Source organism: Bacillus sp. DX4.1, assembly GCF_030348195.1.
Classification (GTDB): Bacteria; Bacillota; Bacilli; order Bacillales; family Bacillaceae_G; genus Bacillus_A.
In genome coordinates, this window is sequence record NZ_JAUCFT010000008.1 from 92,501 (window position 1) to 148,663 (window position 56,163).

Consider the following 56,163-nt stretch of genomic DNA (forward strand, 5'->3'; position numbering starts at 1 on the left):
TGTTTAGCAAAAACACAGGTCTCTGCGAAGCCGTAAGGCGAAGTATAGGGGCTGACACCTGCCCGGTGCTGGAAGGTTAAGGAGAGGGGTTAGCGCAAGCGAAGCTCTGAACTGAAGCCCCAGTAAACGGCGGCCGTAACTATAACGGTCCTAAGGTAGCGAAATTCCTTGTCGGGTAAGTTCCGACCCGCACGAAAGGTGTAACGATTTGGGCACTGTCTCAACCAGAGACTCGGTGAAATTATAGTACCTGTGAAGATGCAGGTTACCCGCGACAGGACGGAAAGACCCCGTGGAGCTTTACTGTAGCCTGATATTGAATTTTGGTACAGTTTGTACAGGATAGGCGGGAGCCATTGAAACCGGAGCGCTAGCTTCGGTGGAGGCGCTGGTGGGATACCGCCCTGACTGTATTGAAATTCTAACCTACGGGTCTCATCGACCCGGGAGACAGTGTCAGGTGGGCAGTTTGACTGGGGCGGTCGCCTCCTAAAGTGTAACGGAGGCGCCCAAAGGTTCCCTCAGAATGGTTGGAAATCATTCGTAGAGTGCAAAGGCATAAGGGAGCTTGACTGCGAGACCTACAAGTCGAGCAGGGACGAAAGTCGGGCTTAGTGATCCGGTGGTTCCGCATGGAAGGGCCATCGCTCAACGGATAAAAGCTACCCCGGGGATAACAGGCTTATCTCCCCCAAGAGTCCACATCGACGGGGAGGTTTGGCACCTCGATGTCGGCTCATCGCATCCTGGGGCTGTAGTCGGTCCCAAGGGTTGGGCTGTTCGCCCATTAAAGCGGTACGCGAGCTGGGTTCAGAACGTCGTGAGACAGTTCGGTCCCTATCCGTCGTGGGCGCAGGAAATTTGAGAGGAGCTGTCCTTAGTACGAGAGGACCGGGATGGACGCACCGCTGGTGTACCAGTTGTTCTGCCAAGGGCATAGCTGGGTAGCTATGTGCGGAAGGGATAAGTGCTGAAAGCATCTAAGCATGAAGCCCCCCTCAAGATGAGATTTCCCATAGCGTAAGCTAGTAAGATCCCTGAAAGATGATCAGGTTGATAGGTTCGAGGTGGAAGCATGGTGACATGTGGAGCTGACGAATACTAATAGATCGAGGACTTAACCATATAAATATGAAGCAATGTTATCTAGTTTTGAAGGAATATACCTTCATCAGTTTGGTGATGATGGCAGAGAGGTCACACCCGTTCCCATACCGAACACGGAAGTTAAGCTCTCTAGCGCCGATGGTAGTTGGGACCTTGTCCCTGTGAGAGTAGGACGTCGCCAAGCAATCTTTAGACGAGTCATAATGACTCGTCTTTTTTATATATAAAAAATTTTGTAGTCTGTTGATCACGCACGAACGGTAATTGCATCATCTCAAGGTTCGGCAGGAAGCAAAGAAATTTCTCGGCCGGGATGAGGAAACTTTCATTGAATAAAATATGAATTTGGTGATTAAGGAACAAAAACTTTGGCTACTATAGTGAAGAGGCAAAAGAGTTGCAAATTTCTTTAATACGTATATAATTAAAGTCAAAGATAGTCAAAGTCAATAAAGGTGGCGGATAAATGAGAAATATATCTGATATCATTGAGCAATATCTAAAGCAAGTTATTGACTTAAGCAATAATAATGTGATTGAAATTAAGAGAAATGAGATTGCCGATAGGTTTGATTGTGTGCCGTCTCAAATTAATTATGTAATCAATACCCGCTTTACGCTAGAAAGAGGATTTTTAGTTGAAAGTAAACGAGGTGGAGGAGGTTACATTCGCATTATCAAAGTCAAATTGCATGACGATATAGACATTATTGATCAAATGCTTCATATGATTGAGCGTAGTATTGCGCAAGGAAATGCAGAAAGTATTGTCATACGTTTAGTTGAAGAGGATATTGTGACAAAAAGCGAAGCAAAGCTTATGCTAAGCGTGTTAGATCGATCGGTATTATTAATGGATTTACCCTTTCGAGATGAACTTAGGGCTCGGATATTATGCGCAATGTTAAGAACGTTGAAATATAAATAAATACAGCTTTTGTTAAGAAGTGTTTTCACTGGTTATTCATTTCATAATGAGACTTTTTCACAGGCAATGTGTATTTTTCTCATAAAATAATTTGAGTGGAGAAAATAAAATCTAGTAATGTATGAAAAGTCTCATGGAATAACTTGTTCCTATTGTAAAGGTGGGGAGATTCGATGACTTGTCAAAATTGTAATACAAGACCAGCAGCTTTACATGTTACAAAAGTAATAAATGGACAAAAGACGGAAGTTCATCTTTGTGAGCAATGTGCTGAACAAAATGGCTATACGTCTTTCTTTCAATCACCACAATCTAGTTATTCTTTTCATGACTTATTAGCTGGATTGCTACACGGGGAACAATCGATGTTTGAAAAACAGGAAGATAATTTTTCGGATATAAAGGTATTACGATGTCCAACGTGTAATATGACATATCAACAATTTGCTAAAATGGGTCGCTTTGGTTGTTCTTCCTGTTATGAAACATTTAAGGATCAACTACAGCCTATGTTAAAACGTCTTCAGGGTGGTTATACACATCATTGTGGAAAAATCCCACAGCGTACAGGAGGAAATGTCCATCTAAAGAAAGAATTAGATGAACTAAAACTAAAATTAAAGCGGTGTGTACAACAAGAGGAATTTGAAGAAGCGGCTCAGGTCCGTGATCAAATTCGAGGCATTGAAAATCAGCTTAGTGAGCATAGAGAGGGGGAATAATTCTATGTCACTGGATCGAATTATGAATAAAGCAATTAGCCCATGGATGAGGGGAGATGGTCCTGATTCCGATATTGTTTTAAGTAGTCGTGTTCGTTTGGCTCGTAATTTAAAAGATTATCATTTCCCTACTATGCAAACTGATGAAGAAGCAAAGAAGATCATCAAGATATTTCAATCGAAGTTTGCTAATGAAACATCGAAATCCTTCGGGACGTTCGAACTATTAAAAATGAATGAACTTCAGCCGCTTCAAAGAAGAGTTTTAGTAGAAAAACATTTAATTAGTCCCAATCTTGCTGAAACAGAATTTAGTGCTTGTCTATTATCAGAAAGTGAACAGATAAGTGTGATGCTTAATGAAGAAGATCATGTGCGAATTCAGTGTTTGTTCCCGGGGCTACAATTATCAGAAGCACTCCAAAGTGCGAATCAAATGGATGATTGGATTGAAGAGGCGGTTGAATATGCTTTTGATGAATCAATTGGTTACATTACAAGTTGTCCTACAAATGTTGGTACGGGATTACGAGCTTCTGTAATGATCCATTTACCAGCGCTTGTTTTGACGAAACGAATAAACCGTATCATACAAGCAATTCAACAATTAGGTTTAGTTGTAAGAGGAATTTATGGTGAAGGTAGCGAAGCCTTAGGTAATATATTTCAAGTTTCCAATCAAATGACATTAGGAAAGTCAGAAGAAGATATTATAGAAGACTTAAAGAGTGTCGTTTACCAGCTTATACAGCAAGAAAGAGCGGCACGAGACATGGTTACGAAAAATTCAAGTATTGAACTTGAAGATCGAGTATATCGTTCTTATGGTATATTAGCCAATAGTCGTTTAATTCAATCTGCTGAGGCAGCTACTTGTCTATCGGATATACGACTTGGCATTGATCTTGGTTATATAAAAAATATATCAAGGCATATTTTAACGGAGCTAATGGTACTTACTCAGCCAGGAATCTTGCAGCAATATGCCGGTGGTCCCCTACAGCCTGGGGAAAGAGATTATCGTAGAGCGACTTTAATCCGTGAAAGATTAAGAATTGAACAAAATTGAGCGCAAGTAGGAGGCGATTTCTATGATGTTTGGAAGATTTACAGAACGAGCACAGAAGGTATTAGCTTTATCTCAAGAAGAGGCAATTCGCATTGGTCATAATAATATTGGAACAGAACATATTTTACTTGGGCTTGTACGTGAAGGTGAAGGAATTGCGGCTAAAGCATTAATTGCTCTTGGATTAAGCCCAGAAAAGGTGCAAAAAGAGGTAGAAGCATTAATTGGTCGTGGAACAGAAATGTCTCAAACCGTACATTACACACCTCGTGCAAAAAAAGTGATTGAGTTATCAATGGATGAGGCACGTAAGCTTGGTCATTCTTACGTCGGAACGGAGCATATTCTACTTGGATTGATTCGTGAAGGTGAAGGAGTAGCGGCACGTGTTTTAAATAACTTAGGTGTAAGTTTAAATAAGGCAAGACAACAAGTACTGCAGCTTCTTGGAAGCAATGAGGCAACATCGGGTCATCAAGGCGGTGCTTCAGCAAGTGCGAATACACCAACACTTGATAGTTTAGCACGTGATTTAACAGTTGTTGCACGTGAAGGACGGTTAGATCCTGTTATTGGCCGTGGTAAAGAAATTCAACGTGTAATTGAAGTGCTAAGCCGTAGAACGAAAAATAACCCAGTGTTAATCGGGGAACCAGGCGTAGGTAAAACAGCAATTGCAGAAGGATTAGCACAACAAATTGTAAACAATGAAATTCCTGAAACTTTACGTGACAAGCGTGTTATGACATTAGATATGGGAACTGTTGTTGCTGGTACGAAATATCGTGGTGAATTTGAAGATCGCTTAAAGAAAGTAATGGATGAAATTCGCCAAGCGGGTAATATTATCTTATTTATCGATGAACTTCATACATTAATCGGTGCGGGTGGTGCAGAGGGTGCGATTGATGCATCTAATATTTTAAAACCATCTTTAGCACGCGGGGAACTGCAATGTATTGGGGCGACAACGCTAGATGAATACCGTAAATATATTGAAAAAGATGCAGCATTAGAGCGACGGTTCCAACCGATTCATGTTGATGAACCAAGCTTAGAAGAATCTGTTCAAATTTTAAGAGGATTACGTGATCGTTACGAAGCACATCACCGTGTTTCTATTACAGATGATGCAATTGAAGCGTCTGTAAAACTTTCTGACCGTTATATTACAGATCGTTTCTTACCAGATAAGGCAATTGATTTAATCGATGAAGCTGCTTCCAAAGTACGCTTACGTTCTTATACAACACCACCAAATTTAAAAGAACTTGAAGTCAAACTTGAAGAAATTCGCAAAGAAAAGGATGCAGCTGTACAAAGCCAAGAATTTGAGAAGGCAGCTTCCTTGCGCGATATGGAACAACGTTTACGTGAAAAATTAGAAGAAACAAAACGCCAATGGAAAGAGCAGCAAGGAAAGGAAAACTCAGAAGTGACAGTAGAAGATATTGCAAATGTCGTTTCTACATGGACGCGTATCCCTGTTTCTAAACTTGCACAAACAGAAACAAATAAATTGTTGAATCTAGAATCTATTTTACATGACCGTGTAATTGGTCAAGATGAAGCGGTTGTTGCGGTAGCAAAAGCAGTGCGCCGTGCGCGAGCTGGTTTGAAGGATCCAAAACGTCCGATTGGCTCATTTATTTTCTTAGGACCGACTGGTGTAGGTAAAACTGAGCTTGCACGTGCGTTAGCAGAATCTATGTTTGGTGATGAAGATGCAATGATCCGTATTGATATGTCTGAGTACATGGAGAAACATTCTACTTCTCGTTTAGTGGGATCTCCTCCAGGATATGTTGGATACGAAGAAGGTGGTCAGCTGACAGAAAAAGTTCGTCGTAAACCATATTCTGTTGTTCTATTAGATGAAGTAGAGAAGGCACATCCAGATGTATTTAACATTTTACTGCAAGTGTTAGAGGATGGTCGTTTAACAGATTCTAAAGGACGTACAGTTGATTTCCGTAATACGATTGTAATTATGACATCTAACGTTGGCGCTGAGGCGTTAAAACGTAATAAACATCTTGGTTTTAACGTACAAGATGAGAGCCGTGATTACACAGATATGAAAAGCAAAGTAATGGATGAACTGAAAAAGGCATTTCGTCCAGAGTTCTTAAACCGTATCGATGAAATTATTGTCTTCCATATGCTTGAGAAAAAACATATTCAAGAAATTGTAATCCTTCTGGTTAATCAATTAGTGAAACGCTTAAAAGAACAAGAAATTGATTTAGAGTTAACAAGCGCGGCAATTGAAGCCATTGCTGATAAAGGATTTGACCGAGAGTACGGCGCTCGCCCACTTCGCCGAGCAATTCAAAAATATGTGGAGGATCGATTATCAGAAGAGCTTCTAAAAGGAGCAATTGAGAAAGGTCAAAAAGTTGTTTTTGATACTGAAGGAGAATCATTTGTCATTCGCAGTGCAGAAAAGGTAAAATAAGTATAGACAAACGAAGAGGGCTAAGTAATAGCCCTCTTTCTTGTACGAGAAAAATATATGTGTATATACATATGAAAGTGAAGTGAAGTGTAAAACACAATGGCTAAAAAGAAAACGAAATTTATATGTCAAGAATGTGGTTATCAATCGGCGAAATATATGGGAAAATGTCCCGGATGCGGGCAATGGAATACGCTTGTTGAGGAGATGGAACCAGTTGTATCATCACGTCGTATTAACTATGCAAATGCGATTCAATCAGAAGTAACGAGGCCACGTCGTCTTACAGAAGTAGAAACGAAATCAGAAGCGCGTATTGAAACGAAATTTCAAGAGTTTAATCGTGTACTTGGTGGAGGAATTGTAGATGGTTCCCTTGTACTTATTGGAGGAGACCCTGGGATTGGAAAATCAACATTATTACTACAAATATCATCGCAACTAGCAGACTCTTCCTATGATGTGTTGTATATATCTGGTGAGGAATCAGCAAAGCAAATTAAACTACGCGCAGATCGTCTGCACGTAAATGGCAGTAATTTATTTGTTGTTTCGGAAACAGATTTACAGCGAATTGCAACATATATAGATGAAATGAACCCTTCATTTGTTGTCATTGATTCCATTCAAACGATTCATTTACCGGAAGTGACTTCGGCGCCAGGAAGCGTCGCGCAAGTACGTGAATGTACAGCAGAGTTGATGAAACTTGCAAAAACGAAGGGGATTCCTATTTTTATCGTGGGACATGTAACGAAAGAAGGAGCGATTGCTGGACCTCGTATGTTAGAGCATATGGTGGATGCGGTTCTTTATTTTGAAGGAGATCGTCATCATACATATCGTATTTTACGAGCAGTAAAAAATCGTTTTGGTTCCACAAATGAAATGGGAATTTTTGAAATGAAGGAATTGGGTCTTTCGGAAGTGTTAAATCCTTCTGAAATATTTCTAGAGGAAAGGCCTGTCGGGGTCGCCGGCTCTACAGTTGTTGCTTCTATGGAAGGAACAAGACCTGTGTTAGTAGAAATACAAGCATTAATCTCTCCTACTAGTTTTGGAAATCCGCGAAGAATGGCTACAGGAATCGATCATAATCGTGTATCACTTATTATGGCGGTATTAGAAAAAAGAGCGGGACTATTATTGCAAAATCAAGATGCCTATCTAAAGGTTGCTGGTGGAATAAAGTTAGATGAACCAGCCGTTGACTTAGCGGTTGCCTTAAGTATTGCATCTAGCTTTCGAGATAAACCAACTGCGCCGGGAGATGCTGTGATAGGGGAAGTTGGTTTAACAGGTGAAGTACGGAGGGTATCGCGAATTGAACAACGGGTACAAGAAGCGGCTAAATTAGGATTTCAACGAGTTATTATCCCGCGCAAGAATTTGGGGGGCTGGACAATTCCAGAGGGGATTGAAGTGGTTGGTGTGTCCAATATAGGAGAGGCGCTTCGTTTGATATTAGGAGGCTAGGCTATGGAAGAAAACAAGCAACGAGTCAAAAGTATGATTAATATTTTACAGCTTGTTGCACCAGGGACACCGTTACGAGAAGGAATAGATAATGTACTTCGTGCGCAAACAGGTGGTTTAATTGTCCTTGGGTACAACGAGCAAATTAAAAGTATTGTTGATGGAGGATTTCACATTAATTGTGCGTTCTCCCCTGCGAGCTTATATGAACTAGCAAAAATGGATGGAGCTCTTATTTTAAATGAGACGGGAAGTAAAATTTTAATCGCAAATGCACAGTTGGTTCCTGATGCATCTATTGATTCTATTGAAACAGGGATGCGTCATCGTACTGCAGAGCGAGTGGCAAAGCAAACGGCCAGTCTTGTTGTCGCTATTTCACAAAGGCGTAATGTCATTACGTTATATCAAGGAAGCTTACGTTATACATTAAAAGACATAGGTGTTATTTTGACAAAAGCAAATCAGGCGATTCAAACGTTAGAAAAATATAAAGCAGTATGGAATGATGGCATCACAAATTTGGGTATTCTAGAATTTGAGGAAGTCGTTACACTGTCTGAAGTTGTCCATGTTTTACACAGTGTTGAGATGGTGCTTCGTATTAAGAATGAAATCCTTAGCTATATTCATGAACTGGGGACAGAAGGTAGACTCATTCGGTTACAGCTTACCGAGCTCTTAGCAGATTTGGAAGCAGAGGCAGCGTTATTAATTAAAGATTATTACCAAGAAAAAACGCAAGACCACTATCAAATCCTAAAAAAATTACAAGAACTTGCGAATGCACAGCTATTAGAAGATAGTGATTTAGTCAAACTGCTTGGCTATTCTGGACAAACGAGTTTAGAGGAAAGTGTTACGCCAAGAGGGTACCGGATTGCGAGTAAAATTTCTAGAGTTCCACCTCTGATTATTGAAAATTTAATTAATCGATTTAAAAATCTGCAAGGGATTTGCCGTGCGACCATCAGTGATTTAGATGATGTAGAAGGAATTGGAGAAGTTCGAGCGAAAAAAATACGGGAAGGCTTAAAACGAATCCAAGAGCACCTATATATGAGTAGACACAATTAAGAATATTACATTGATTCCACAATATAACGACACTCAAACATTTTTGGTATATGATATGGTATATTGGTAAATAAAGCAATTTATAAAAAGACACGTCCGCTTTTGCATTCGGCGTTTTGAGTAGCAAAACAATGGTTAATAATGAGTAGGAGGTGGTTGGATGTTAAAACGGATCGTACAGCTCTTCTTTTTAGTAATTGGTGGAGCGTTAGGGATTTTTCTGATCCCAAAAGTTATTAATGTATTGGACATTGGTGCAATCCCTTTACTTGAAGGTTCTTATGTCCGTGCAATTATTGGTGCAATTATTTTATTTTTAACAACATTTTGGCTTGTAGATTATATCGTTCAACTTATTAAACATATTGAGGAAGCCCTTGTAAAGGCTCCTGTAACAGATGTTTTATTTGGTACGCTAGGATTAATTTCAGGTCTGATTGTTGCATATTTAATTTTGATACCAATTCGTGAATTTACAATTCCAGTCATTAGCACCGTATTGCAAATCTTCTTTACACTTTTACTTGGCTATTTAGGATTCCAAGTAGGATTTAAAAAGAGAAATGAATTGCTAGGGTTATTTACATTACCACAGCGCGGAAGTAAAAAGAAGAATAATAATAACGAAAATGAAGATACAGAAGCAGAAAAGTCTTCTTCACATTGGAAAATACTTGATACAAGTGTAATTATTGACGGACGTATTGCTGATATTTGCCAAACAAAGTTTTTAGAAGGAACAATTGTGATTCCTCAGTTTGTGTTAGAGGAGTTGCAGCATATTGCTGATTCTTCCGATGCGTTAAAACGTAATCGTGGCCGAAGAGGATTAGATATACTAAATCGCATTCAAAAGGAAATGCCGATTCCAGTAGAGATTTATGAAGGCGATTTTGAAGACATTCAAGAAGTAGATAGTAAGCTTGTAAAATTAGCGAAAATAACGGGCGGTACTGTTGTAACGAATGATTTTAATTTAAATAAAGTTTCTGAACTACAAGGAGTAACTGTTTTAAATATCAATGATCTAGCCAATGCAATTAAGCCGGTTGTTCTTCCTGGTGAGGAATTAAGTGTGTATGTCGTAAAAGACGGAAAAGAGCAAAATCAAGGTGTTGCCTATTTAGATGACGGCACAATGATTGTCGTAGAAGATGGTAGAGAGTACGTTGGTTCACAACTTGATGTCCTTGTTACGAGTGTGCTGCAAACATCGGCTGGTCGCATGATTTTTGCAAAACGTAAATTATTAGAAAAAGCATTGTAAGTAGAGGGTTATTAGCATGTATACATTAATTATTCCGGCAGCAGGCCAAGGGAAACGAATGGGTGCTGGTAAAAATAAATTGTTTTTACTTATTAATGAAGTACCTATTATTGTGCATACATTACGTGCTTTTGAGAAAGATGAAGCATGTAAAAATATTATTATGGCGATTAATGAAGAAGAACGTTCTTATTTTTCCGAATTAATTCAGACATATCGTATTCAAAAGAGTGTTCAGTTTATTCAAGGTGGAGCTGAAAGACAAGATAGCGTGTATAATGCGCTTCAACACGTAGAACATGTCGATTATGTCCTAGTACATGATGGCGCACGTCCATTTGTGACGAGCAAAATGATTCATCATGTATTGGAAACAGCGAAGCAAAAGGGCGCCTCGATTTGTGCGGTACCTGTTAAAGATACGGTGAAAAAAGTAGAACAGAATACGGTGGTTGAAACAGTTGAACGTTCTCAGTTAAGAGCAGTACAAACACCCCAAGGATTTTATGTTCCGCTTTTATTGGAAGCGCATGAGAGTGCAAAACAAGGATGCTTCTTTGGTACGGATGACGCGAGTCTAATAGAGCGGTTAGGTGAAAAAGTAGGTGTAGTAGAGGGGAGTTACTACAATATTAAGGTAACAACTCCTGAAGATTTATTGATTGCCGAAAGTTTTCTACGTGTTCAGTAGAAATGGTTGCGGTGGTATAATATGCTAAGAAAAGCTCGGTAGTTGCCGGGCTTTTCTTAATAGAGTCATCGATATAATATAAGTTCATAAAGTTCAGTAGTTTAGCTCAAGGAGGATGTAAAGATGTTTCGAATCGGACAAGGTTTTGATGTACACGAATTTGCAGAAGAACGACCATTAATTCTAGGTGGAATTACAATTCCATATGAAAAAGGATTGTTAGGTCACTCTGATGCGGATGTACTTTTACATACAATTGCTGATGCATGTTTAGGAGCAATTGCTGCAGGTGACATCGGAAAGCATTTTCCAGATACAGATCCTGCCTTTAAGGATGCAGACTCGGCTGTGTTACTACAAAAAGTTTGGGAGTTTGTACGTGAGCAAGGATATGAATTAGGAAATTTAGATTGTACAATTATTGCACAGAAACCCAAAATGGCACCATATATTGAAAGTATGCGTAAACGTATTAGTGAATTGCTAGAAACATCTATAGATAATATTAATGTGAAAGCAACAACAACTGAAAAATTAGGATTTACGGGAAGAGAAGAAGGAATTGCTTCTCAAGCAGTTGTATTATTACAGAAAAAATAGTTGTTTTTAATTTGTAAGATGGATAATCGTATTTTTTTGGTGTACAATTATAGAATGTGTTGACATTAAGATTGGAAGGTGTACCAACTATGGAAAAGCAAGTGAGAGTGCGCTATGCGCCAAGTCCAACAGGACACTTACATATCGGAAATGCGCGTACGGCATTATTTAATTATTTATTTGCTCGTCATCAAAATGGCAAGTTTATTATTCGTATTGAAGATACTGATGTAAAACGTAACGTTGCTGGCGGTGAGGAAAGTCAATTAAAATACTTGAAATGGCTCGGTATGGACTGGGATGAAGGTGTTGATGTTGGCGGTGAATATGGGCCGTATCGTCAAATGGAACGTTTAGATATCTATAAAAAGTTGTATGAAGATTTATTAGAGCGTGGTTTAGCTTATAAATGTTATATGACAGAAGAAGAGTTAGAAGCAGAGCGTGAAGGACAAATCGCTCGCGGTGAAACACCTCGTTATGCAGGAAATCACCGTGATTTAACAGAAGAACAAGAGAAACAATTTGAAGCGGAAGGTCGTATTCCAAGCATTCGTTTCCGCGTGCCAGCAGACCGCGACTATACATTCAAAGATATCGTAAAAGATGAAGTGGCTTTCCACTCAAATGATTTTGGTGACTTCGTTATTGTGAAAAAAGATGGTATTCCAACTTACAACTTTGCAGTAGCAGTAGACGATCATTTAATGGAAATTACGCATGTTCTTCGTGGTGATGATCATATCTCTAATACACCGAAACAAATGATGATTTATGAAGCATTTGGATGGGATATCCCGCAATTCGGACATATGACATTAATCGTAAACGAAAGTCGCAAAAAATTAAGTAAACGCGATGAATCTATTATTCAATTCATTGAACAATATGAAGCGCTTGGATATCTTCCAGAAGCAATCTTTAACTTTATCGCATTACTAGGTTGGTCACCAGTAGGAGAAGAAGAAATCTTCTCTAAAGATGAGTTTATCGAAATGTTTGATGCAGCTCGTTTATCAAAATCACCTGCATTATTCGATTCTCAAAAATTAAAATGGATGAACAACCAATATATGAAAAAGCAAGATCTAGATGGTGTTGTGGAGCTAAGCTTGCCACATTTAGTGAAAGCTGGTCGCGTAAGTGAAGACCTAAGTGAACAAGAAATGAATTGGGTTCGCGATGTAATAGCTTTATACCATGACCAAATGAGTTTTGGTGCTGAAATTGTAGAGCTTTCTGACATGTTCTTCAAAGACCATGTGGACTATGAAGAAGAAGGACAAGAAGTATTAAAAGGTGAGCAAGTACCAGAAGTACTTCGCGCATTTGCAGCAGGACTAGAAGCATTAGAAGAAGTAGAGCCTGCAGCAATTAAAGCTACAATTAAAGCTGTTCAAAAAGAGACTGGTCATAAAGGTAAAGGTTTATTTATGCCAATTCGTGTTGCGACTACTGGCCAAACACATGGCCCAGAACTTCCGAATGCAATTGCATTGCTTGGAAAAGAAAAAGTTTTAAATCGTATTCGTAAAGTAATTAGTTAACATTTTACGAATTTAGAAATATAATAAAAATACTTAAAACCTAATAAGGAAAAGCGACGAGAAGGAGAAGTAGAAAATCAGGCTTTTTACAGAGAGAACCACCATTTGGCTGGAAGTGGTTTATAAGCGGATTTTTGAAATGCCCCTTCGAGTCTTCTGCCCAACAACGAAGAGTTTCGGGAAACGTCATCAGGACGTAAAGTAAGCAGAAGCGGTATAAACCGTTATCATGGATGAGTTTGAGGTTTTTTTAAACCTAAACAGAGTGGAACCGCGCTTGAAAAGCGTCTCTGTCTATTGACAGAGGCGCTTTTTTGTATACCATGTAATTGGGTATGAGTATAAGTCTTTACACAGTTGGATAAAGAATAGGTAACAAGTGAGGGACAATTGTTAGCGATAGATCGGTTCACTCGGAAAAGCAGCCCATAAAGTGAAACTTCCATCAGTGGGAGTTTTTGATTTCCTACTAATGAAAAGCTATCACCAATCGGGCTCTTACGGATAGTTATTCTCCACCTAACTTCATTGTTTCTTTCGGATTTTGAGGTGAAGGCTTTACTATCCGTTAGAGCGGGATAAAAGGGGAGGGGACATCGATGTTTAAGAGACTTCGAGAAGATATTGAAGTCATTTTTGAACAAGATCCAGCGGCGCGGAGTTATTTTGAAGTTATTTTAACTTACTCTGGATTACATGCAATTTGGGCACATCGAATTGCGCATGCCTTTTATAAACGGAATTTTTTCTTTATTGCACGTTCTGTTTCACAGGTTAGTCGTTTTTTTACTGGCATTGAGATACATCCAGGGGCCACAATTGGTCGTCGCTTTTTTATTGATCATGGCATGGGAGTTGTAATTGGGGAAACGTGCGAAATTGGAGATAATGTAACCATCTATCAAGGGGTTACGTTAGGCGGTACAGGGAAAGAAAAAGGAAAGCGTCATCCGACGATTCGAGATAATGTATTAATTGCAACAGGTGCGAAAGTACTCGGATCAATTACGGTTGGGGAAAATGCCAAAATTGGTGCCGGGTCTGTCGTATTGAAAGAAGTTCCAGCTCATTCTACGGTTGTAGGTATTCCTGGGCGCGTCAAGGTTCAAAATGGAGTGAAAGTAGGTCAAGAGTTAAATCATGCTGACCTACCAGATCCAATCTTTGATAAATTGAAAGTGATGGAAGAAGAGCTTGAGCAATTAAAAAAGCAACTTGCAGTGAAAGTGGAAAGGAAGGACGAAAATGACTATTCACATTTATAATACGTTAACGCGTCAAAAAGAAGAGTTTGTTCCATTAGAAGAAAATAAAGTGAAGATGTATGTATGCGGACCGACAGTATACAATTACATTCACATTGGAAATGCAAGGCCACCTATGGTATTCGATACAGTACGTCGCTACCTAGAACATAAAGGCTATGAGGTGCAATACGTTTCCAACTTTACAGATGTGGATGATAAGTTGATTAAAGTAGCAAATGAACTAGGAGAAGACGTTCCAACAATTGCAGATCGTTTTGTTGAAGCGTACTTTGAAGATGTAACTGCACTAGGTTGCAAGCATGCAACTGTTCATCCTCGTGTAACAGAAAATATGGATATTATTATCGAGTTTATTCAAGAGCTTGTGAATAAAGGATATGCATATGAATCTGAAGGCGATGTGTATTACAAAACAAAGGAATTTGAAGGTTACGGTAAACTGTCACATCAACCAATTGCAGACTTACGTCATGGTGCACGTATTGAAATTGGTGAGAAGAAACAAGATCCATTGGACTTTGTTTTATGGAAAGCTGCGAAAGAAGGCGAAATCTTCTGGGAGAGTCCGTGGGGTAAAGGTCGTCCTGGCTGGCATATTGAATGCTCTGCGATGGCGCGTAAATATTTAGGTGATACAATTGACATTCATGCTGGTGGGCAGGATTTAGCGTTCCCACACCACGAGAATGAAATTGCACAATCAGAAGCGTTGACGGGGAAAACATTTGCACGCTACTGGATGCATAATGGATATATTAATATTAACAATGAAAAAATGTCTAAATCGCTAGGGAACTTCATTTTAGTTCACGATATTATTAAGCAATATAATCCGCAATTAATTCGCTTCTTTATGCTATCCGTTCACTATCGTCATCCAATTAACTTTAGTGAAGAATTATTACAGAATACGAATAATGGGTTAGAGCGTATTAAAACGGCATACGGTAATTTAAAACATCGTATGGAAAGCAGTACGGATTTAACGGATCATAACGAGAAATGGTTAGCTGAAATGGAGAAATTCCAAGTTGCATTTGAAGTAGCGATGGATGATGATTTTAATACAGCAAACGCAGTAACAGAATTATATAATTTAGCAAACCATGCAAATCAATATTTACTAGAAGAGCATACATCAAAAGCAGTACTTGAGGCGTATGTAAAACAGTTTGAAACATTATTTGGCATCTTAGGATTAGAATTAACAAAAGAAGAATTACTTGATGAAGAGATTGAAGTGTTAATTCAAAAACGTATTGAAGCTCGTAAAAATCGTGATTTCGCATTATCAGATCAAATTCGCGATGATTTAAAAGAGCGCAATATTATTTTAGAAGATACAGCACAAGGTACAAGATGGAAAAGAGGATAAACATGATTGATGCAAAGCAATTGAACAGCTTAGCGTTAGCATATATGGGTGATGCAGTATATGAACAATATATCCGCCATCACCTCCTTCAAAAAGGAACAGTTCGTCCTAATCAACTACATCGTTTAGGGACAAGCTTTGTTTCAGCAAAGGCGCAGGCGAAAGTTGTTTATTATTTTTTAGAGACGGCATTTCTAACAGAGGAAGAAGATGCCGTACTACGAAGAGGACGTAATGCAAATTCTGGTACTGTTCCAAAAAATACGGATGTACAAACGTATCGCTATAGTACTGCCTTTGAGGCATTGCTCGGCTATCATTATTTATTGAACAATCGTGAACGATTAGAAGAACTTGTATATAAAGCAATTGATGTATTAGAAGTAAAGGAAGGAGGCGCATCAACATGAGTAGTGAATACATTATCGGCCGTAACCCTGTAATTGAGGCGTTACGATCAGGACGGGATATTAATAAGATTTGGATTGCAGAAGGTGCTGCCAAAGGACAAGTACAAATTGTATTAGCGTTAGCGAAAGAGAATAAAATTATTTTGCAGCATGCACCAAAGAAAAAATTAGATCAGCTTGTTGAAGGGAATCATCAAGGGGTGGTTGCGCAAGTTGCGGCATATCAGTATGCGGAATTAGAAGATTTATTTGAGGTAGCTGCTAAGCGTAACGAAGATCCGTTCTTTTTAATTCTTGATGAAATTGAAGATCCACATAATCTAGGATCTATTATGCGTACAGCAGATGCAACCGGAGCGCATGGAATTATTATTCCAAAGCGCCGAGCAGTTGGGCTAACGGCATCGGTTGCAAAAGCTTCAACGGGAGCAATTGAATACATTCCAGTTGCTCGTGTGACAAATCTATCACGAACAATTGATGAGTTAAAGGAACGTGGTCTTTGGATTGCGGGCACAGATGCAAAAGGGAAAACAGATTATCGCAACTTAGATGGCAATATGCCGATTGGATTAGTAATTGGTAGTGAAGGGAAAGGTATGAGCCGTATTATTGGTGAAAAGTGTGATTTCCTTATTCATTTACCGATGGTTGGTAAAGTTACATCCTTAAATGCTTCAGTAGCTGCTAGTCTGCTAATGTACGAGGTATATCGCAAACGTCACCAGATTGGTGAGTAAAAATGGACGATATTTTAATCGTTGACGGTTATAACATTATTGGGGCTTGGAGCGATTTGAAACAACTTAGGGATGTGGATTTACAAGCATCAAGGGATGCGCTGATTGATAAAATGGCTGATTATCAAGGATACACAGGAACGAAAGTGATGATTGTATTTGATGCCTACACTGTTCAGGGTATTGAGAAGAAGATGAAGCAAGCGCGTGTTGATGTTATATTTACAAGAAAAAATCAAACGGCCGATGAAAAAATTGAGCAGCTTGCAATTGAACTCCGCAACATAAATACACAAATTTATGTTGCAACTTCAGATTACACAGAGCAGTGGGTTATTTTTGGTCAAGGTGCACTGCGAAAATCAGCCCGTGAGTTAGAGCTGGAGGTTAAGACGATGGAGCAGCAAGTACGTCGTCAGACGCAAGAAGTGAGAGAAAAACAGCCAGCTATGCGAACGATATTTAGTAAAGATATTACAGAAAAGTTAGAAAAATTAAGGCGGGGAGAGCGTTGAAGCATTGACGCTCTTCAAGTATTTACTGTATAATATTTCTAAATAAATAGCGGTCGGAGGGATCAGGGTGGAAGCAAGCTTCGTGAGTACCAACAACGTTACGTTTCGCGATTTAGAGGATGAGGCAGTAGTTGAGTTAGTTCGACAAGGTAATATCGATGCCCTTGAATATTTGATTCATAAGTACAAAAACTTTGTTCGTGCAAAATCAAGATCGTATTTTTTAGTGGGTGCCGATCGGGAAGATATTGTTCAAGAGGGTATGATTGGATTGTTTAAAGCGATTCGTGATTATAAAGAGGACAAGCTATCTTCTTTTAAAGCATTTGCCGAACTGTGCATTACCCGTCAAATTATCACCGCTATTAAGACGGCAACAAGACAAAAACATATTCCTTTAAATTCCTATGTTTCTTTGGACAAACCGATTTATGATGAGGAATCTGATCGTACGCTATTAGATGTTATCTCAGAGTCGAAAGTGACCGACCCTGAAGAAATGATTATTAGTCAGGAAGAGTATAGTGATATAGAACTAAAAATATCTGAATTATTAAGCGATTTAGAAAGGAAAGTCCTTTCTTTATATTTAGATGGTCGCTCTTATCAAGAGATTTCAGAGCAGCTCAATCGTCATGTGAAATCAATTGATAATGCGCTGCAACGTGTAAAAAGAAAATTAGAACGTTATATGGAAATGAGAGAAAATACAACTTTAAATTCATAGTGTATGTTGCAGGGGAGAGGGTTCTCCTGCATTCTTTTTTTACGAGAGACTAAGCGGCATGTCATTGACATTATCTTTTATTGTATGATACATTTTTAACAGAACTCCCCTTCCGCAAGCATGTCTAGGGCATATCCTAGGTGCTAGGGAGGAGATGAATGGTAATCACGTGTAGTGCGAAGTTTCTACTTCTTTTTTGTTTTTGCGACAAGGATTAGAATAATTACCTGGAGAATGAAACTGTAGGGCAAGCTTGTGTCCAAGCAGTATAAATGACGCCTGTGGAGAGTATGTAAGGCTACTTGGATATCTCAATCAGCAATGCTCTATGAAACAGGAAGCTCCTTCTTCAAACAACTTGTTAGCGTGTTAAGACGGGGTCATTCACAGACATAATGTTACAAGGTTGGTGTAACAAATGAGAAAAAAAGTTGTGCTCTCATGTGAAGAGTGTAAGAATCGAAACTACTCCACAATGAAAGATACGAGCTCGACAGAGCGACTTGAGATAAAGAAATTTTGTAAAACATGCAATATGCATACAGTTCACAAGGAAACAAAATAAATAATTGAAACAATACACTGGAGGTCCAGCAAATGCGTTTAACGAACTTTTTCGGCGATGTAAGTCGCGAAATGAAAAAAGTAAGTTGGCCCAAAAAAGATGAATTACTTCGTTCGACAGTTACTGTTATTGCGACAGTTGTATTTTTTGCGCTTTTCTTTGCAGTAGTTGATATGGGGATTTCTTCTTTAATTCGGTTAATTCTTGAATAAGAAGCACTTATCCATGATATAATGTTATTTATACGAACTGTGTAAAAGCCCGGTGAACGGGTTTTTTCATTTGCACAAAAAAATGTACGTCAGGGAGGGAAGGACGCTCGTCCTAAATGAATGGAAAAAAGTTGGTATGTTGTCCATACTTATTCTGGATATGAAAATAAAGTAAAAGCAAACCTGGAGAAACGTGTAGAATCAATGGGGATGCAAGATAAAATTTTCCGTGTTGTTGTTCCGGAAGAAGTAGAAGTAGAAATGAAAAACGGGAAAGAAAAATTAACAAAACGAAAAGTATTCCCGGGTTATGTATTAGTTGAACTAATTATGACGGATGATTCTTGGTACGTTGTTCGTAATACGCCAGGTGTAACAGGTTTTGTTGGATCTTCTGGATCAGGCTCAAAACCATCTCCTCTATTAGAAGAGGAAGTTGTTACCATCATGAAGCATATGGGAATGGACAATGAAGTGGTTGATTTCGACTTTGAACTTCACGAAACGGTGCGTGTAAATGAAGGACCATTCGCGAACTATACAGGCGCGATTGAAGAAATCGATATGGAAAAACAAAAAATAAAAGTGCTTGTAGATATGTTTGGTCGTGAAACACCAGTTGAGCTCGATTTCCACCAAATAGAAAAATTATAAAATGAAACTTGAAATGAATTGTAAAAAGTGATAATATCTTTTAAGTCAGTACGTCTTCGGTAACGGAGACGTTTTTTGAAAAGATTTTATCGCTACAGATAAAATATGAAGTGGGAGGGCAAAAATTAATTGCCCAATTGACCACATCACGGACTTAAGGAGGTGTGTCTCGTGGCTAAAAAGGTAATTAAAATGGTAAAACTTCAAATTCCTGCAGGTAAAGCTAACCCAGCGCCACCAGTTGGTCCAGCATTAGGACAAGCGGGTGTTAACATCATGGGCTTCTGTAAAGAGTTCAACGCTCGTACAGCAGATCAAGCTGGTCTAATCATTCCTGTTGAAATTACGGTATTCGAAGACCGTTCATTCACTTTCATTACTAAAACTCCTCCTGCTGCTGTTCTTCTTAAGAAAGTAGCTGGTATTGAGTCTGGTTCTGGTGAACCAAACCGTAATAAAGTGGCAACTGTTAAGCGTGATAAAGTACGCGAAATCGCTGAAACTAAAATGCCTGACCTAAACGCTGCTAGCGTAGAAGCTGCAATGCGTATGGTTGAAGGTACTGCACGCAGTATGGGCATCATTATCGAAGACTAATTCGATTTGTCTTTTTGTAAAAAAGGTTGCGGGTCTGGAATTCCAATTCGCAACCTTTATTATCGTAAATGAATAGCGTTTTTAAATAAAAGGGTGGGCGCACATCCTCGATTGTATCGGAAAGAAGGCGTAAACGTGGGAGGTTATTCCGCTAAAACCACATTCAAGGAGGAAATAAACATGGCTAAAAGAGGTAAAAAGTACGTAGAAGCTGCGAAGCTTGTTGATCGTGCAGCTGCTTATTCTGCAACAGAAGCAGTAGAATTAGTAAAGAAAACAAATACAGCTAAATTTGATGCAACTGTAGAAGCTGCATTCCGTTTAGGTGTTGACCCTAAGAAAGCTGACCAACAAATTCGTGGTGCAGTTGTTCTTCCACACGGTACTGGTAAAGTACAACGTGTATTAGTATTTGCTAAAGGCGAAAAAGCGAAAGAAGCAGAAGCTGCTGGCGCTGAATTCGTAGGCGATACTGACTACATCGGTAAAATCCAACAAGGTTGGTTCGACTTCGACGTAGTAGTAGCAACTCCTGACATGATGGGTGAAGTTGGTAAACTTGGTCGCGTATTAGGACCTAAAGGTTTAATGCCAAACCCTAAAACTGGAACAGTTACTTTCGACGTAACAAAAGCAGTTAACGAAATCAAAGCTGGTAAAGTTGAATACCGCGTTGATAAAGCTGGTAATATCCACGTGCCAATCGGTAAAGTATCTTTCGAAGATGCTAAATTAGTAGAAAACTTCAAAACAATCGCTGATACGCTATTAAAAGCGAAACCAGCTGCTGCAAAAGGTACTTACATGAAGAATGCAACTGTTGCTTCTACAATGGGACCTGGCGTACGTGTAGACGTTTCTACTATCGCGTAAAATTTGGAAGTTGACTTCGTGAAGAAGTTTTAATATAATCATTTATGTTGTGAATTTAAATAGTGTACCGTAGACAGTAGGCGCCAATGCGGCTTAATTTCCTACCTAGGTGTGAATATACGAAACGGAATTTTTTTCTGTGACTATATGCCTCCATGTCTACAATTGGGCATGGAGGTTTTTTAGTGCACTTTCGGTACATCTTCTATATAATCTACAGGAGGTGTAATAACATGAGCAAAGCAATCGAATCAAAACAACAAGTTGTAACTGAAATCGCTGAAAAACTTCGCGATAGTAAATCTACAATCGTTGTTGACTACCGTGGTTTAACAGTATCTGAAGCAACTGAATTACGTAAAAACTTACGTGAAGCTGGCGTTGAGTTCAAAGTTTACAAAAACTCTTTAACTCGTCGTGCTGCAGAATCTGTTGAAATGGCTGAGTTAAATGAATTCTTAACAGGACCAAACGCAATCGCGTTCAGTAACGAGGATGTAATTGCTCCTGCGAAAGTATTAAACGACTTCGCTAAAAATCATGAAGCTTTAGAAATTAAAGCAGGCGTAATCGAAGGTAGACTTGTATCACTTGATGAGGTTAAAGCAATCGCTACTCTTCCATCACGTGAAGGCTTACTTTCTATGCTTCTTAGCGTTCTTCAAGCTCCAATGCGTGGTCTTGCAATCGCTACTAAAGCAGTTGCAGATCAAAAAGAAGAGCAAGGCGCTTAATTTTCAAAAGATAATTACGTGTTATCGATAAAACAATAAGAACCTAATTAAGGGAGGATATTTACAATGACTAAAGAACAAATCATTGAAGCAGTTAAATCTATGACTGTATTAGAACTTAACGACTTAGTAAAAGCTATCGAGGAAGAATTCGGCGTAACTGCTGCTGCTCCTGTAGCTGTAGCTGGTGGCGCTGGTGAAGCTGCTGCTGAGCAAACTGAATTTGATGTTGTACTTGCTAGCGCAGGCGCACAAAAAATCAAAGTTATCAAAGTTGTTCGTGAAATCACTGGTCTTGGCTTGAAAGAAGCTAAAGAAGTAGTTGACAACACTCCAAAAGCAGTTAAAGAAGGCGCTTCTAAAGAAGAAGCTGAAGAAATCAAAGCTAAACTTGAAGAAGTTGGCGCTTCTGTAGAAGTTAAGTAATTAACTTTTGAAGCTATAAAAAAGCTCGCTCTCATGCGGGCTTTTTTTTTAACTGTAAAGAAAAGAGGTGGCCACGTGGCAGACCATTATTTTTCTAACGACCCTTCTAGTAAAAGTGATCGTAAACGATGGGAGTATACATTGAGAGGAAATCAATTTATTTTCTTATCTGATCATGGGGTGTTTTCGAAAAACGAGGTAGACTTTGGTTCTCGTCTTTTAATTGAAGCATTTCAAATGCCGGATGTTCGAGGTAATGTATTAGATGTTGGATGTGGGTATGGTCCGATTGGTTTGTCGTTAGCAAAAGAGTCTCAAGGGCGCGAAGTTCATATGGTGGATGTGAATGAAAGAGCACTTGAACTTGCGAAAGAAAACGCTGCTAATAATAAAATTGGGAATGTCCGCATTTATCAAAGTAGTGTCTATGAGAATGTTGATGGACAATACGCTGTGATTCTATCTAATCCGCCAATTCGTGCAGGTAAGCATGTTGTGCATGAAATTTTAGAAAAGGCTGTCGATCATCTTGTCCCTGGCGGCGAACTTTGGATTGTTATTCAAAAGAAGCAAGGGGCACCATCTGCAATGGAAAAACTAGAATCGGTGTTTTCTGAAGTGGACGTTGTAGAAAAGAAAAAAGGATATTATATCATAAAATCAAAAAAACGTTGACGGTTATTTTTGGCTATGTTAACATTATACAATGCCAATATATGATTTTCTGCGTTGAGAAAGATGTATATTTTTGTTTCTCTTGGAAAAGATAGTAAAATCAGCAGATTATGAAACAGAATGATGGTTTTCTTATAGAAGCCATTTTTCTTTTTTGAGCAGCTAGAAATACTCAACGTATCTATCTTTAAGAGGAAAAGGCTACGCTAAGTGCGTTAGCTGTATTTATTTGTGATTTTGCACATTTTTTGTGCATTTATAATACTCATGATTTGAGGGGTGAAGCAGTTGACAGGTCAACTAGTTCAATACGGACGCCACCGCCAACGAAGAAGTTATGCCCGTATTAGTGAAGTATTAGAGTTACCAAATCTTATCGAAATTCAAACCTCTTCTTATCAGTGGTTTCTTGATGAGGGTTTGCGAGAAATGTTCCAAGACATTTCTCCGATTGAAGACTTTACGGGAAATCTATCGCTTGAATTTATCGACTACAGTTTAGGTGAACCGAAATACTCTGTAGAAGAATGCAAAGAGCGTGATGTGACGTATGCAGCACCACTTCGTGTGAAAGTTCGTCTAATCAATAAGGAAACTGGTGAAGTAAAAGAACAAGATGTGTTCATGGGAGATTTCCCACTCATGACAGAGACTGGAACATTCGTAATTAACGGTGCAGAACGTGTTATCGTTTCCCAGTTAGTTCGCTCTCCAAGCGTATACTATAGTGGCAAAGTGGATAAAAACGGAAAACGTGGTTTTACTGCTACTGTAATTCCAAACCGCGGAGCTTGGTTAGAGTATGAAACAGATGCTAAGGATGTTGTATATGTGCGTATTGACCGTACGCGTAAACTTCCTGTAACTGTTTTGTTACGCGCATTAGGGTTTGGCTCTGATCAAGAAATCACCGAGCTTTTAGGTGATAACGAATACTTAAGCAATACGTTAGAAAAAGACAACACAGATAGCACAGAAAAAGCATTGCTCGAAATTTATGAGCGTCTACGTCCTGGTGAACCACCAACAGTAGAAAATGCGAAAAGCTTGCTTGTTTCTCGCTTCTTCGATCCGAAGCGTTACGATTTAGCGAATGTAGGTCGCTATAAAATCAACAAAAAACTACACATTAAAAACAGATTGTTTAACCAACGCTTAGCTGAAACATTAGTAGATCCAGAAACTGGAGAAATTTTAGCGGCAGAAGGAACAATCTTAGATCGTCGTACATTAGATCGCATTTTACCTTACTTAGAGAAAAACATTGGATTCAAAACAGCGAAACCAATGGGTGGAGTGGTAGAAGGCGATGTTGAGGTGCAATCTATTAAGATTTATGCTCCGGAGTCAGACGGTGAACGTTCTATCAATGTGATTGGGAATGCAAATATCACTCGTGATGTAAAACACATCACACCAGGCGATATCCTTGCTTCTATTAGCTACTTCTTTAACTTACTGTATAAAGTAGGGGATACAGATGATATTGACCATTTAGGTAACCGTCGTCTACGTTCTGTAGGAGAGTTATTACAAAACCAATTCCGTATCGGTCTTTCTCGTATGGAACGTGTTGTTCGTGAGAGAATGTCGATTCAAGATACAAATGCAATTACACCGCAAGCATTAATTAACATTCGCCCGGTTATTGCATCTATTAAAGAGTTCTTCGGAAGTTCTCAGTTATCTCAGTTCATGGACCAAACAAACCCATTAGCAGAGTTAACGCATAAACGAAGACTATCTGCATTAGGACCCGGTGGTTTAACGCGTGAGCGCGCAGGCTTTGAAGTACGTGACGTTCACTATTCTCACTATGGTCGTATGTGTCCGATTGAAACGCCAGAGGGACCGAACATCGGTTTGATCAACTCGTTATCTTCGTTCGCGAAAGTAAATGAGTTTGGTTTCATTGAAACGCCATACCGTCGTGTTGATCCAGAGACTGGTCGTGTAACAACACATGTAGACTATTTAACAGCAGATGAACAAGATAATTATGTTGTAGCACAGGCAAATGCCCGTTTATCTGAAGAAGGGGACTTCCTTGATGAAGATGTTGTAGCGCGTTTCCGCGATGAGAACGTTGTGGTAAAACGTGAGCGCATTGACTACATGGATATTTCTCCGAAACAGGTAGTTTCTGCAGCGACAGCTTGTATTCCGTTCTTAGAAAACGATGACTCCAACCGTGCGCTTATGGGTGCGAACATGCAACGTCAGGCGGTTCCATTAATGAATCCGGAATCTCCGATTGTAGGTACAGGTATGGAGTACGTATCAGCAAAAGATTCAGGTGCTGCAGTAATCTGTAAACATCCTGGTACTGTTGAACGCGTAGAAGCACGTGAAGTTTGGGTGCGTCGTTATATAGAAGTAGACGGTCAAACAGTAAAAGGCGATTTAGATCGCTATAAAATGCTGAAATTCATTCGTTCTAACCAAGGAACTTGCTACAATCAACGTCCAATCGTAAGTGTTGGAGATCAAGTTGTAAAAGGTGAAATCCTTGCGGATGGTCCTTCTATGGAAAAAGGTGAACTAGCACTTGGACGTAACGTGCTTGTTGGCTTTATGACATGGGACGGTTATAACTACGAGGATGCGATCATTATGAGTGAGCGCCTTGTAAAAGATGATGTGTACACTTCTATTCATATTGAAGAATATGAGTCAGAAGCTCGTGATACGAAGCTTGGACCAGAAGAAATTACACGTGACATTCCGAACGTTGGGGAAGATGCACTTCGCAACCTTGACGAACGTGGTATTATCCGCGTCGGTGCAGAAGTGAAAGACGGAGATCTACTTGTTGGTAAAGTAACGCCAAAAGGTGTAACAGAATTAACAGCAGAAGAACGTTTATTACATGCAATCTTCGGTGAAAAAGCACGTGAAGTACGTGATACATCACTACGTGTACCACATGGTGGTGGCGGTATTATCTTAGATGTAAAAGTATTCAACCGTGAAGATGGCGATGAATTGCCACCAGGTGTGAATCAACTTGTACGTGCATATATCGTTCAAAAACGTAAAATTTCTGAAGGTGACAAGATGGCTGGTCGTCATGGTAACAAAGGTGTTATCTCCCGTATTTTACCGGAAGAAGATATGCCTTACTTACCAGATGGTACACCAATCGATATCATGTTGAACCCATTAGGGGTACCATCTCGTATGAATATCGGTCAGGTGTTAGAGCTTCATCTTGGTATGGCAGCAAGATACCTTGGTATCCATGTTGCAACACCAGTATTCGATGGTGCTCGTGAGGAAGATGTATGGGGAACTATCGAAGAAGCTGGTATGGCACGTGATGCTAAGACAGTTTTATATGATGGACGTTCTGGTGAGCCGTTCGACAACCGCGTATCTGTTGGTGTCATGTATATGATCAAACTTGCGCACATGGTTGACGACAAACTTCATGCTCGTTCTACTGGACCATACTCACTTGTAACGCAGCAGCCTCTTGGAGGTAAAGCACAGTTCGGTGGACAACGTTTCGGTGAGATGGAGGTTTGGGCACTTGAAGCTTACGGTGCTGCTTATACTCTTCAAGAAATCTTAACAGTGAAGTCTGACGATGTTGTTGGCCGTGTGAAGACATACGAAGCGATTGTTAAAGGCGAAAATGTTCCAGAGCCAGGTGTTCCGGAATCATTTAAAGTGTTAATTAAAGAGCTACAAAGCTTAGGTATGGATGTTAAGATGATGTCTAGCGATGATACAGAAATTGAAATGCGTGATACTGAAGATGATGATCATCAATCCGCAGATAAATTAAATGTAGAAGTTGAGACAACGAAGGAATAATTGGGATAACCTGTAGACTAAAAGGGAGGTAGGCCCCTTGATAGATGTAAATAACTTTGAATATATGAAGATTGGACTTGCTTCACCCGACAAGATTCGCTCTTGGTCATACGGTGAAGTAAAGAAACCAGAAACAATTAACTATCGTACGTTAAAGCCTGAAAAAGATGGCTTATTCTGCGAGCGTATTTTCGGACCGCAAAAAGACTGGGAATGTCATTGCGGAAAGTATAAACGTGTACGTTATAAAGGTGTAGTTTGTGATCGATGTGGCGTTGAAGTAACGCGTGCAAAAGTTCGTCGTGAACGTATGGGTCACATTGAATTAGCTGCTCCTGTATCTCATATTTGGTATTTCAAAGGTATCCCAAGCCGCATGGGACTTGTCTTAGACATGTCCCCTCGCGCGCTTGAAGAAGTAATTTATTTCGCTTCCTATGTTGTAACAGAAAGTGGAGATACACCACTTGATAAGAAGCAATTACTTTCTGAAAAAGAATACCGTGCGTATCGTGACCGATACGGCAGCACATTCCAAGCTGCTATGGGTGCAGAAGCAATTAGAAAGTTATTACAAGATATCGATTTAGATAAAGAAGTAGACTTCTTAAAAGAAGAGTTAAAAACAGCGCAAGGACAACGTCGTACTCGTGCTATTAAACGTCTAGAAGTATTAGAAGCATTCCGTAACTCTGGAAATGCACCATCTTGGATGATCCTAGAAGTTCTTCCGGTTATCCCGCCAGAGCTTCGTCCAATGGTACAGCTAGATGGTGGACGTTTTGCAACTTCTGATTTAAATGACTTATATCGTCGTGTAATCAACCGTAACAATCGTTTAAAACGTCTATTGGACTTAGGTGCACCTAGCATCATCGTTCAAAACGAAAAACGTATGTTACAAGAAGCTGTAGATGCATTAATCGATAATGGTCGTCGTGGCCGTCCAGTTACTGGACCAGGTAACCGTCCATTAAAATCACTTTCTCACATGCTAAAAGGTAAACAAGGACGTTTCCGTCAAAACTTACTAGGTAAACGTGTTGATTACTCTGGTCGTTCCGTTATCGTTGTAGGACCGAACTTAAAGATGTATCAATGTGGTTTGCCAAAAGAAATGGCGCTTGAACTGTTCAAACCTTTCGTTATGAAAGATTTAGTGGAAAAAGGTTTAGCACACAATATCAAGAGTGCGAAACGTAAAATTGAGCGTGTACAACCTGAGGTTTGGGATGTTTTAGAATCTGTGATTAAAGAACACCCAGTACTTCTAAACCGTGCTCCAACACTTCACCGTCTTGGTATCCAAGCGTTCGAACCTACATTAGTAGAAGGACGTGCAATCCGTCTTCACCCACTTGTATGTACTGCATACAACGCGGACTTTGACGGTGACCAAATGGCGGTTCACGTTCCGTTATCATCAGAGGCACAAGCAGAAGCTCGTCTTCTTATGTTAGCGGCACAAAACATCTTGAACCCGAAAGACGGAAAACCAGTTGTTACACCATCTCAGGATATGGTATTAGGTAACTATTACTTAACACTTGAGCGTGAAGGTGCAATTGGTGAAGGTATGGTGTTCAAAGATACAAACGAAGCATTGCTTGCGTATCAAAACGGATATGCACATTTGCATACTCGTGTCGCAGTTGCTGCAAGTTCAGTAAACAACGAAACATTTACTGAAGAGCAAAAGAGCAAACTTCTATTAACAACAGTTGGTAAATTAATATTCAACGAAATCTTACCGAAGTCGTTCCCTTATATTAATGAACCAACAAATTCAAACCTTGAAAAAGAAACACCAGCGAAATATTTCGTTGAAAAAGGTGCGAACATTAAAGAGATTATTGCTAGTCGCGAAGAAGTGGCACCATTTAGCAAGAAAATTCTTGGTAATATCATTGCGGAAGTATTTAAACGTTTCAAGATTACAGAAACGTCTCGCATGCTTGACCGTATGAAAAACTTAGGATTTAAATACTCTACTAAGGCTGGTATTACAGTTGGGGTAGCAGATATTCTTGTATTAGGTGAAAAAGATGAAATTCTGCACGAAGCACAAGCAAAAGTAGATACAGTAATTAAACAATTCCGTCGCGGTTTAATCACGGAAGAAGAACGTTACGATCGCGTAATCTCTATTTGGAGTAATGCGAAAGATGTTATCCAAGGAAAACTGATGAAATCCTTGAATAAACGCAACCCGATCTTCATGATGAGTGACTCTGGTGCCCGTGGTAACGCATCGAACTTTACTCAGCTTGCTGGTATGCGTGGTCTGATGGCTAACCCATCTGGTCGTATCATCGAACTTCCGATCAAATCAAGTTTCCGTGAAGGTTTAACAGTACTCGAGTACTTCATCTCTACGCATGGTGCGCGTAAAGGTCTTGCCGATACAGCACTTAAGACTGCCGATTCTGGTTACTTAACACGTCGTCTTGTAGACGTTGCACAAGATGTTATCGTTCGTGAAGACGATTGTGGAACAGATCGTGGCTTACTAATTGGTGCGATTAAAGAGGGTAATGAAATTATCGAGTCCTTATATGATCGTCTTGTAGGACGTTTTGCACGAAAAACTGTAAAACATCCTGAAACAGGTGAAGTATTAGTTCGTGAAAATGAATTAATTACAGAAGATATTGCTCATATCGTTGAAAATTCTGGTGTTGAAACAGTAAACATCCGTTCAGCGTTTACATGTAACACTCGCCACGGCGTATGTAAGAAGTGTTACGGTCGTAACTTAGCTACTGGAACAGACGTAGAAGTAGGAGAAGCGGTAGGTATTATCGCAGCTCAATCTATCGGTGAGCCAGGTACACAGTTAACGATGCGTACGTTCCATACAGGTGGGGTTGCTGGAGACGATATCACACAAGGTTTACCTCGTATCCAAGAGATCTTCGAAGCGCGTAATCCGAAAGGTCAGGCAGTTATCAGTGAAATCGACGGTGTTATCGCAGCGATCAACGATGTTAAAGATCGTCAAGAGGTAGTTGTACAGGGCGACGTTGAAGCTCGCACATATGCAATTCCTTATGGAGCTCGTCTGAAAGTAGCACCAGGACAGCCAATTGAACACGGAAAAGAGTTAACAGAAGGTTCTATTGATCCGAAAGAATTACTAAAAGTAACAGACATTACAGCAGTTCAAGAATACTTACTACGCGAAGTACAAAAAGTATACCGTATGCAAGGGGTAGAAATTGGTGACAAACACGTAGAAGTAATGGTTCGCCAAATGCTGCGTAAAGTCCGTGTAAGTGATGCAGGTGAAACGGATGTATTACCAGGAACATTACTAGATATCCATCAGTTTACTGATGCGAATGCGAAAGTGTTGCTAAAAGGTAAACAACCAGCAACAGCAAGACCAGTTCTTCTTGGTATTACGAAAGCTTCACTTGAAACAGATTCATTCTTATCTGCAGCATCGTTCCAAGAAACAACTCGTGTCTTAACAGATGCAGCAATTAAAGGTAAGCGCGATGAACTTCTAGGATTGAAAGAAAATGTTATTATCGGTAAACTTGTTCCAGCGGGAACTGGTATGAATCGTTATCGCAGAGTGGACCTTGTCAAATCAGCACAAGACGGCATGAATGTAGAAAACGATGAGGTTTACGTAGAACAGTAAAATTTTCCGGCGTAAATTTTGTATAAAAACAAATAATCCTAGTTGACATTGTACGAGTCAAAATGTTACTATAATCAAGGTTGCTCCTAAACGATGCTTTGGAGGATATGTATATGTCTTATCAAAGAGTATCAATTGCGGAAAATGTAGTCGTTGGTCATAAACGTACATTGGAAGCAATCAAAAATGGTACAGTTAAAGAAGTTGTCATTGCAGAAGATGCTGACATGCGGTTAACCCATGTTATAACTCGAACTGCTCTGCAACATAACGTGCCCATAACCAAAGTTGAATCTATACGTGAACTTGGAAAAGTTTCGGGGATTCAAGTAGGAGCTTCAGCAATAGGAATAATAAGTTAAAACTGTTTTTGTGAGGAGAGAGCATTTGCTCTCCCTTGCAAAAACTTTGTTTTCAACTAATAATGAACCACCTGGATATGTGGTCATACAAACATGCGAAGGGAGGATAAATCAAATGCCTACTATTAACCAATTAGTGAGAAATGGTCGTACTGATAAAGTATGGAAATCTAAATCACCTGCGTTAAACAAAGGTTTCAACTCTTTAAAGAAAAAATCAACTGATATCTCTGCACCTCAAAAACGTGGTGTATGTACTCGTGTTGGTACAATGACTCCAAAGAAACCGAACTCAGCGTTACGTAAATACGCTCGTGTACGTTTAACAAACGGTATCGAGGTTACTGCTTACATCCCAGGTATCGGTCATAACCTACAAGAGCATAGCGTAGTATTAATTCGCGGTGGTCGTGTAAAGGATTTACCGGGGGTACGTTACCACATCGTTCGTGGTGCGCTTGATACAGCTGGTGTTGACAAACGTATGCAAGGACGTTCTAAATATGGTACTAAGAGACCAAAACCTGCTAAGAAATAATAAACTTGAACTGAAAGGAGGAAATCAATATGCCTCGTAAAGGACCTGTTGCGAAACGTGACGTGTTACCAGATCCAATGTACAATTCTAAACTAGTAACACGCCTAATCAACAAAATGATGGTTGACGGTAAAAAAGGTAAATCTCAAACAATTCTTTATAACGCGTTCGATATCGTTCGTGAACGTGCTGGTAAAGAACCAATGGAAGTATTCGAGCAAGCTCTTAAGAACATTATGCCTGTTCTTGAAGTACGCGCTCGTCGTGTTGGTGGTGCTAACTACCAAGTTCCAGTTGAGGTTCGTCCAGAACGCCGTACAACTTTAGGTCTTCGCTGGTTAGTAAACTATTCTCGTCTTCGTGGTGAAAAAACTATGGAAGAACGTTTAGCTTACGAAATCTTAGATGCAGCTAACAATGCTGGTGCATCTGTTAAGAAACGTGAAGACACTCATAAAATGGCAGAAGCTAACAAAGCATTTGCTCATTACCGTTGGTAGGATTCAACGCAAAATAATTGTAAGCATAAACCGCTTTATTTGTCGCTTATGAAAGTGTGGAGAGGGAGAATGCCTCTCCCTTTCAATGGGCGCTCGTTTTACATAATGAGGGTACTGGACATACTGACATGTGTAACAAAATAAAGTGGCTTTTTTGCTACTTAAAATAAACTAATCCAATCCATAACAGGAAGGAGAAAGACACCAAATGACTAGAGAGTTCTCCTTAGAAAACACTCGTAATATTGGTATCATGGCTCACATCGACGCTGGTAAAACAACAGCAACTGAGCGTATCCTGTACTATACAGGCCGCATTCACAAAATCGGTGAAACTCACGAAGGTGCATCTCAGATGGACTGGATGGAGCAAGAGCAAGAGCGTGGTATCACAATTACTTCTGCTGCAACTACAGCTCAATGGAAAGGTCACCGTGTAAACATTATTGACACTCCAGGACACGTAGACTTCACAGTAGAAGTAGAACGTTCTTTACGCGTACTTGATGGTGCGGTAGCAGTACTTGATGCACAATCTGGTGTTGAACCACAAACAGAAACTGTTTGGCGTCAGGCTACTACTTATGGCGTACCACGTATCGTATTCGTTAACAAAATGGATAAAATTGGTGCGGATTTCTTATACTCTGTAGGAACAATCCACGATCGTTTGCAAGCAAACGCACATCCAATTCAGTTACCAATTGGTGCTGAAGATCAGTTCAATGGTATCATTGATCTTGTAGAAGAGTGTGCTTACATGTACGCAAATGATTTAGGAACAGACATCGAGCGTGTTGAAATTCCTGAAGAGCATAAAGAATTAGCTGCTGAATACCGTGGAAAACTTATTGAAGCGGTAGCGGAACTTGATGAAGAACTGATGATGAAGTACCTAGAAGGCGAAGAGATCTCTATTGAAGAGCTTAAAGCTGGTATCCGTAAGGCTACAACTTCTGTTGAATTCTTCCCAGTAATCTGTGGTTCAGCATTCAAAAATAAAGGTGTTCAAATTCTGTTAGATGCAGTTATTGACTACCTACCATCTCCACTTGATGTACCTGCTATCAAAGGTATCGTTCCTGATACTGATGAAGAGTTAGTACGTCATTCTAGCGACGAAGAGCCATTCGCAGCTCTAGCGTTTAAAATTATGACTGACCCTTATGTTGGTAAGTTAACGTTCTTCCGTGTGTACTCTGGTGTGTTAAACTCTGGATCATACGTGAGAAACTCAACTAAAGGTAAGCGTGAGCGTGTAGGTCGTATCCTACAAATGCACGCAAACAGCCGTCAAGAGATTTCAACAGTTTATGCTGGTGATATCGCTGCTGCTGTCGGTTTAAAAGATACTACAACTGGTGACACTCTTTGTGATGAGAAGGGTCTTGTTATCCTTGAATCTATGGAGTTCCCTGAACCAGTTATCTCTGTAGCTATCGAACCAAAATCTAAAGCTGACCAAGATAAAATGGGTACAGCATTAGCTAAGCTTTCTGAAGAAGATCCAACTTTCCGTGCTCATACTGATCAAGAAACTGGCCAAACAATCATCGCTGGTATGGGTGAACTTCACCTTGATATCATCGTTGACCGTATGCGTCGTGAGTTCAAAGTAGAAGCAAACGTTGGTGCACCTCAGGTGGCATACCGTGAAACTTTCCGCGCTGCTGCGAAAGTTGAAGGTAAGTTTGCTCGTCAATCTGGTGGTCGTGGACAATTCGGTCACGTTTGGATTGAATTTGCACCTAACGAAGAAGGTAAAGGATTCGAATTTGAAAACAAGATTGTCGGCGGTGTAGTTCCACGTGAATATATCCCTGCTGTACAAGCTGGTCTTCAAGATTCACTTAAAAACGGTGTACTAGCTGGCTACCCACTGGTAGACGTTAAAGCTGCATTAGTTGACGGATCTTACCATGATGTTGACTCCTCTGAAATGGCGTTCAAAATCGCTGCGTCTATGGCACTTAAAGCTGCTGCTTCTAAGTGTAACCCAGCAATCCTTGAGCCAATGATGAAAGTTGAAGTAGTAATCCCTGATGAGTACCTAGGTGACATTATGGGTGACGTTACTTCTCGTCGTGGTCGTGTAGAAGGTATGGAAGCTCGTGGTAACGCGCAAGTTGTTCGTGCTATGGTTCCACTTTCTGAGATGTTCGGTTATGCAACGTCTCTACGTTCTAACACACAAGGTCGCGGAACATTCTCAATGGTATTTGACCATTATGAAGAAGTTCCACGTTCTATCGCAGAAGAAATTGTTAAAAAAAATAAAGGTGAATAATTGATTTTTATCGATTGTTCAAGTATAACTACTTATGTAAGCTTAGAAAGTTTGGGAGTTAATCCCTTACTTTCTAGTCTAAATATAAAATAACCTATATAAACTAAGGAGGAATTTAGAATGGCTAAAGCTAAATTCGAACGTTCTAAACCCCATGTTAACATCGGTACAATCGGCCACGTTGACCATGGTAAAACTACATTAACTGCTGCAATCACTACAGTTCTTGCAAAAGCTGGTGGTGCTGAAGCACGCGGATACGACCAAATCGATGCTGCTCCAGAAGAAAGAGAGCGCGGTATCACAATCTCAACTGCACACGTTGAGTACGAAACTGAAACTCGTCACTATGCACACGTTGACTGCCCAGGACATGCTGACTATGTTAAAAACATGATCACTGGTGCTGCTCAAATGGACGGCGGTATCTTAGTAGTATCTGCTGCTGATGGCCCAATGCCTCAAACACGTGAGCACATCCTTCTTTCTCGTCAAGTAGGTGTTCCTTACATCGTTGTATTCTTAAACAAATGCGACATGGTAGACGACGAAGAATTATTAGAATTAGTAGAAATGGAAGTTCGCGATCTATTATCTGAATATGGCTTCCCAGGCGATGATATCCCTGTAGTTAAAGGTTCTGCTCTTAAAGCTCTTCAAGGTGAAGCTGAGTGGGAAGAAAAAATCATCGAATTAATGGCTGAAGTTGATTCTTATATCCCAACTCCAGAACGTGAAACTGACAAACCATTCTTAATGCCTATCGAGGATGTATTCTCTATCACAGGTCGTGGTACAGTTGCAACTGGTCGTGTAGAGCGTGGAATCGTTAAAGTTGGTGACGTAGTAGAAATCATCGGTCTTGCTGAAGAGAATGCTACTACAACTGTAACTGGTGTAGAAATGTTCCGTAAGCTTCTTGACCAAGCTCAAGCTGGAGACAACATCGGTGCTTTACTTCGTGGGGTCGCTCGTGAAGATATCCAACGTGGACAAGTTCTTTCTAAAACTGGCTCTGTAAAAGCTCACGCTAAATTCAAAGCTGAAGTTTTCGTTTTAACTAAAGAAGAAGGTGGACGTCACACTCCATTCTTCGCTAACTACCGCCCACAATTCTATTTCCGTACAACTGACGTAACTGGTATCATCCAATTACCAGAAGGTACTGAAATGGTAATGCCTGGCGACAACATCGAAATGACTATTGAACTTATCGCTCCAATCGCAATTGAAGAAGGAACTAAGTTCTCTATCCGTGAAGGTGGACGTACTGTAGGTTATGGCGTAGTTGCTACAATTATCGCTGAGTAATCTTTAAATAGATTTAAAAAACTCAAGGGATCTTCCCTTGAGTTTTTTTGTTTCTATTTATTATAGAAGAAAGGGATGTTTTTTTATTTTGAACGAGTTTCTTCTATAGTATATAAACAACATAACTCAACATCCAAAAACTGTAAGCGGAATTACAGTAGAGGAAAACTTGAAATTCTTTAAAGTGCCATGTATAATAGCAAAAGTAGAAGAAAAGATGATGCAAACAAAATTAGTGTTGCATCTAGACGAATAACATTGTATAATAGACAATGTTGGTCTTTGACTGCGATGAAGTGGAAGGTTGCTGACACACCCGGCCGCTTTGCCATGGCATGGTGTGAGGAAATTTCCATGGAGAAGGTCTATTTTAGAAATAGGCGAACGAAGGAGGGAAAATAATGGCAAAAGAAAAAATTCGTATCCGTTTAAAAGCTTACGATCACCGTATTCTTGATCAGTCAGCTGAGAAAATTGTAGAAACAGCAAAACGTTCTGGAGCAACAGTTTCTGGTCCGATTCCATTACCAACGGAAAAAACTGTTTACACAATTCTTCGTGCTGTTCATAAGTACAAAGATTCTCGTGAGCAATTCGAAATGCGCACGCACAAACGTTTAATCGACATCGTGAGCCCTACTCCACAAACAGTAGACTCATTAATGCGTTTAGACTTACCATCTGGTGTAGATATCGAAATCAAACTATAATTTATATAACTTAAAAATGTAGGAGGTGTAACTCATGACCAAAGGAATCTTAGGAAGAAAGATCGGTATGACTCAAGTATTTGCTGAAAATGGTGAGCTAATCCCTGTAACAGTAATCGAATCAACTCCAAACGTTGTTCTTCAAAAGAAGACAGCTGAAACTGATGGCTACAATGCAATTCAGTTAGGATTTGACGATAAACGTGAAAAGTTAGCTAACAAACCTGAACAAGGCCATGCTGCAAAAGCAACTACTGCTCCTAAGCGCTTCATTCGCGAAATCCGCGATGCAGACGTGGACGGACTTGAGGTTGGTCAAGAGGTAAAAGTTGAAGTTTTCACTGCAGGTGAAATCGTAGACGTAACAGGAATTTCTAAAGGTAAAGGTTTCCAAGGTGCTATTAAACGCCACGGACAATCTCGCGGACCTATGTCTCATGGTTCTCGTTACCACCGTCGTCCTGGTTCAATGGGACCAGTTGCTCCGAACCGCGTGTTCAAAGGCAAAAAGCTTGCTGGACGTATGGGTGGAGACCAAGTTACGGTTCAAAACTTAGAAATCGTTCAAGTTGACGCTGAGCGCAACTTATTGTTAGTAAAAGGTAACGTTCCAGGTGCTAAGAAATCTCTTGTAGTTATTCAAGGCGCTGTGAAGGCTAGCAAATAATTCACAATAGGAAGGAGGAATTCCAATGCCAAAAGTTACTGTATATAACCAAACTGGTTCTCAGGTTGGTGAAATCGAATTAGCTGAAGCTATTTTCGGTATCGAACCAAATGAAGCTGTACTTTTTGAAGCTGTAATGATGCAACGTGCATCTTTACGTCAAGGTACACATAAAGTAAAAACTCGCTCTGAAGTGCGTGGCGGTGGTCGCAAACCATGGCGTCAAAAAGGAACTGGACGTGCTCGTCAAGGTTCTATCCGCTCTCCTCAATGGCGTGGTGGTGGTACGGTATTCGGACCTACACCAAGAAGCTATGCTTACAAACTTCCTAAGAAAGTTCGTCGCTTAGCTATTAAATCTGCATTAGCTACTAAAGTAGTAGAGAATAACATTGTAGTTCTTGAAGACTTAGTGTTAAATGCACCAAAAACAAAAGACATGGTAGCAGTACTTAAAGGATTGACTGTTGAGAAGAAAGCTCTTATCGTAACTGCTGATGCAAACGAAGCTGTTGAGTTATCTGCTCGCAACATTCCAGGAGTAACAGTAATCACTGCTGATGGCGTAAACGTTTTAGACGTGCTTCATCATGATAAGCTAATCATGACAAAAGCGGCAGTGGAAAAAGTAGAGGAGGTGCTTGCATAATGAGAGATCCTCGTGATATCATTAAGCGCCCAGTTATCACTGAACGTTCTATGGAAATGATGGCTGAAAAAAAATACACGTTCGATGTGGACGTTAAATCTAATAAAACAGAAGTTAAAGATGCTGTAGAAGCGATCTTTGGTGTTCAAGTTGATAAAGTAAACATCATGAACTACAAGCCGAAAGCAAAACGCGTTGGTCGTCACGCTGGTTTTACTAACCGTCGTCGTAAAGCAATCGTTAAGCTAACTGCTGATAGCAAAGAAATCGAAATCTTCCAAGGTGTTTAATTCTTACTAAAGAAGGAGGGAAATTGAGATGGCAATTAAAAAGTATAAACCAACCACTAACGGTCGTCGTAATATGACTACTAATGATTTCGCTGAAATCACGACTGATAGACCGGAAAAATCTTTACTTGCACCTTTAAGTAAACAGGCTGGACGTAACAACCAAGGTAAAATCACTGTACGTCATCAAGGTGGCGGACACAAACGACAATACCGTATCATCGACTTTAAACGTAACAAAGATGGAATTCCAGGACGCGTTGCTACGATCGAATACGATCCAAACCGCTCTGCGAATATCGCATTAATTAACTACGTTGACGGTGAAAAACGTTACATCCTTGCTCCTAAAAGCTTAGAAGTAGGTATGGAAATTATGTCTGGCCCAGAAGCTGACATTAAAATCGGTAACGCATTACCATTAATCAACATTCCAGTAGGTACTGTTGTTCATAACATCGAGCTTAAACCAGGCCGTGGCGGACAATTAGTTCGTTCTGCAGGTACTTCTGCTCAAGTACTTGGTAAAGAAGGTAAATACGTACTTGTACGTTTAACTTCTGGTGAAGTACGTTTAGTATTATCTGCTTGTCGCGCTACAGTAGGTCAAGTAGGTAACGAACAACACGAACTTATCAAAATCGGTAAAGCAGGTCGCTCTCGCTGGTTAGGTAAGCGCCCAACAGTTCGTGGTTCTGTAATGAACCCGGTTGATCACCCACACGGTGGTGGTGAAGGTCGCTCTCCAATCGGACGTAAGTCTCCAATGTCTCCATGGGGTAAACCAACTCTTGGATTCAAGACTCGTAAGAAAAATAAAGCGTCTGACAAATTCATCGTTCGTCGTCGTAAAAAATAATGGGATTGTAGTACGGTTCATATATAGAACCGTACGTCAATCACGAAGGGAGGCACCAAAATGGGACGTAGCTTAAAAAAAGGACCATTTGTCGATGATCATTTAATCAATAAAATTGCAAAGTTAGCTGAAACTGAGCAAAAGCAAGTTGTTAAAACTTGGTCTCGTCGCTCAACGATCTTCCCTCAGTTCATCGGTTATACAATTGCTGTATATGACGGTCGTAAACACGTACCTGTGTACATCACTGAGGACATGGTTGGCCATAAGTTAGGTGAATTCGCACCAACTCGTACGTACAAAGGTCACCTTGCTGACGATAAGAAAACTAGAAGATAATGAGAGGAGGCACTTCAATGCAAGCTAAAGCAGTAGCGAGAACAGTTCGTATTGCTCCTCGTAAAGTTCGTTTAGTAGTAGACTTAATCCGAGGTAAGCAAGTGGGTGAAGCGATTGCTATCCTTAACCACACACCAAAAACTGCTTCTCCAGTTGTAGAAAAAGTTTTAAAATCTGCAATCGCAAATGCAGAGCATAATTATGAAATGGACATTAACAACTTAGTTGTTGAAACAGTTTTCGTTGACGAAGGTCCTACGTTAAAACGTTTCCGTCCACGTGCAATGGGTCGTGCAAGCCAAATTAACAAACGCACAAGCCACATCACAGTTGTGGTATCAGAAAAAAAGGAGGGATAATCGATGGGTCAGAAGGTTAATCCAATTGGTCTTCGTGTCGGTATCATTCGTGATTGGGAATCTCGTTGGTTCGCTGAAAAAGATTACGCTACACTATTACATGAAGACATCAAAATCCGTGAGTACATTACTGTTCGCTTAAAAGATTCTGCTGTTGCTAAAGTAGAAATCGAACGTGCAGCAAATCGTGTAAATGTTACAATTCACACTGCAAAACCTGGTATGGTAATTGGTAAAGGTGGTACAGAAGTTGAAGCACTTCGTAAAGCTCTTAACCAATTAACAGGCAAGCGTGTACACATCAACATTTTAGAAGTTAAGAGAGCTGATCTTAACGCTAAATTAGTAGGCGAAAACATCGCTCGTCAATTAGAAAACCGTGTATCTTTCCGTCGCGCACAAAAACAAGTTATTCAACGTGCTATGCGTGCAGGCGCTAAAGGTATTAAAACACAAGTTTCTGGTCGTCTTGGCGGAGCTGATATCGCTCGTGCAGAATCTTACAGTGAAGGAACTGTTCCACTTCATACACTTCGCGCTGATATTGACTATGCAGCAGTTGAAGCTGATACAACATACGGTAAATTAGGCGTAAAAGTATGGATCTACCGTGGAGAAGTCCTTCCTACAAAAAAGAAAGCTTCTGAGGAAGGAGGAAAATAATATGTTAATGCCTAAACGCGTAAAATATCGTAGAGAGCATCGTGGTAAAATGCGTGGTCGTGCAAAAAACGGCACTGAAGTTCATTTTGGTGAATTTGGTCTACAAGCTCAAGAAGCTTCATGGATTACAAACCGTCAAATCGAGGCAGCTCGTCGTGCAATGACACGTCATATGAAACGTGGCGGTCAAGTATGGATTAAAATTTTCCCTTCTAAACCTTACACTGCTAAACCTCTAGAAGTTCGTATGGGTTCCGGTAAAGGTGCTCCAGAAGGCTGGGTTGCAGTAGTAAAACCTGGGAAAGTTATGTTTGAAATCGCGGGTGTATCTGAAGAGGTAGCACGTGAAGCATTACGTCTTGCGGCTCATAAATTACCAGTGAAATGTAAGTTCGTAAAACGTGAAGAAAATGGTGGTGAATCTAATGAAAACTAATGATATTCGTGAATTAACCACTGCCGAAATCGAAACAAAAGTTAAAGCTTTAAAGGAAGAGTTGTTTAACCTTCGCTTCCAACTTGCTACAGGACAATTAGAGAACCCAACTCGCATTCGTGAAGTGCGTAAAGCGATCGCTCGTATGAAAACTGTAGTTCGTGAAAGAGAGATCGGAATTAATCGATAAATTGAGGGGAGGTTTGCAAAGTGAGCGAACGTAACCAACGCAAAGTTTATACTGGTCGTGTTGTGTCTGACAAAATGGACAAAACGATTACAGTTTTAGTTGAAACTTACAAAACTCATTCCTTGTACGGAAAACGCGTTAAGTATTCTAAGAAGTACAAAGCGCATGATGAGCAAAACCAAGCAAAAGTTGGCGATATCGTTAAAATCATGGAAACTCGCCCGCTTTCTGCTACTAAGCGTTTCCGTTTAGTTGAAATCGTTGAAGAAGCGGTTATTATCTAAATAGACGAATCGGAATTTTTAGTCCGAAGGGAGGTTTCATAACATGATCCAACAAGAATCTCGTTTGAAAGTTGCTGACAACTCTGGTGCACGTGAACTTTTAACAATTAAAGTATTAGGCGGCTCTGGTCGTAAATATGCTAACATCGGTGATATTATCGTTGCTACGGTAAAACAAGCAACACCAGGTGGCGTTGTTAAAAAAGGTGACGTTGTTAAAGCGGTAGTAGTACGTACGAAGAGCGGTGCTCGTCGTCCAGACGGTTCTTACATTCGTTTTGATGAAAACGCAGCGGTTATCATTAAAGACGATAAGAGCCCACGTGGTACTCGTATCTTCGGACCAGTAGCTCGTGAATTACGTGATAGCAACTTCATGAAGATCGTTTCTTTAGCTCCAGAAGTTCTATAATTTAAGGTATTGCCTTGCTAAGGAGGTGCAGAATTAAGATGCATGTAAAAAAAGGTGATAAAGTTCAGGTAATCACTGGTAAAGACAAAGGAAAACAAGGCGTTATCCTTGAGGCTTTCCCAAAAGAAAACCGTGTTATCGTTGAGGGTGTTAACATCGTTAAAAAACACTCTAAGCCATCTCAATTGAATCCACAAGGTGGAATCATTACGAAAGAAGCACCTATCCACGTATCTAATGTTATGGCATTAGATCCGAAAACAGGTGAACCTACTCGCGTAGGCTTCAAAGTAGAAGATGGTAAAAAAGTTCGTATTGCAAAAAAATCTGGTGAATTATTAGATAAATAATTTTCTTATGAAAGGAGGTCACTTCATTGAATCGCCTTAAAGAGAAGTTCCAAAAGGAAATTACTCCTGCTCTAGTGAGCAAGTTTAACTATAAATCTGTAATGGAAGTACCGAAGATCGAAAAGATCGTAATCAACACTGGTGTTGGTGACGCGGTATCCAACTCTAAAGCTTTAGACAATGCAGTAGAAGAATTAACTCAAATCGCAGGTCAAAAACCTGTGGTAACTCGCGCGAAAAAATCTATCGCAGGTTTCCGTCTTCGTGAAGGTATGCCTATCGGTGCAAAAGTTACTTTACGCGGCGAGCAAATGTATGAGTTCTTCGACAAATTAGTAACAGTTTCTTTACCACGTGTACGTGATTTCCGTGGTGTATCTAAGAAATCTTTCGATGGTCGTGGTAACTACACATTAGGTGTTAAAGAGCAACTAATTTTCCCTGAGATTGATTATGATAAAGTAAGCAAAGTCCGCGGTATGGACATCGTAATCGTTACAACAGCGAAAACTGATGAAGAAGCTCGTGAACTTTTAACACAATTCGGTATGCCATTCCAAAAATAATGGAAGCCAACGCTAAGTAGAGGAGGCGAAAACGTGGCTAAAAAATCTATGATCGCGAAACAAAAGCGTACTCCTAAGTTTAAAGTGCAAGAGTATACACGTTGCGAACGCTGCGGTCGTCCGCATTCTGTATACCGCAAATTTAAACTTTGCCGTATTTGTTTCCGTGAACTTGCATATAAAGGTCAAATTCCTGGTGTTAAAAAAGCTAGTTGGTAAAACCCACAAATGGGAAGGAGGTAAAACACATGGTGATGACAGATCCAATTGCAGATATGCTTACTCGCATCCGTAATGCGAACATGGTACGTCATGAGAAATTAGAGGTTCCTGCTTCTAAAATCAAAAAAGAGATCGCTGAACTTTTAAAACGTGAAGGTTTCATTCGTGATGTAGAATACATCGAGGATAACAAACAAGGTATCCTTCGTATTTTCCTGAAATATGGTGCAAACAACGAACGTGTAATCACTGGATTAAAACGTATCAGTAAACCTGGCTTACGCGTTTACGCAAAAGCTGATGAAGTACCACGTGTACTTAACGGATTAGGTATCGCTCTTGTTTCTACATCTAAGGGAGTAATGACGGACAAAGACGCTCGTCAATTACAAACTGGTGGAGAAGTAGTAGCATACGTTTGGTAATATATATTTAAACGAACGGAGGTGTGACCACATGTCTCGTATTGGTAAAAAGATTCTTGAAATCCCTGCAGGTGTTACTATCACAGTAGCAGAAAATAATACTGTAACAGTAAAAGGCCCTAAAGGGGAATTAACTCGTACTTTCAATGCTGATATGTCTATCAAGATTGAAGAAAATACACTAACAGTTGAGCGTCCATCTGAACAGAAGGACCACCGTGCATTACACGGTACAACTCGTGCTTTACTAGGTAACATGGTTGAAGGTGTAACTACAGGTTTCACACGCGGACTTGAATTAGTCGGTGTTGGTTACCGTGCTCAAAAACAAGGTAACAAACTTGTATTAAGCGTAGGTTATTCTCATCCAGTAGAAATGACTCCAGAAGCAGGCCTTGAAGTTGAAGTACCTGCTCCAACAAAAATCGTAATCAAAGGTATCGACAAGCAACGTGTTGGCGAATTTGCTGCTAACGTTCGTGCTGTACGTGCTCCAGAGCCATATAAAGGCAAAGGTATTCGTTACGAAGGCGAAACTGTTCGTCGTAAAGAAGGTAAAACTGCTAAGTAAGCCCGTTAGGTGAAAGAAAGGAGTGACAAGAATGATCACTAAAGCTGATAAAAATGTAACTCGTAAGAAAAGACATGCACGTGTACGTGCTAAGCTTACTGGTACTGCAGAACGTCCACGTTTAAACGTTTTCCGTTCTAATCAACACATTTACGCTCAAGTTATTGATGATGTAAATGGTGTAACATTAGTAAGTGCATCTACTCTTGATAAAGACCTTGCTCTTAACGGTACAAGCAACACTGAAGCTGCTACGAAAGTTGGCGAATTAGTTGCTAAGCGTGCTGTAGAGAAAGGCGTTAAAGAAGTAGTATTCGATCGCGGCGGTTACTTATACCATGGCCGTGTTAAAGCTCTAGCTGAAGCTGCTCGTGAGGCTGGATTACAATTTTAATGGTCAAAGGAGGGAAAATTGATGCGTCGCATTGACCCAAGTAAATTAGAACTTGAAGAACGTGTAGTTACGATAAATCGTGTTGCGAAAGTTGTTAAGGGTGGTCGTCGTTTCCGCTTTGCTGCACTAGTTGTAGTTGGTGATAAAAACGGTCACGTTGGATTCGGTACTGGTAAAGCACAAGAGGTACCAGATGCAATTCGCAAGGCTATCGAAGATGCTAAGAAAAACTTAATCGAAGTACCACTAGTTGGTACAACAATTCCACACGTAATCAACGGTCATTTTGGAGCTGGTGAAGTATTCTTAAAACCTGCTGCAGAAGGTACTGGAGTTATCGCTGGTGGACCAGTTCGTGCGGTTCTTGAATTAGCTGGTGTACAAGATATTCTTTCGAAATCTCTTGGTTCTAACACACCAATTAACATGATTCGTGCAACTGTAAACGGATTAAGCGAGCTTAAGCGTGCTGAAGATGTTGCAAAATTACGCGGTAAATCTGTAGAAGAGCTACTAGGTTAAGAAGGAGGGAAAACAAATGGCGAAAAAGTTAGAAATTACCCTCACTCGTAGTGTAATTGGTCGTCCACAAGATCAACGTGCGACTGTAGAAGCGTTAGGACTTAAAAAGCTTAATTCAACTGTAGTTAAGGAAGAAACTCCTGCTATTCGCGGTATGATCAACAAAGTTTCTCACCTTGTAACTGTAAAAGAAGCTTAATGATAACTCATTAATATAAGGAGGTGCCTGGGAATGAAACTTCATGAATTACAACCTGCAGAAGGTTCTCGTAAAGTACGTAACCGTGTCGGTCGTGGTATCGGTTCTGGTAACGGAAAAACTGCTGGTAAAGGTCATAAAGGACAAAACGCTCGTTCTGGTGGTGGTGTTCGTCTTGGCTTCGAAGGTGGTCAAACTCCATTATTCCGTCGTTTACCAAAACGCGGCTTCACAAACATTAACCGTAAAGAGTTTGCTATCGTGAACTTATCAACGTTAAATCGTTTTGAAGATGGTACAGAAGTTACACCTGAATTATTGCTGGAAACTGGCGTTATCAGCAAGTTAAACGACGGTGTTAAAATTCTTGCAAGCGGAGCAGTTGAGAAAAAACTTACTGTGAAAGCTCACAAGTTCTCTTCAAGTGCTAAAGAAGCAATTGAAGCAGTTGGCGGAACAGTAGAGGTGATCTAATGTTTCGTACAATCTCCAACTTTATGCGCGTTGCTGAGATAAGACGTAAAATATTATTCACTTTAGCGATGTTAATCGTATTCAGAATTGGCACGTTTATCCCAGTGCCATTTACAAATGGAGACGTACTGAAAGCACAAGATCAGTTAAATGCATTAGGGATCCTAAATACATTTGGCGGTGGCGCTTTGAAAAACTTCTCCATCTTTGCGATGGGAATCATGCCGTATATTACAGCATCCATCATCGTGCAATTATTGCAGATGGATGTTGTTCCTAAATTTTCGGAATGGTCGAAGCAAGGCGAAATGGGCCGTCGTAAATTAACACAGTTTACACGTTACTTTACGATTGTTCTTGCGTTTATTCAGGCGTTCGGTATGTCAATCGGTTTTAACGGTATGGTAGGTGGGCAGTTAATTTTGAATCCAGGTTGGAGCACTTATTTATACATTGCTACGGTACTGACTGCTGGTACTGCATTTTTAATGTGGTTAGGTGAACAGATTACTGCAAAAGGTGTAGGAAACGGAATTTCCATCCTCATCTTTGGAGGTATTGCCGCGGCGATCCCAAATGTATTATCTCAAGTGTATTTACAGCAGTTTCAAAATGTTGGAGATCAACTGTTCATGAGTATCGTTAAAGTTGGATTGATTGTACTGGCTGTGCTAGCGGTTGTTGTTGGAGTTATTTTCATCCAACAGGCTGTTCGAAAAATCCCAATTCAATATGCGAAGCGTGTAACAGGAGGAAATGGTAGTTATACTGGAGCACAAAACACACATTTACCGCTTAAGGTAAATAGTGCGGGTGTTATTCCAGTAATTTTTGCTGTTTCATTCTTGATTACACCTCCAACCATTGCACAGTTCTTCCCGAAACATGATGTATCGCAGTGGATTATCAAAAACTTTAACTATTCTCACCCAGTGGGAATGATCATATATGTTGCGCTCATTGTAGCCTTCACATATTTCTATGCTTTTGTTCAGGTAAATCCAGAGCAAATGTCAGAGAATCTAAACAAGCAAGGTGGATATGTTCCTGGTATTCGTCCGGGTAAGAATACAGAACAATATCTAACAAAAATCTTGTATCGTTTGACCTTTGTGGGATCTATTTTCCTAGCAGCGATTGCTATTCTACCGGTTATTTTCACTAAACTTGGGAACCTTCCGCCATCTGCACAGATTGGTGGAACGAGTATGCTAATCGTTGTCGGCGTTGCTTTAGAAACAATGAAGCAGCTAGAAAGCCAACTGGTAAAACGCCATTACAAAGGGTTTATCAAACAGTGAGCAAGTGGGGAGAGATATCTTCCCTACATGTTCATTGATCAGGGGGAATACAGATGAACTTAATCTTAATGGGGCTTCCTGGTGCTGGTAAAGGTACACAAGCCGAACAGATTGTTGCCAAGTACAACATCCCTCACATCTCGACAGGAGATATGTTTCGTGCAGCTATGAAAGATGAGACTGAACTTGGTTTGCAAGCTAAATCCTTTATTGATAAAGGCGCGCTCGTTCCAGATGAGGTTACAATCGGAATCGTTCGTGAACGTTTAAGTCAAGAAGACTGTGTAAAGGGCTTCTTATTAGATGGTTTTCCACGAACAGTTGCACAAGCATCTGCGCTTGAAGAGATTATGAAAGATCTTGGCAAAAAAATCGACTATGTTTTAAACATTAATGTGGATTCAGGATTGCTATTAAAACGTCTAACAGGACGTCGCATTTGTAAAGAGTGCGGTGCGACTTACCACTTAGAATTCAATCCGCCAGCAAAAGCTGACGTGTGCGATAAATGTGGCGGCGAATTATATCAGCGTTCTGATGACAATGAAGAGACTGTAGCAAAACGTTTAGAGGTAAACATTAAGCAAACACAACCTTTGCTTGATTTCTATGACGAGCTTAGTTACTTGCAAAACATTAATGGTGAGCAAGATATCAATAAAGTATTTGCTGATATCGATGTTCTCATCGGAGGCTTAGCGTAATGATCATTTGCAAAACTCCTCGCGAGATAGAGATTATGCGAGAAGCTGGCAGGATCGTTGCTTTAACTCATCAAGAGTTAAAAAAGCATATTGCCCCAGGAATTACAACGAAAGAGCTCGATCAAATAGCGGAAAAGACGATTCGTAAATATGGTGCTACGCCATCGTTTAAAGGATACAACGGATTTCCGGGAAGCATCTGTGCTTCTGTAAATGAAGAGCTTGTACATGGGATTCCAGGAAAGCGCAAGCTCCAAGAAGGCGATATCATCAGTATCGATATTGGTGCGAAATACAATGGGTACCATGGAGATTCTGCATGGACGTATCCAGTAGGAAACATTTCTGAATCTGTTCAAAAGCTACTTGATGTCACAGAAAAATCGTTGTATCTTGGTTTAGAACAAGTAAAACCAGGCGAGAGATTATCAAATGTCTCACATGCGGTTCAAACGTATGCTGAAGATAACGGGTTCTCGATCGTTAGGGAGTATGTTGGTCACGGAATCGGGCAAGACTTACATGAAGACCCACAAATCCCGCACTATGGTCCACCAAATAAAGGTCCTAGATTAAAGCCGGGAATGGTCATCTGTGTTGAACCGATGGTGAATCAAGGAAGACGATATGTAAAAACACTATCTGATGACTGGACAGTGGTAACGGTAGATGGTAAATGGTGTGCCCACTTCGAGCACACGATTGCTCTTACAGAAGCAGGATACGAAATCCTTACCACTTTATAAGTAGCTGGCTCTCCGGGATTTCAGAACAGTGTAAAATACTACTGATTTGAAGAAGGGAGAACATTGAATGGCTAAAGATGATGTAATTGAAGTCGAAGGTACCGTTCTTGAAACGTTGCCAAATGCTATGTTCAAAGTAGAATTAGAGAATGGGCATGTCGTATTGGCTCACGTTTCTGGTAAAATCCGCATGAATTTCATTCGTATTTTACCAGGAGACAAAGTTACGGTAGAATTATCTCCGTACGATTTAAATCGTGGTCGTATTACGTACCGTTTTAAATAATATAGCACTCCGTAATCTTTAAGGAGGTTCGAGACATGAAAGTAAGACCGTCAGTTAAACCAATCTGCGAAAAATGTAAAGTTATTCGTAGACGTGGAAAAGTAATGGTTATTTGTGAAAACCCTAAACATAAACAAAAACAAGGTTAATCTGAAGGAGGTGCATTCGGAATGGCACGTATCGCAGGTGTAGATATTCCTCGTGACAAACGCGTTGTTATTTCTTTAACTTACGTATTCGGCATTGGTCGCACGACTGCCGAAAAAATTCTTGCTGAAGCTGGAGTTTCTGAAGAAACTCGAGTTCGCGAATTAACTGAAGACGAATTAGGTCGTATCCGTGATATCGTAGACCGCATTAAAGTTGAGGGAGATCTTCGTCGTGAAGTTTCTCTAAACATTAAGCGTCTTATGGAGATCGGTTCTTATCGTGGTCTTCGTCATCGTCGTGGTTTACCAGTTCGTGGTCAAAACTCTAAAAACAATGCTCGTACACGCAAAGGTCCACGTCGTACAGTAGCAAATAAAAAGAAATAATAAGTAAAGGAGGTTGAACTAACAATGGCACGTAAAACAAACACTCGTAAAAAACGTGTGAAAAAGAATATTGAAGCTGGTATTGCTCATATTCGTTCTACTTTCAACAACACAATCGTAACACTTACAGATACTCACGGTAACGCACTTTCTTGGTCTAGTGCAGGTGCACTTGGTTTCCGTGGATCTCGTAAATCTACTCCATTCGCTGCACAAATGGCTGCTGAAGCAGCTTCAAAAGTAGCTATGGAGCACGGTTTAAAAACTTTAGAGGTTACTGTAAAAGGTCCTGGTGCTGGTCGTGAAGCTGCAATTCGTGCGCTTCAAGCTGCAGGTCTAGAAGTAACAGCAATCAGAGATGTTACTCCAGTACCTCATAATGGATGTCGTCCGCCAAAACGTCGTCGTGTATAATTTTTCTGTATAGATTTTTCCCTATTGTCTATAATGGATATGATGCATTATCGAGAAATTTCGTACAGAAACATCGCTTGTTGTGCACAATCGGGAACTGCCTAAGGGGGACTTTCGGTTAGACAGAGGTTTTTACCTGTGCCTAACCGAGGTTTCGACGTTTTGAAGGAGGGTTTAGTTAATGATTGAAATTGAAAAACCGAAAATCGAAACGGTTGAACTTAACGAAGATGCTAAGTATGGTAAATTCGTGATTGAACCGCTTGAGCGTGGATACGGTACTACGTTGGGTAACTCCTTACGTCGTATTCTTTTATCCTCACTCCCTGGTGCCGCTGTAACTGCTATCCAAATCGATGGCGTTTTACACGAATTTTCAACAGTTGAGGGCGTAGTAGAAGACGTTACGACGATCATCTTAAACTTGAAAAAGTTAGCTCTTAAAATCTACTCTGAAGAAGAGAAGACGTTGGAAATCGATGTGCAGGGCGAAGGTATTGTCACAGCTGCTGATATTACTCACGATAGTGATGTTGAAATCTTAAATCCGGATTTATACATTGCAACGTTAGCAAAGGATGCGCATTTCCGCATGCGTTTAACTGCAAAGCGTGGCCGTGGGTATACGCCAGCTGTTGCTAATAAAAGCGAAGATCAACCAATAGGTGTTATTCCTATTGATTCTATTTATACTCCAGTATCACGTGTAACTTACCAAGTGGAAAAGACACGTGTCGGACAAGTGGCAAATTATGATAAGCTTACGCTTGATGTATGGACGGATGGAAGCATCGGGCCAAAAGAAGCTATCTCTTTAGGTGCCAAAATCTTAACTGAGCATTTGAACATCTTCGTTGGTTTAACTGATGAAGCGCAAAATGCTGAGATTATGGTAGAAAAGGAAGAAGATCAAAAAGAAAAAGTTCTAGAAATGACAATTGAAGAACTTGATCTTTCTGTTCGTTCTTATAATTGCTTAAAACGTGCAGGTATTAATACTGTACAAGAGCTTGCGAACAAAACAGAAGAAGATATGATGAAAGTTCGTAACTTAGGACGTAAATCCTTAGAAGAAGTTAAGCATAAACTTGAAGAATTAGGTTTAGGCCTACGTAAAGACGACTGAGGATTTAAACTCATCAACAAAGGAGGGAACTACGAATGGCATACAGAAAATTAGGCCGTACAAGTGCGCAACGTAAAGCTATGTTACGTGACTTAGCTACTGATTTAATTATCAACGAGCGCATCCAAACGACAGAAACTCGTGCAAAAGAACTTCGTTCCGTAGTGGAAAAAATGATCACTTTAGGTAAACGCGGAGATCTTCATGCTCGTCGTCAAGCAGGAGCATTCATTCGCAATGAAGTTGCTAATGCTGAGACTGGTCAAGATGCACTTCAAAAATTATTCGCTGATGTAGCTCCACGCTATGCTGAGCGTCAAGGCGGATACACTCGTATTGCAAAAATTGGTCCACGTCGCGGTGACGCTGCACCAATGGTAATTATCGAGTTAGTATAATGATAATAAAAGGGCAGGACAGTTCTTTTCAAGTAACTGGTCATGGCCCTTTTTTTTTCAATATAGAAAATAGATCAGCTTGATTCAAGAACGAAAGAGGGTGCCTTGGATTGAAAAAAGAGAAACTTCGTACACAAAACATATCATTTCAATATCCAGGTGTAACTTCTTACGCGTTAAAAGACGTATCAATCTCCCTATATGAGGGAGAATGGGTATCTGTTATTGGACAAAATGGTTCAGGGAAGTCTACACTGGCAAAACTATTAAACGGTTTATTTTTACCGGAATCAGGAACAGTTACTGTAAATGATAGTATGATTCTATCTGAAGAAACGGTGTGGGAAATTCGAAAGCAAATTGGGATGGTATTTCAAAATCCTGATAATCAATTTGTTGGAACAACAGTGCAAGATGATGTTGTATTTGGACTTGAAAATATCGGAATGCCACGGGAAAAAATGATAGAGCGAATGAATCAGGCATTGCAGCTTGTTCGAATGGAAGAGTTTCAGAATGAAGAACCTCATTCGTTATCAGGTGGGCAAAAGCAACGTGTTGCGATTGCAGGCGTATTAGCCTTGCAACCATCTATTTTAATATTGGATGAAGCGACATCTATGTTAGATCCACAAGGACGTCGTGAAGTGATGGAGACAGTAAGGCAACTTGTTGATACAAAAGGTATTACCGTATTGTCGATTACACACGATTTGGAGGAAGCTGCACAGTCAGACCGCATTATCATTTTAAATCAGGGAGAGATATTAGAGGAAGGGACACCACAGCAAATTTTTAGGTCCTCTCATATGCTTCAAGAAATCGGATTAGATGTACCATTCTCGGTGAAAATAGCAGAATTATTAAAAAGAAATGAAATTCCACTACAAAATACGCATCTTACAATGGAAAGCTTGGTGAACGAACTTTGGAGATTACATTCCAAACAGTAGAGCATCGTTATCAATATAAAACTCCATTTGAAAGACGCGCACTTTATGATGTAAACGTGTCGTTTCCGAGTGGGGGATATTACGCCATTATCGGTCATACTGGTTCAGGCAAATCGACGATGATCCAACATTTAAACGGTTTATTGCAGCCGACAAAGGGTACAGTCCAAATTGGAGAACACTTGATCTCCTCACAAAAGAAAGAAAAAAAGTTAAAGCCTCTTCGAAAAAAAGTTGGGGTTGTCTTTCAGTTTCCTGAGCATCAGCTGTTTGAAGAAACAGTTGAGAAGGATATTTGCTTTGGTCCCTCAAACTTTGGAGTATCCAAAGAGGAGGCAAGGCAAAAGGCAAGAGATGTGATCGAGCTAGTAGGTCTGGATCCTGAATTATTAGCACGGTCTCCATTCGAGTTAAGCGGTGGACAGATGAGGCGTGTTGCGATAGCTGGTGTACTAGCGATGGAACCTGAGGTATTGGTACTGGATGAACCAACAGCCGGACTTGATCCAAAAGGTCAGCATGAGCTTATGGAGATGTTTTATCACCTTCATAAGGAGCAAGGCCTGACAGTGATCCTTGTTACACATAATATGGAAGATGCTGCGAAGTATGCAGATCAAATTGTCGTCATGCATAAAGGAACGGTCTTTTTGCAAGGAACAGCAGAGGAAGTATTTTCACATGCAGATGAATTAGAACAAATCGGCGTGTCTCTTCCGATGTCTTTAAAGTATAAACGTGCAATTGAAGAGAAGCTTGGTGTCTCCATTCCGAAGGCGACCTTATCTTTAGAGGATCTAACTCATGAAGTTGTACAGGTGCTACGAAAAGGTGGTCGTGAATCATGCAGCAGTTGATTATTGGGAGATATATTCCAGGTCAATCACTCATTCATCAACTTGATCCTCGTACGAAGCTGTTAATGGTCTTTTTATATGTATTTGTTGTCTTTTTAGCAAATAATGTGATTTCATATGGGCTTTTATTTTTATATGCACTCATTGCTTTATTTTTTGCAAAAGTGCCGATTCGTTATGTGCTTTCGGGCTTAAAACCAATTTTATGGATTTTTCTTTTTACATTTTTCCTACATATTTTTACAAATAAAGAAGGGGATGTACTTTTCCAGCTTGGTTGGTTTTCGATACACGAAAAAGGATTAGAGCAAGGGATTTATATTTCGGTACGCTTCTTTGTCATTATTTTAATGACAACATTATTAACGCTAACCACAACACCGATTGAAATTACGGATGGGATAGAAACGTTGTTAAAGCCATTAAAACGTATAAAAGTTCCTGTTCATGAAATCGCATTAATGATGTCTATTTCTCTTCGTTTTATTCCAACATTAATGGATGAGACGAGCAAAATTATGAAAGCACAAGCATCCCGTGGTATTGATTTTGCTGGTGGTCCGATAAAAGATCGATTGAAGGCGGTCATTTCTTTGCTTGTACCGCTTTTTATTAGTGCCTTTAAGCGTGCTGAGGACTTAGCGATTGCAATGGAAGCACGTGGCTATCAAAGCGGTGAGGGACGTACAAAATTTAGGCAGCTGCGCTGGAAAACAAGTGATACGTTAACAATAATGAGTTTATTTTGCTTAGCGTGCATGTTAGTATGGGTGCGGTCGTAATGGAGAATAGAGAAATGGAAAGAATAAAATGTACAGTTGCATATGATGGCATCAATTTTTGTGGTTATCAAATTCAACCACAGCATCGTACTGTTCAACAAGAAATAGAGAAAGCTTTGCAAAAGGTGCATAAGGGAGAAGCTATTCGTGTTCAGGCCTCCGGAAGGACAGATTCTACTGTTCATGCAAAAGGACAAGTTATTCATTTTGATACACCATTGTCACTTGCAGAAAGGCAATGGATGAATGCCTTAAATACAATGCTTCCGGATGATGTTATTGTGCGTCAGGTGGAGAAAAAAACAGAGGATTTTCATGCGCGCTACGGTGTTGAGAAAAAAGAATACCGCTATCGTGTATTATTATCCAAAACGGCTGATGTATTTCGTAGACATTACGTATATCAGCATCCATATGCACTGGAAATAGAAGCTATTCGAAAAGCGATTCCTTATTTTATTGGAACGCATGATTTTACTTCATTTTGTTCGGCAAAAACTGACAAAAAAGATAAAGTGCGAACAATTTATGAAATAGATTTGATGGAGCAAGGCGATGAGCTAGTCTTTCGCTTTGTTGGGAATGGTTTTCTGTATAATATGGTTCGAATTATTGTCGGTACGCTGCTTAGCGTCGGTCAAGGGAGGATTGCTCCTGAAAGCATCCCAGACATTTTAAAAAAACAAGACCGTAGTTTTGCTGGGAAGATGGTACCGGGTCATGGGCTTTACTTATGGCAGGTAAACTATAACAACTAATCCTGGTGTAACATTTGCTTGACATTAGAAACTCAAAAGGATATCATAACATATGGTATTGTTTCTAAAACCACGATTAGCCCCGGAAGGAAATCGTGTTTAAGATAAACAATAGATTTTTTCTATGGAAAAGATAGCGAGTAGGAGGGAAACAAATGCGTACGACTTTTATGGCAAAAGCTAACGAAGTTGAGCGTAAATGGTATGTGGTTGATGCTGAAGATAAAACTTTAGGTCGCCTTGCTACTGAAGTAGCATCCATTTTACGTGGTAAAAACAAACCAACATTTACACCACATATTGATACTGGTGATCATGTAATTATTATTAACGCTGAGAAAGTTCACTTAACAGGTAATAAATTAAACGATAAAATTTACTACCGTCACACAAATCACCCAGGTGGACTTAAACAAAGAACAGCTCTAGAAATGCGTACAAAATACCCTGTACAAATGTTAGAGCTTGCAATTAAAGGCATGCTTCCAAAAGGACGCTTAGGTCGTCAAATGTCTAAAAAATTAAACGTGTATGCTGGAGCAGAGCATCCACATCAAGCACAAAAACCAGAAGTTTACGAACTTCGCGGATAATTAATTAAAGGAGGGCTTACTTTGGCACAGGTACAATACTATGGTACTGGACGTCGTAAAAGTTCAGTAGCACGCGTACGCCTAGTTCCAGGCGAAGGACGCGTTATCATTAACGGTCGTGATTTTGAAAACTACATCCCATTTGCTGCATTACGTGAAGTAGTGAAACAACCTCTAGTTGCAACAGAAACTTTAGGTAACTACGATGTACTTGTAAACGTAAATGGTGGTGGATACACTGGTCAAGCTGGTGCAATCCGCCACGGTATTTCTCGCGCTTTACTAAAAGCTGATCCAGAATACCGTCTAACATTAAAACGTGCAGGTCTATTAACTCGTGACGCACGTATGAAAGAGCGTAAAAAATACGGTCTTAAAGGCGCACGTCGTGCACCTCAGTTCTCAAAACGTTAATTTTTGCGAACTACAACCTCAGCCTATTGGCTGGGGTTTTTTTATTTTATCCCGCATTAACGTGCAGTAATACCCTACTGATTAAAGTTTTACTTTATAGAATAAGTAGCCTCATTAATCGAAATAAACACTCCTTATTTCCTCGCAACATGTTTCCTTATATAATCTACAGTGTTTGGAATAATTTAGTGCTGTCTTCCTACGTATGCTTCACCTTTAGAGGTTTAGACTAATACATATTAGGGAGGTTTATAAGTACTATGAATGTCATTGTTAGCCTACAAGAAAAACAAAAAGAAAAGCAGTTAAAGTATGAAAGAAAGATGCTTCGGGAATTATCGTTAAAAACTTTGCGATCAAATATTCGAGATGCTTTCTGTATGAAAGAGTTACATCGTCAATATGAAGATTATTGTATTGAACTAGGAATTGAGTCGTACTTATTAGGAGCGAGATATAGTAAGTTTGGCTATTATGGAGAATCTGTTTTTGATGTGAAGTATAGATCTTTAGAGGAAGAACAGCAATTAACAGAAATGCTGTTTCACTTTTTAACGAGCGCCACCTTGCAGGATATAGAATCAAGTGAAGAAGAAATATTATATGAATCCTGCCAACGCTTTATTAGCTCGTGGTGGCGTGAAGGGTATGAAAAAGGTGAGCGAAGATATCGCCTAAAGCTACATTAAGAAAAGCATAAACTTTCCTCTTGTCCCATATAAGTAATTAGAGGGACTAGCTGGAGGAGGAAAGGTATGAAGAGAATTCGAATTATCTCTTTCATGTTAGCTGCAGTTGTACTGTTTTTCTTGGTAAAACAGGAGTTTCAAATTACCAAATCGTGGCGAGCATGGAATTTACCTTTGTCTGGGAAGGTCATTGTATTAGATGCGGGACATGGTGGACCAGATGGAGGTGCAGTTGGTGGTAAGGATATTGTAGAAAAGGATATTACTCTCGAAATTACAAAAATGGTACAAGATTATTTACAGGAGCAAGGTGCTTTGGTCATTTTAACGCGAGAGGGAGATTATGACTTAGCTGATAAAAATACAAAAGGATATAGTAGGCGTAAAGTAGAGGACTTAAAAAAGCGTGTGGAAATTATCAATAAGCCCGATGTAGATTTCTTTGCAAGTATTCATTTAAACGCTCTGCCAAGCGGTGGTTCAAAGGGGGCGCAAACATTTTATTATCGGTCTTTAATTGAGAATGAGCGTGTAGCTAAATATATCCAAGCTGAGCTACGAATAAGTTTAGAGAATACGAATCGCTCAGCTAAAACAATCTCTCACGTATATTTGCTTAAACATGCCAAAAAACCAGGCGCTTTAATCGAAGCTGGGTTTTTATCAAACGTAAATGAAAGATACATGTTAAATTCAGAGAAATATCAGCAAAAGGTAGCAGCAGCTATATATCGCGGAATACTACGTTATTTTACGGAAAAAGGAAATCCTCCTGAATAAGGGGGGTTTTTTGAATCCTTCTCGTTAACGAAGTTTTCCGAAAATATGTTATACTGGAAATGAAAA

General features: G+C 39.9%; 69 protein-coding genes, 2 rRNA genes and 2 other annotated features (1 of these 73 running past the window's edge). All 71 genes read left to right on the forward strand.

The window, feature by feature from the left end; all coding sequences use genetic code 11:
- Positions 1-1,125 (forward strand): 23S ribosomal RNA (locus tag QUF99_RS03850) (it extends 1,797 nt beyond the left edge of the window).
- A gap of 50 nt (positions 1,126-1,175) precedes the next feature.
- Positions 1,176-1,291 (forward strand): 5S ribosomal RNA (gene rrf, locus QUF99_RS03855).
- Between the two features lie 282 nt (positions 1,292-1,573).
- Entirely contained in the window at positions 1,574-2,035 is a 462-nt protein-coding gene (locus QUF99_RS03860) for a CtsR family transcriptional regulator (protein ID WP_286123079.1), read from the forward strand.
- Between the two features lie 173 nt (positions 2,036-2,208).
- The gene (mcsA, locus tag QUF99_RS03865; RefSeq protein WP_289368713.1) at positions 2,209-2,757 is read left to right on the forward strand and encodes a protein-arginine kinase activator protein McsA; all 549 of its coding nucleotides are present in this window, start codon (positions 2,209-2,211) and stop codon (positions 2,755-2,757) included.
- Positions 2,758-2,761: 4 nt separating this feature from the next.
- Positions 2,762-3,826 (forward strand): protein-arginine kinase McsB, encoded by a 1,065-nt coding sequence (mcsB, locus tag QUF99_RS03870; RefSeq protein WP_289368714.1) that lies wholly within the window; start codon positions 2,762-2,764, stop codon positions 3,824-3,826.
- Between the two features lie 22 nt (positions 3,827-3,848).
- Positions 3,849-6,284 (forward strand): ATP-dependent protease ATP-binding subunit ClpC, encoded by a 2,436-nt coding sequence (gene clpC, locus QUF99_RS03875; RefSeq protein WP_289368715.1) that lies wholly within the window; start codon positions 3,849-3,851, stop codon positions 6,282-6,284.
- A gap of 99 nt (positions 6,285-6,383) precedes the next feature.
- Positions 6,384-7,760, forward strand: coding sequence for a DNA repair protein RadA (gene radA / locus QUF99_RS03880; protein WP_289368716.1), 1,377 nt, complete (start codon positions 6,384-6,386; stop codon positions 7,758-7,760).
- A gap of 3 nt (positions 7,761-7,763) precedes the next feature.
- The gene (gene disA, locus QUF99_RS03885) at positions 7,764-8,837 is read left to right on the forward strand and encodes a DNA integrity scanning diadenylate cyclase DisA (RefSeq protein ID WP_286123084.1); all 1,074 of its coding nucleotides are present in this window, start codon (positions 7,764-7,766) and stop codon (positions 8,835-8,837) included.
- Positions 8,838-8,997: 160 nt separating this feature from the next.
- The gene (locus QUF99_RS03890; RefSeq protein ID WP_289368717.1) at positions 8,998-10,104 is read left to right on the forward strand and encodes a PIN/TRAM domain-containing protein; all 1,107 of its coding nucleotides are present in this window, start codon (positions 8,998-9,000) and stop codon (positions 10,102-10,104) included.
- Positions 10,105-10,120: 16 nt separating this feature from the next.
- Positions 10,121-10,795, forward strand: coding sequence for a 2-C-methyl-D-erythritol 4-phosphate cytidylyltransferase (ispD, locus tag QUF99_RS03895; RefSeq protein ID WP_289368718.1), 675 nt, complete (start codon positions 10,121-10,123; stop codon positions 10,793-10,795).
- Positions 10,796-10,918: 123 nt separating this feature from the next.
- A complete protein-coding gene (ispF, locus tag QUF99_RS03900; RefSeq protein ID WP_286123087.1) occupies positions 10,919-11,395 on the forward strand; it encodes a 2-C-methyl-D-erythritol 2,4-cyclodiphosphate synthase in 477 nt (158 codons plus the stop codon).
- A gap of 89 nt (positions 11,396-11,484) precedes the next feature.
- Positions 11,485-12,942: a glutamate--tRNA ligase gene (gene gltX, locus QUF99_RS03905; protein WP_289368719.1), complete on the forward strand. Its 1,458-nt coding sequence runs from the start codon at positions 11,485-11,487 to the stop codon at positions 12,940-12,942.
- Between the two features lie 47 nt (positions 12,943-12,989).
- Positions 12,990-13,237, forward strand: a binding site (T-box leader).
- 304 nt (positions 13,238-13,541) lie between these two features.
- Positions 13,542-14,207, forward strand: coding sequence for a serine O-acetyltransferase (cysE, locus tag QUF99_RS03910; RefSeq protein WP_289368720.1), 666 nt, complete (start codon positions 13,542-13,544; stop codon positions 14,205-14,207).
- Positions 14,188-15,585 (forward strand): cysteine--tRNA ligase, encoded by a 1,398-nt coding sequence (gene cysS / locus QUF99_RS03915; RefSeq protein WP_289368721.1) that lies wholly within the window; start codon positions 14,188-14,190, stop codon positions 15,583-15,585. The genes cysE and cysS overlap by 20 nt, the downstream gene beginning before the upstream one ends.
- Positions 15,586-15,587: 2 nt before the next feature.
- Positions 15,588-15,995 carry a Mini-ribonuclease 3 gene (locus QUF99_RS03920; RefSeq protein WP_289368722.1) on the forward strand — a complete coding sequence of 136 codons (408 nt, stop codon included), beginning with the start codon at positions 15,588-15,590 and terminating at the stop codon, positions 15,993-15,995.
- Complete coding sequence (rlmB, locus tag QUF99_RS03925; protein WP_289368723.1) at positions 15,992-16,735, forward strand: 23S rRNA (guanosine(2251)-2'-O)-methyltransferase RlmB; 744 nt, start codon at positions 15,992-15,994, stop codon at positions 16,733-16,735. The genes QUF99_RS03920 and rlmB overlap by 4 nt, the downstream gene beginning before the upstream one ends.
- 2 nt (positions 16,736-16,737) lie before the next feature.
- Positions 16,738-17,250, forward strand: coding sequence for an NYN domain-containing protein (locus QUF99_RS03930; RefSeq protein WP_289368724.1), 513 nt, complete (start codon positions 16,738-16,740; stop codon positions 17,248-17,250).
- 67 nt (positions 17,251-17,317) lie between these two features.
- A complete protein-coding gene (locus QUF99_RS03935) occupies positions 17,318-17,977 on the forward strand; it encodes an RNA polymerase factor sigma-70 (RefSeq protein WP_289368725.1) in 660 nt (219 codons plus the stop codon).
- A 418-nt stretch (positions 17,978-18,395) separates the two neighbouring features.
- Positions 18,396-18,542 carry a 50S ribosomal protein L33 gene (gene rpmG, locus QUF99_RS03940; RefSeq protein ID WP_286123096.1) on the forward strand — a complete coding sequence of 49 codons (147 nt, stop codon included), beginning with the start codon at positions 18,396-18,398 and terminating at the stop codon, positions 18,540-18,542.
- Between the two features lie 32 nt (positions 18,543-18,574).
- Positions 18,575-18,754, forward strand: coding sequence for a preprotein translocase subunit SecE (secE, locus tag QUF99_RS03945; protein WP_289368726.1), 180 nt, complete (start codon positions 18,575-18,577; stop codon positions 18,752-18,754).
- 120 nt (positions 18,755-18,874) lie between these two features.
- Complete coding sequence (gene nusG, locus QUF99_RS03950) at positions 18,875-19,408, forward strand: transcription termination/antitermination protein NusG (protein WP_286123098.1); 534 nt, start codon at positions 18,875-18,877, stop codon at positions 19,406-19,408.
- Between the two features lie 171 nt (positions 19,409-19,579).
- On the forward strand, positions 19,580-20,005 hold the full coding sequence (gene rplK / locus QUF99_RS03955) for a 50S ribosomal protein L11 (protein ID WP_289368727.1): 426 nt from the start codon (positions 19,580-19,582) through the stop codon (positions 20,003-20,005).
- A 180-nt stretch (positions 20,006-20,185) separates the two neighbouring features.
- Positions 20,186-20,878, forward strand: a complete 693-nt coding sequence (rplA, locus tag QUF99_RS03960; RefSeq protein ID WP_289368728.1) for a 50S ribosomal protein L1 — start codon at positions 20,186-20,188, stop codon at positions 20,876-20,878.
- Between the two features lie 49 nt (positions 20,879-20,927).
- Positions 20,928-21,071 (forward strand) — a sequence feature (ribosomal protein L10 leader region).
- A gap of 40 nt (positions 21,072-21,111) precedes the next feature.
- A complete protein-coding gene (gene rplJ / locus QUF99_RS03965) occupies positions 21,112-21,612 on the forward strand; it encodes a 50S ribosomal protein L10 (RefSeq protein WP_289368729.1) in 501 nt (166 codons plus the stop codon).
- 66 nt (positions 21,613-21,678) lie between these two features.
- Positions 21,679-22,038: a 50S ribosomal protein L7/L12 gene (rplL, locus tag QUF99_RS03970; protein WP_003194333.1), complete on the forward strand. Its 360-nt coding sequence runs from the start codon at positions 21,679-21,681 to the stop codon at positions 22,036-22,038.
- A 75-nt stretch (positions 22,039-22,113) separates the two neighbouring features.
- Entirely contained in the window at positions 22,114-22,713 is a 600-nt protein-coding gene (locus QUF99_RS03975) for a class I SAM-dependent methyltransferase (protein ID WP_289368730.1), read from the forward strand.
- 288 nt (positions 22,714-23,001) lie between these two features.
- Positions 23,002-26,532, forward strand: coding sequence for a DNA-directed RNA polymerase subunit beta (gene rpoB / locus QUF99_RS03980; RefSeq protein WP_289368731.1), 3,531 nt, complete (start codon positions 23,002-23,004; stop codon positions 26,530-26,532).
- A gap of 37 nt (positions 26,533-26,569) precedes the next feature.
- A complete protein-coding gene (gene rpoC / locus QUF99_RS03985; protein WP_289368732.1) occupies positions 26,570-30,181 on the forward strand; it encodes a DNA-directed RNA polymerase subunit beta' in 3,612 nt (1,203 codons plus the stop codon).
- Positions 30,182-30,294: 113 nt separating this feature from the next.
- On the forward strand, positions 30,295-30,543 hold the full coding sequence (locus tag QUF99_RS03990; RefSeq protein WP_286123104.1) for a ribosomal L7Ae/L30e/S12e/Gadd45 family protein: 249 nt from the start codon (positions 30,295-30,297) through the stop codon (positions 30,541-30,543).
- Positions 30,544-30,658: 115 nt separating this feature from the next.
- Positions 30,659-31,081, forward strand: a complete 423-nt coding sequence (gene rpsL, locus QUF99_RS03995) for a 30S ribosomal protein S12 (protein ID WP_001142341.1) — start codon at positions 30,659-30,661, stop codon at positions 31,079-31,081.
- 29 nt (positions 31,082-31,110) lie between these two features.
- Positions 31,111-31,581 carry a 30S ribosomal protein S7 gene (rpsG, locus tag QUF99_RS04000; RefSeq protein ID WP_286123105.1) on the forward strand — a complete coding sequence of 157 codons (471 nt, stop codon included), beginning with the start codon at positions 31,111-31,113 and terminating at the stop codon, positions 31,579-31,581.
- A 208-nt stretch (positions 31,582-31,789) separates the two neighbouring features.
- Positions 31,790-33,868, forward strand: a complete 2,079-nt coding sequence (gene fusA, locus QUF99_RS04005; RefSeq protein WP_289368733.1) for an elongation factor G — start codon at positions 31,790-31,792, stop codon at positions 33,866-33,868.
- A 120-nt stretch (positions 33,869-33,988) separates the two neighbouring features.
- Positions 33,989-35,179: an elongation factor Tu gene (gene tuf, locus QUF99_RS04010; protein WP_289368734.1), complete on the forward strand. Its 1,191-nt coding sequence runs from the start codon at positions 33,989-33,991 to the stop codon at positions 35,177-35,179.
- 401 nt (positions 35,180-35,580) lie between these two features.
- On the forward strand, positions 35,581-35,889 hold the full coding sequence (rpsJ, locus tag QUF99_RS04015) for a 30S ribosomal protein S10 (RefSeq protein ID WP_001040596.1): 309 nt from the start codon (positions 35,581-35,583) through the stop codon (positions 35,887-35,889).
- 34 nt (positions 35,890-35,923) lie between these two features.
- Positions 35,924-36,556 carry a 50S ribosomal protein L3 gene (gene rplC / locus QUF99_RS04020; protein WP_289368735.1) on the forward strand — a complete coding sequence of 211 codons (633 nt, stop codon included), beginning with the start codon at positions 35,924-35,926 and terminating at the stop codon, positions 36,554-36,556.
- 25 nt (positions 36,557-36,581) lie between these two features.
- Positions 36,582-37,205 (forward strand): 50S ribosomal protein L4, encoded by a 624-nt coding sequence (rplD, locus tag QUF99_RS04025; protein ID WP_003194351.1) that lies wholly within the window; start codon positions 36,582-36,584, stop codon positions 37,203-37,205.
- Positions 37,205-37,495 carry a 50S ribosomal protein L23 gene (gene rplW, locus QUF99_RS04030; protein ID WP_286123110.1) on the forward strand — a complete coding sequence of 97 codons (291 nt, stop codon included), beginning with the start codon at positions 37,205-37,207 and terminating at the stop codon, positions 37,493-37,495. The genes rplD and rplW overlap by 1 nt, the downstream gene beginning before the upstream one ends.
- 28 nt (positions 37,496-37,523) lie before the next feature.
- Entirely contained in the window at positions 37,524-38,354 is an 831-nt protein-coding gene (rplB, locus tag QUF99_RS04035) for a 50S ribosomal protein L2 (RefSeq protein WP_289368736.1), read from the forward strand.
- Positions 38,355-38,414: 60 nt separating this feature from the next.
- Entirely contained in the window at positions 38,415-38,693 is a 279-nt protein-coding gene (rpsS, locus tag QUF99_RS04040) for a 30S ribosomal protein S19 (RefSeq protein ID WP_289368737.1), read from the forward strand.
- Between the two features lie 17 nt (positions 38,694-38,710).
- The gene (gene rplV / locus QUF99_RS04045; RefSeq protein ID WP_003194358.1) at positions 38,711-39,052 is read left to right on the forward strand and encodes a 50S ribosomal protein L22; all 342 of its coding nucleotides are present in this window, start codon (positions 38,711-38,713) and stop codon (positions 39,050-39,052) included.
- Between the two features lie 3 nt (positions 39,053-39,055).
- Entirely contained in the window at positions 39,056-39,715 is a 660-nt protein-coding gene (gene rpsC, locus QUF99_RS04050; protein WP_002009771.1) for a 30S ribosomal protein S3, read from the forward strand.
- 1 nt (position 39,716) lies between these two features.
- Positions 39,717-40,151, forward strand: coding sequence for a 50S ribosomal protein L16 (rplP, locus tag QUF99_RS04055; protein ID WP_286123113.1), 435 nt, complete (start codon positions 39,717-39,719; stop codon positions 40,149-40,151).
- Entirely contained in the window at positions 40,141-40,341 is a 201-nt protein-coding gene (gene rpmC / locus QUF99_RS04060; RefSeq protein ID WP_000855718.1) for a 50S ribosomal protein L29, read from the forward strand. Before rplP ends, rpmC begins: the two co-directional genes overlap by 11 nt.
- 20 nt (positions 40,342-40,361) lie before the next feature.
- Entirely contained in the window at positions 40,362-40,625 is a 264-nt protein-coding gene (gene rpsQ, locus QUF99_RS04065) for a 30S ribosomal protein S17 (RefSeq protein ID WP_011983253.1), read from the forward strand.
- 43 nt (positions 40,626-40,668) lie between these two features.
- Entirely contained in the window at positions 40,669-41,037 is a 369-nt protein-coding gene (gene rplN, locus QUF99_RS04070) for a 50S ribosomal protein L14 (RefSeq protein WP_011983254.1), read from the forward strand.
- Positions 41,038-41,075: 38 nt separating this feature from the next.
- Positions 41,076-41,387 (forward strand): 50S ribosomal protein L24, encoded by a 312-nt coding sequence (gene rplX, locus QUF99_RS04075; RefSeq protein WP_289368739.1) that lies wholly within the window; start codon positions 41,076-41,078, stop codon positions 41,385-41,387.
- Between the two features lie 26 nt (positions 41,388-41,413).
- The gene (gene rplE / locus QUF99_RS04080; RefSeq protein WP_286123115.1) at positions 41,414-41,953 is read left to right on the forward strand and encodes a 50S ribosomal protein L5; all 540 of its coding nucleotides are present in this window, start codon (positions 41,414-41,416) and stop codon (positions 41,951-41,953) included.
- Positions 41,954-41,986: 33 nt separating this feature from the next.
- Positions 41,987-42,172: a 30S ribosomal protein S14 gene (gene rpsN, locus QUF99_RS04085; protein ID WP_001085700.1), complete on the forward strand. Its 186-nt coding sequence runs from the start codon at positions 41,987-41,989 to the stop codon at positions 42,170-42,172.
- Positions 42,173-42,201: 29 nt separating this feature from the next.
- The gene (gene rpsH, locus QUF99_RS04090; protein WP_000245511.1) at positions 42,202-42,600 is read left to right on the forward strand and encodes a 30S ribosomal protein S8; all 399 of its coding nucleotides are present in this window, start codon (positions 42,202-42,204) and stop codon (positions 42,598-42,600) included.
- Between the two features lie 31 nt (positions 42,601-42,631).
- Positions 42,632-43,171, forward strand: coding sequence for a 50S ribosomal protein L6 (gene rplF / locus QUF99_RS04095; RefSeq protein WP_289368740.1), 540 nt, complete (start codon positions 42,632-42,634; stop codon positions 43,169-43,171).
- A gap of 31 nt (positions 43,172-43,202) precedes the next feature.
- The gene (rplR, locus tag QUF99_RS04100) at positions 43,203-43,565 is read left to right on the forward strand and encodes a 50S ribosomal protein L18 (protein ID WP_286123117.1); all 363 of its coding nucleotides are present in this window, start codon (positions 43,203-43,205) and stop codon (positions 43,563-43,565) included.
- Positions 43,566-43,586: 21 nt separating this feature from the next.
- Complete coding sequence (rpsE, locus tag QUF99_RS04105; RefSeq protein WP_286123118.1) at positions 43,587-44,087, forward strand: 30S ribosomal protein S5; 501 nt, start codon at positions 43,587-43,589, stop codon at positions 44,085-44,087.
- 16 nt (positions 44,088-44,103) lie between these two features.
- The gene (rpmD, locus tag QUF99_RS04110) at positions 44,104-44,286 is read left to right on the forward strand and encodes a 50S ribosomal protein L30 (protein WP_020062307.1); all 183 of its coding nucleotides are present in this window, start codon (positions 44,104-44,106) and stop codon (positions 44,284-44,286) included.
- Positions 44,287-44,319: 33 nt separating this feature from the next.
- Positions 44,320-44,760: a 50S ribosomal protein L15 gene (gene rplO / locus QUF99_RS04115; RefSeq protein WP_286123119.1), complete on the forward strand. Its 441-nt coding sequence runs from the start codon at positions 44,320-44,322 to the stop codon at positions 44,758-44,760.
- Positions 44,760-46,061 (forward strand): preprotein translocase subunit SecY, encoded by a 1,302-nt coding sequence (gene secY / locus QUF99_RS04120; RefSeq protein ID WP_289368741.1) that lies wholly within the window; start codon positions 44,760-44,762, stop codon positions 46,059-46,061. The genes rplO and secY overlap by 1 nt, the downstream gene beginning before the upstream one ends.
- Positions 46,062-46,114: 53 nt before the next feature.
- Positions 46,115-46,765, forward strand: coding sequence for an adenylate kinase (locus tag QUF99_RS04125; protein ID WP_286123121.1), 651 nt, complete (start codon positions 46,115-46,117; stop codon positions 46,763-46,765).
- Positions 46,765-47,511: a type I methionyl aminopeptidase gene (map, locus tag QUF99_RS04130; protein WP_289368742.1), complete on the forward strand. Its 747-nt coding sequence runs from the start codon at positions 46,765-46,767 to the stop codon at positions 47,509-47,511. Before QUF99_RS04125 ends, map begins: the two co-directional genes overlap by 1 nt.
- Before the next feature lie 67 nt (positions 47,512-47,578).
- A complete protein-coding gene (gene infA, locus QUF99_RS04135; RefSeq protein ID WP_001029884.1) occupies positions 47,579-47,797 on the forward strand; it encodes a translation initiation factor IF-1 in 219 nt (72 codons plus the stop codon).
- A gap of 35 nt (positions 47,798-47,832) precedes the next feature.
- The gene (rpmJ, locus tag QUF99_RS04140; RefSeq protein ID WP_000868344.1) at positions 47,833-47,946 is read left to right on the forward strand and encodes a 50S ribosomal protein L36; all 114 of its coding nucleotides are present in this window, start codon (positions 47,833-47,835) and stop codon (positions 47,944-47,946) included.
- 21 nt (positions 47,947-47,967) lie between these two features.
- Entirely contained in the window at positions 47,968-48,333 is a 366-nt protein-coding gene (rpsM, locus tag QUF99_RS04145; RefSeq protein ID WP_286123123.1) for a 30S ribosomal protein S13, read from the forward strand.
- A 24-nt stretch (positions 48,334-48,357) separates the two neighbouring features.
- A complete protein-coding gene (gene rpsK, locus QUF99_RS04150) occupies positions 48,358-48,747 on the forward strand; it encodes a 30S ribosomal protein S11 (RefSeq protein WP_002009745.1) in 390 nt (129 codons plus the stop codon).
- A 181-nt stretch (positions 48,748-48,928) separates the two neighbouring features.
- On the forward strand, positions 48,929-49,873 hold the full coding sequence (locus QUF99_RS04155; RefSeq protein ID WP_286123124.1) for a DNA-directed RNA polymerase subunit alpha: 945 nt from the start codon (positions 48,929-48,931) through the stop codon (positions 49,871-49,873).
- A gap of 35 nt (positions 49,874-49,908) precedes the next feature.
- Complete coding sequence (rplQ, locus tag QUF99_RS04160; RefSeq protein ID WP_286123125.1) at positions 49,909-50,271, forward strand: 50S ribosomal protein L17; 363 nt, start codon at positions 49,909-49,911, stop codon at positions 50,269-50,271.
- A gap of 110 nt (positions 50,272-50,381) precedes the next feature.
- A complete protein-coding gene (locus tag QUF99_RS04165) occupies positions 50,382-51,224 on the forward strand; it encodes an energy-coupling factor ABC transporter ATP-binding protein (protein WP_289368743.1) in 843 nt (280 codons plus the stop codon).
- A complete protein-coding gene (locus QUF99_RS04170; RefSeq protein WP_289368744.1) occupies positions 51,200-52,081 on the forward strand; it encodes an energy-coupling factor ABC transporter ATP-binding protein in 882 nt (293 codons plus the stop codon). Before QUF99_RS04165 ends, QUF99_RS04170 begins: the two co-directional genes overlap by 25 nt.
- On the forward strand, positions 52,069-52,863 hold the full coding sequence (locus QUF99_RS04175) for an energy-coupling factor transporter transmembrane component T family protein (RefSeq protein WP_289368745.1): 795 nt from the start codon (positions 52,069-52,071) through the stop codon (positions 52,861-52,863). Before QUF99_RS04170 ends, QUF99_RS04175 begins: the two co-directional genes overlap by 13 nt.
- A 14-nt stretch (positions 52,864-52,877) precedes the next feature.
- A complete protein-coding gene (gene truA / locus QUF99_RS04180; protein WP_353958384.1) occupies positions 52,878-53,621 on the forward strand; it encodes a tRNA pseudouridine(38-40) synthase TruA in 744 nt (247 codons plus the stop codon).
- Positions 53,622-53,776: 155 nt separating this feature from the next.
- A complete protein-coding gene (gene rplM, locus QUF99_RS04185; protein ID WP_289368747.1) occupies positions 53,777-54,214 on the forward strand; it encodes a 50S ribosomal protein L13 in 438 nt (145 codons plus the stop codon).
- A 21-nt stretch (positions 54,215-54,235) separates the two neighbouring features.
- A complete protein-coding gene (gene rpsI, locus QUF99_RS04190) occupies positions 54,236-54,628 on the forward strand; it encodes a 30S ribosomal protein S9 (protein ID WP_000079986.1) in 393 nt (130 codons plus the stop codon).
- 260 nt (positions 54,629-54,888) lie between these two features.
- Entirely contained in the window at positions 54,889-55,317 is a 429-nt protein-coding gene (locus QUF99_RS04195) for a DUF2521 family protein (protein WP_289368748.1), read from the forward strand.
- 66 nt (positions 55,318-55,383) lie between these two features.
- Complete coding sequence (gene cwlD / locus QUF99_RS04200) at positions 55,384-56,097, forward strand: N-acetylmuramoyl-L-alanine amidase CwlD (protein WP_289368749.1); 714 nt, start codon at positions 55,384-55,386, stop codon at positions 56,095-56,097.
- Positions 56,098-56,163 lie beyond the last annotated feature (66 nt).

What these genes read in the sequence shown, in the direction of transcription:
- rplF (WP_289368740.1), top strand. Translation starts at nt 42,632, where the DNA reads ATGTCTCGTATTGGTAAAAAGATTCTTGAAATCCCTGCAGGTGTTACT.
- clpC (WP_289368715.1), top strand. Translation starts at nt 3,849, where the DNA reads ATGATGTTTGGAAGATTTACAGAACGAGCACAGAAGGTATTAGCTTTA.
- rplO (WP_286123119.1), top strand. Translation starts at nt 44,320, where the DNA reads ATGAAACTTCATGAATTACAACCTGCAGAAGGTTCTCGTAAAGTACGT.
- tuf (WP_289368734.1), top strand. Translation starts at nt 33,989, where the DNA reads ATGGCTAAAGCTAAATTCGAACGTTCTAAACCCCATGTTAACATCGGT.
- secY (WP_289368741.1), top strand. Translation starts at nt 44,760, where the DNA reads ATGTTTCGTACAATCTCCAACTTTATGCGCGTTGCTGAGATAAGACGT.
- disA (WP_286123084.1), top strand. Translation starts at nt 7,764, where the DNA reads ATGGAAGAAAACAAGCAACGAGTCAAAAGTATGATTAATATTTTACAG.
- QUF99_RS04155 (WP_286123124.1), top strand. Translation starts at nt 48,929, where the DNA reads ATGATTGAAATTGAAAAACCGAAAATCGAAACGGTTGAACTTAACGAA.
- ispF (WP_286123087.1), top strand. Translation starts at nt 10,919, where the DNA reads ATGTTTCGAATCGGACAAGGTTTTGATGTACACGAATTTGCAGAAGAA.
- cysS (WP_289368721.1), top strand. Translation starts at nt 14,188, where the DNA reads ATGACTATTCACATTTATAATACGTTAACGCGTCAAAAAGAAGAGTTT.
- cwlD (WP_289368749.1), top strand. Translation starts at nt 55,384, where the DNA reads ATGAAGAGAATTCGAATTATCTCTTTCATGTTAGCTGCAGTTGTACTG.
- nusG (WP_286123098.1), top strand. Translation starts at nt 18,875, where the DNA reads ATGGAAAAAAGTTGGTATGTTGTCCATACTTATTCTGGATATGAAAAT.
- infA (WP_001029884.1), top strand. Translation starts at nt 47,579, where the DNA reads ATGGCTAAAGATGATGTAATTGAAGTCGAAGGTACCGTTCTTGAAACG.
- rplN (WP_011983254.1), top strand. Translation starts at nt 40,669, where the DNA reads ATGATCCAACAAGAATCTCGTTTGAAAGTTGCTGACAACTCTGGTGCA.
- rplC (WP_289368735.1), top strand. Translation starts at nt 35,924, where the DNA reads ATGACCAAAGGAATCTTAGGAAGAAAGATCGGTATGACTCAAGTATTT.
- rpsC (WP_002009771.1), top strand. Translation starts at nt 39,056, where the DNA reads ATGGGTCAGAAGGTTAATCCAATTGGTCTTCGTGTCGGTATCATTCGT.
- mcsA (WP_289368713.1), top strand. Translation starts at nt 2,209, where the DNA reads ATGACTTGTCAAAATTGTAATACAAGACCAGCAGCTTTACATGTTACA.
- cysE (WP_289368720.1), top strand. Translation starts at nt 13,542, where the DNA reads ATGTTTAAGAGACTTCGAGAAGATATTGAAGTCATTTTTGAACAAGAT.
- rpsH (WP_000245511.1), top strand. Translation starts at nt 42,202, where the DNA reads ATGGTGATGACAGATCCAATTGCAGATATGCTTACTCGCATCCGTAAT.
- rplR (WP_286123117.1), top strand. Translation starts at nt 43,203, where the DNA reads ATGATCACTAAAGCTGATAAAAATGTAACTCGTAAGAAAAGACATGCA.
- fusA (WP_289368733.1), top strand. Translation starts at nt 31,790, where the DNA reads ATGACTAGAGAGTTCTCCTTAGAAAACACTCGTAATATTGGTATCATG.
- rpsS (WP_289368737.1), top strand. Translation starts at nt 38,415, where the DNA reads ATGGGACGTAGCTTAAAAAAAGGACCATTTGTCGATGATCATTTAATC.
- QUF99_RS03990 (WP_286123104.1), top strand. Translation starts at nt 30,295, where the DNA reads ATGTCTTATCAAAGAGTATCAATTGCGGAAAATGTAGTCGTTGGTCAT.
- QUF99_RS04125 (WP_286123121.1), top strand. Translation starts at nt 46,115, where the DNA reads ATGAACTTAATCTTAATGGGGCTTCCTGGTGCTGGTAAAGGTACACAA.
- QUF99_RS03890 (WP_289368717.1), top strand. Translation starts at nt 8,998, where the DNA reads ATGTTAAAACGGATCGTACAGCTCTTCTTTTTAGTAATTGGTGGAGCG.
- QUF99_RS04175 (WP_289368745.1), top strand. Translation starts at nt 52,069, where the DNA reads ATGCAGCAGTTGATTATTGGGAGATATATTCCAGGTCAATCACTCATT.
- QUF99_RS03930 (WP_289368724.1), top strand. Translation starts at nt 16,738, where the DNA reads ATGGACGATATTTTAATCGTTGACGGTTATAACATTATTGGGGCTTGG.
- rplQ (WP_286123125.1), top strand. Translation starts at nt 49,909, where the DNA reads ATGGCATACAGAAAATTAGGCCGTACAAGTGCGCAACGTAAAGCTATG.
- rpmJ (WP_000868344.1), top strand. Translation starts at nt 47,833, where the DNA reads ATGAAAGTAAGACCGTCAGTTAAACCAATCTGCGAAAAATGTAAAGTT.
- QUF99_RS03920 (WP_289368722.1), top strand. Translation starts at nt 15,588, where the DNA reads ATGATTGATGCAAAGCAATTGAACAGCTTAGCGTTAGCATATATGGGT.
- rpsG (WP_286123105.1), top strand. Translation starts at nt 31,111, where the DNA reads ATGCCTCGTAAAGGACCTGTTGCGAAACGTGACGTGTTACCAGATCCA.
- rplB (WP_289368736.1), top strand. Translation starts at nt 37,524, where the DNA reads ATGGCAATTAAAAAGTATAAACCAACCACTAACGGTCGTCGTAATATG.
- rpsJ (WP_001040596.1), top strand. Translation starts at nt 35,581, where the DNA reads ATGGCAAAAGAAAAAATTCGTATCCGTTTAAAAGCTTACGATCACCGT.
- rplD (WP_003194351.1), top strand. Translation starts at nt 36,582, where the DNA reads ATGCCAAAAGTTACTGTATATAACCAAACTGGTTCTCAGGTTGGTGAA.
- rpmG (WP_286123096.1), top strand. Translation starts at nt 18,396, where the DNA reads ATGAGAAAAAAAGTTGTGCTCTCATGTGAAGAGTGTAAGAATCGAAAC.
- ispD (WP_289368718.1), top strand. Translation starts at nt 10,121, where the DNA reads ATGTATACATTAATTATTCCGGCAGCAGGCCAAGGGAAACGAATGGGT.
- QUF99_RS03860 (WP_286123079.1), top strand. Translation starts at nt 1,574, where the DNA reads ATGAGAAATATATCTGATATCATTGAGCAATATCTAAAGCAAGTTATT.
- rlmB (WP_289368723.1), top strand. Translation starts at nt 15,992, where the DNA reads ATGAGTAGTGAATACATTATCGGCCGTAACCCTGTAATTGAGGCGTTA.
- gltX (WP_289368719.1), top strand. Translation starts at nt 11,485, where the DNA reads ATGGAAAAGCAAGTGAGAGTGCGCTATGCGCCAAGTCCAACAGGACAC.
- rpsE (WP_286123118.1), top strand. Translation starts at nt 43,587, where the DNA reads ATGCGTCGCATTGACCCAAGTAAATTAGAACTTGAAGAACGTGTAGTT.
- rplJ (WP_289368729.1), top strand. Translation starts at nt 21,112, where the DNA reads ATGAGCAAAGCAATCGAATCAAAACAACAAGTTGTAACTGAAATCGCT.
- QUF99_RS04195 (WP_289368748.1), top strand. Translation starts at nt 54,889, where the DNA reads ATGAATGTCATTGTTAGCCTACAAGAAAAACAAAAAGAAAAGCAGTTA.
- rplP (WP_286123113.1), top strand. Translation starts at nt 39,717, where the DNA reads ATGTTAATGCCTAAACGCGTAAAATATCGTAGAGAGCATCGTGGTAAA.
- rplX (WP_289368739.1), top strand. Translation starts at nt 41,076, where the DNA reads ATGCATGTAAAAAAAGGTGATAAAGTTCAGGTAATCACTGGTAAAGAC.
- map (WP_289368742.1), top strand. Translation starts at nt 46,765, where the DNA reads ATGATCATTTGCAAAACTCCTCGCGAGATAGAGATTATGCGAGAAGCT.
- rplV (WP_003194358.1), top strand. Translation starts at nt 38,711, where the DNA reads ATGCAAGCTAAAGCAGTAGCGAGAACAGTTCGTATTGCTCCTCGTAAA.
- rplA (WP_289368728.1), top strand. Translation starts at nt 20,186, where the DNA reads ATGGCTAAAAGAGGTAAAAAGTACGTAGAAGCTGCGAAGCTTGTTGAT.
- rpmC (WP_000855718.1), top strand. Translation starts at nt 40,141, where the DNA reads ATGAAAACTAATGATATTCGTGAATTAACCACTGCCGAAATCGAAACA.
- truA (WP_353958384.1), top strand. Translation starts at nt 52,878, where the DNA reads ATGGAAAGAATAAAATGTACAGTTGCATATGATGGCATCAATTTTTGT.
- rpsM (WP_286123123.1), top strand. Translation starts at nt 47,968, where the DNA reads ATGGCACGTATCGCAGGTGTAGATATTCCTCGTGACAAACGCGTTGTT.
- rpsK (WP_002009745.1), top strand. Translation starts at nt 48,358, where the DNA reads ATGGCACGTAAAACAAACACTCGTAAAAAACGTGTGAAAAAGAATATT.
- rpsL (WP_001142341.1), top strand. Translation starts at nt 30,659, where the DNA reads ATGCCTACTATTAACCAATTAGTGAGAAATGGTCGTACTGATAAAGTA.
- rpmD (WP_020062307.1), top strand. Translation starts at nt 44,104, where the DNA reads ATGGCGAAAAAGTTAGAAATTACCCTCACTCGTAGTGTAATTGGTCGT.
- rplM (WP_289368747.1), top strand. Translation starts at nt 53,777, where the DNA reads ATGCGTACGACTTTTATGGCAAAAGCTAACGAAGTTGAGCGTAAATGG.
- radA (WP_289368716.1), top strand. Translation starts at nt 6,384, where the DNA reads ATGGCTAAAAAGAAAACGAAATTTATATGTCAAGAATGTGGTTATCAA.
- rplL (WP_003194333.1), top strand. Translation starts at nt 21,679, where the DNA reads ATGACTAAAGAACAAATCATTGAAGCAGTTAAATCTATGACTGTATTA.
- mcsB (WP_289368714.1), top strand. Translation starts at nt 2,762, where the DNA reads ATGTCACTGGATCGAATTATGAATAAAGCAATTAGCCCATGGATGAGG.
- secE (WP_289368726.1), top strand. Translation starts at nt 18,575, where the DNA reads ATGCGTTTAACGAACTTTTTCGGCGATGTAAGTCGCGAAATGAAAAAA.
- rplW (WP_286123110.1), top strand. Translation starts at nt 37,205, where the DNA reads ATGAGAGATCCTCGTGATATCATTAAGCGCCCAGTTATCACTGAACGT.